We start from the raw sequence: 55940 nt of genomic DNA, 5'->3' as shown, positions 1-55940 counted from the left end.
CGGCACAGCCATGGGCACCCTGCCCTGCGTCACGGCTGAGCCCTACGGCGACGAGGGATGCGGCCTCTCCCCCCTCACCAACGGGTGCCAGGGAGACATCAGCCCCCAGGCGGGTAGCGGCACAGCCAAAGAACGTCGTGAGCGTAAGGTCGACCACAAGGGGCGTGCCCGCCGCCGCGCGCTGGCGCGCCAGCGCGCGGACGTCGTGCATCGCGATGGGTCTGCCCGAGAGCGGTGCCACCACATCCCCGGCATCCAGCCCCAGCATCTCGACGCAGGTGGCCACGTCCGCCGCCGGCACGAGCCACACCTTGGCATGTGCGCCCAGCGCCCGCGCCAACAGCCGGTCGGGAGCGGGGCGCGGGGAGTCTCCCGAACCAGCATGCCTCACGGACGCACCCATGGAAGCCCCCTCTCAATCGCTCTGTGTGATGCCCTAGCCGCGGCGTTCGGCGACCTCCGCCGTCACGTCTGCGATGAAGTCGTCCAGGCTGCGCTGCACGGTCTCCCCCGAGCGATCGCGCACGGAGATGTTGCCCGCCTCAACCTCCCTCTCGCCCAGGATGAGCATGTAGGGGACACGGTCGATGGAACGTGCCTCGCGGATCTTGTAGCCGATCTTCTCGTTGCGCCCGTCCACCTTCACGCGCAGACCGGCAGCGCGCAGGCTCCTGCCCACGTCCTCGGCATAGGCAAGGCTCTTCTCGGAGACGGGCAGCACCTTCACCTGGCAGGGCGAGAGCCACGTGGGGAACTTGCCCTCGTACTGCTCGATGAGCATGCCGCAGAAGCGCTCGAAGCTACCGAAGCCCGCGCGATGGATCATGATGGGACGCCGCTTGCTGCCATCGGATGCGGTGTACTCGAGCTCGAAGCGCTCGGGCAGCTGGAAGTCCAGCTGGATGGTGCCGCACTGCCAGGTGCGCCCCAGACAGTCCTGCAGGTGGAAGTCGATCTTGGGGCCGTAGAACGCGCCGTCGCCCGGGTTGAGGGTGTACGCGACGCCCATGGACTCCAGGGCCTCCTTGAGGCCGGCCTCGGCCCGCTCCCAGTCCTCGTCGGAACCCATGCAGTCGTCGGGACGGGTGGAGAGCTCAACCCTGTAGGGGAAGCCAAACTGGTGATAGTAGGTGGTGATGAGGTGCGCGGTGTCGGTGACCTGATCGGTGATCTGCTCGGGTGTGATGAAGAGGTGGGCGTCGTCCTGCGTGAACTCGCGCACGCGGAAGAGGCCGTGGAGCGCTCCCTTGAGCTCGTGGCGGTGGTCCAGTCCCGCCTCCGCCAGCTTGAGCGGGAGGTCACGGTAGGAGCGCGGCCGGCTCCTGTAGATGAGGCAGGCGCCTGGGCAGTTCATGGGCTTGACGGCGAAGTCCTCGTCGTCGATCCGGGTCGTGTACATGTTGTCCTTGTAGTGGTCCCAGTGGCCGGAGGTCTCCCAGAGGCTGCGCGAGAGGATGATGGGGGTCTGCACCTGCTCGTAACCGTAGGCGTCCTGCATCTCCTGCCAGTACTGCATGAGGGCGTTCTTCACGCGCATGCCGTTGGGCAGCCAGAACGGGAAGCCCGGGCCGGCGTCGCTCGTCATGAAGAGCTCCATCTCGCGACCGATCCTGCGGTGGTCGCGCCTCTCGGCCTCGGCGAGCAGCCTGAAGTGCTCGTCCATCTCGGCCTTGCTGCGGAATGCCACGCCACTCACGCGCGTGAGCATCTTGTTGGCCTTGTCGCCCCTCCAATAGGCGCCCGAGACGCCCGTGAGCCTGAAGGCCTTGAGCGCCTTGGTGTAGAGCAGGTGGGGGCCCACGCACATGTCGACATACTCGCCCTGCCTGTAGAAGGTGATGCGGGCATCGGCGGGAAGGTCGGCGATGTGCTCCACCTTGTACTTCGCGCCACGCTCCCGCATGTGGGCGAGGGCCTTCTCGCGGGGGAGCTCGTAGGTCTCGAACTTGAGGTTCTCCTTGCAGATCCTCCTCATCTCCTCCTCGATGGCAGGGAGGTCGTCCTCGGAGATCCTGGTGCCCTCGGGGAGGTCGATGTCGTAGTAGAAGCCGCCTTCCGTGGCGGGGCCATAGGCGAAGTCAGCCTCTGGGTACAGGCGCTTGATGGCCTGGGCCATGATGTGGGCCGCGGAGTGGCGGATGACATGGAGCTCCTCGTCCTCGGGGATCTCGTCGACGCGGCCATCGTTGAACAGTGCTTTCATATCGACCTCTCTTTGGCCCATACGGGCGGCGACCTGGGCCTCGTGTGGCTCAGGTCGCCGCGACCATACCATGCTCGTACTGCACGGCTAGTCTACAACATTCGCCGCCTTGACCGCTCGCCACCAAAAAGGCGACAAATGGGGCAGGTCGTGCCACGATGCGCGACTATGGGCATGGTGGCACGGTCACATCCATGGCGGTCTCGAGCACCGACGTCGGGCCATGCCCTGGGCCTCGCTGGCCCACTCGGGGGCGTTGCGCCTGACCCAGATGCCGGCTGCTCGGAAGGACCAGATCTCGGCGAAGCCGTTGAGGAACTGGCCGATGAGGCACAGCACGACGAACAGCGCGCCGAGACCGAAGAGGGTGCCGACAGGCGACGCCATGTGAGCGGCACCATAGGTGCTACCACGCAGGGACGTCAGGAACAGGCCGACGGCGGTGCCGTCGCCAAAGAGCAGGACGATCAGGAAGTAGATGGCGTTCACGATGACGACCGGTAGCACGACGGCGGCCACCAGGGAGCCGACGCCCCTCTTGTACGCCGAGAACAGGTCAGAGAGCTGGAAGGCCTGGCCGAACCTACCGAACAACGCCATGCGGACGCAGGCGAGCGTGTAGAGGGCGCTGCCGAAGACGAGGACGGCGATGGGGATGACCCAACCGAGAACGGGAATCGCTGCCAGCGCCAACAGCCAGACGTTCGCGATGCCGAACAGGAGGCCGAGGATGGCGGTGAACAGGCCCGTAAGGAAGGTCCTCGTGCTGAAGTTGCCCTGGGGAAGCTGGGTCGAAACGCTGCCGCGCGCCGCGTCGGCCGACCATTCGAGCCCATAGCCCGTCACATGGAACCCCAGGATGGGCACACACTTCATGACCATGAGCAAAAGGACCCACCTCACCCAATTGGGAGACGAGGTGATGTCGTGCCAGGCGCTGCCGAGGCAGCCCGGCTGCTGCGGAGGCACCATCGGCATGGGCTGCGGCTGGTACTGGGACTGGACGCCCTCCGGCTCAGCTCTGGCCGTGGGAGCAGGCCCGGGTTCAGTCGCAGGAGCCGCGGCCGGTTGGGCCTCAGACGTCGGGACCTCCCTCGCGCCTAGGGGCTGACCGCAGTTGCCACAGAACTTGGTACCATCCGCGACGGGCCTGCCACAGTGCGGACAAAACATGTCGTGTCCCTTCCTGCCAATGTCCAGAAGCCAGGTCAGTCTAACACGCACGGTCTCTCAGGCAGGAGATGGACGAGGACACGTTACGATTCGTCGGGGCGGGGCGCCAGCTTGCACACTGTAGCGGCAGCTACCGCAGCTACCTGCAACGATGGCACAGCATAGGGGACAGCCACCCTACCCGTCACCTTGGCAGGGCGTCACGCCAGGCAATGACGAGCCACATGGCAGGGATGGACCCTCACATAGACCGTACCCGAAAGGCACGCAACGCGATGCATACGTTGTGCGCCTGACACAGGACGCGAGAATGGACGGCTCGGAAACGATGGGCGTGGGGGTGAGGGATGCGTGGGAACGGCTTATGCCGGACGTGCGTACCCACACGCCCCTACCCTACTGGATGCGGGTGCGGCAGTAGGGACACACCTTCCAGTCCGCGTTGAGGGGCCTATGGCAGGTGGGGCACACGTTGCGCACCTGCGTGTTGCAGACGGGGCAGACCACGAAGTCGCGGTCGATGGGCGCGCCGCACTTGGGGCAGATGCCATAGTGCGAGAGCTGATGCTCGCGCAGGGCGATGTCCAGGTCCTGCTCCTCGCGATCGACGAGGTAGGAGCTGGGGCGCAGGATGACATAGGCAAGCAGGCCCACAATGGGGATGACCGAGATGAGCGCCCAGAGCCACCAGGGCTCTGCGCCGCGACGCTGGGCGTCGCGGATGACATAGACGATGGACAGCACATAGAGCATCACGACCGTTGCCACCATGAGGTAGAGCACCATACGGACCTCAGGGGTGATGAGCTGATCAAGCAGGTCTGACATAGAGCGCGTGCTCCTTTGCTATCGGTTCAGGCGCCGCAGCCTGACATCACGGACAGATAACCTCTTGCGATTGTAGCAAATCTATCGGAGCTGCGCCGCAACCTCACCAGCCAGCGTGATGGAGCCACAAGCCACGAGGGGCGTGTGGGAAAGGGCACGCAGCGCCTCGCTCACCGACGGGAACGCATCGACGGGCTTCCTGCCCCGCGCCACAAAGAGCAGGCCAAGCTCCCGGGCGGGCAGGGCGCGCGGCGAGGTCGTCTGCGTGACATACACTCGCAGGAACGCCGGTGCGAGCAGCTCCGCCATCCCCGCGGCATCCTTGTCGGCGAGCACGGCGCAGAGCAGCGCCGGACGCTCCTGCACGCTCGGAGCCATCTCCTCCAGCGACGAGAGGAACGTGGCCACCGACTGGGGGTTGTGGCAGGCATCGATGAGGAGGGGCGGATCGGGGCGCACGAGCTGGAAGCGCCCTGGCGTGGGACAGGCAACGACACCCTCGTACAGGCGGTCCTGGTCGAGTGCCCGACCCAGGAAACCCTCCGCAAGCGCCACGGCACAGGCGATGTTGGCGGCCTGGTAGGTGGGCTTGAGGGCGGCAAGCCCCGCATAGGTGGTACGCGGCGTCGTCACCGTGAGCTCCACAGGAAAGCCCAGGCGACGCGGACGCCTCGTCACGCGGTAGCTCGCATGGGGAAGCTTGGCGTGCGGGCGAGGCGCACCGGGCCGCATCTCCCCCGTCGCATCCGCAGGGTCCTCGGGGCGAAGCAGCGTGGGCACCACCCCCTCGCAGGCGCACTGCCCCAGGAACACGTCCTCCACCGAGGCGGGTGTCGTCGTACCCACGCCCAGCACGCAGCCTCGTCCCCGTTTGATGATGGCGGCCTTCTCACCCGCGATGGCCTCGAGGGTGTCGCCCAGGATGCGCGTATGGTCGAGCCCCACGCCCGTCACAGCCACGGACTCGATGGAGCCCACGGCGCTCGTGGCATCCCAGCGCCCGCCCATGCCACACTCGAGCACGGCCACGTCCACGCCTGCCTCCGCAAAGAGCACGCAAGCTGCCACCGTGAGCGTGTCGAACTCCGTCACGTCATAGGGCCGCTCCCCTGTCGCGCTGCGCCGCGCGTTCACGCGCAGCCCAGCCTCGTGAGCGGCTGCGATGCCGTGGGCGAAGGCACTCTCGCCCACGGGATGGCCGTCTATCTCGATGCGTTCCGTATAGCTCACGAGCTCGGGCGAGGTGTAGAGGGCGCACCGCAACCCCTCTCCTGCAAGGACGGCCGCCGTGTAGCGGGCCGTCGACGTCTTGCCGTTGGTGCCCGCAATCTGCACGGCACGGAAGCACCGGTCGGGGCCACCCAGCTCGACAAGCATGTCCACCACGGTCTCCAGCAGCGGTTGGATGCCAAACGTGAGCGCGGCATGCAGCGTCTCGAGCGCTGCCCCGTAGGTGAGCTCGGGGACCTCAAAGGGAAGCCGATATGTCATGCGCCCATCGTCCCTCCAGCCGCGCGCTCCGCCGCATCGATGACATGGCGTGCCAGGATGGCGGTCGTAAGCGAACCCACGCCACCCGGCACGGGCGTGATGGCCCCCACGATGGGCTCCACGGCATCGAAGTCCACGTCGCCCACAAGGCGCTGTCGTCGCTCGTCCCAGTGGATGCCCACGTCGACAACGGTCTGGCCGGGCCGGGTGCACGCAGCCACAAGCGTGGCGGGGCGCCCCGTGGCAACCACCACGACATCCGCACGATGGCACTCCGTGGCCAGGTCCCTCGTATGGCTATGGCAGAGCGTCACGGTGGCGTTTGCCGCCTGCAGGAGCAGCGCCACCGGCCTGCCAACGACCAGGGAGCGACCGACCACGCACGCACGCACGCCATCAAGCGGCACGTCGTAGAAGCGCAGCAACTCCATGACGGCATCGGCCGTGCAGGGGGCATGGCCCACCCCCGTGCCCGTGAGCACGGCGGCAAGCGATGCGTCCGTCGCCCCGTCCGCGTCCTTGCCAGGCGCGATGAGGCCCGTTGCGGCACGCTCGTCGAGCTGCGGCGGCAGGGGCCTCATGAGCAGGCAGCCATGAACGCCGGCATCCCCGTTGATGTGCGCGATCGTCTCCTTGAGGGCGGCCTGGGAGCAGTCCGCGGGCAGCACCTCGGCGTGCATCCCAATGCCCACCGCGTCGCAGCGCTTGGCAAGGGCACGCTCATAGCCGAGGTCGTCCTCACGCGCGCCCACTCGCACGATGGCCAGCGTGGGATCGATGCCCCCATCTCGCAGCGCCGCGGCACGACGGACAAGCGACTCGATGAGCCTCCTGGTGACGGGCGCCCCCTTGAGCAGACGGGCCATGCTAGGACTCACCCCTCACGTCAGCCGTGATGCCCTCGGCAAGGACGTCGGCGCGGCCCACCCACTTCGCCAGCAAGGCGTCACAGCGCCCATCGAGCTCACGGGCCGCCGCGCGGTCGGAGAGGGACCGTGTGTTCACGTATACGTTGAGGCTGGCCGCCCTGAGCGATGCGGAGCAGAGCACGGCAGCGCAGCCCACATCCGTAAGCAGCAGGCGCGAGCACTTATGGTGGAGCTCCTCGAGGATCCCGATGACCTCCGTCGTACAGTCCATCATCGTGAGCGGTGGCTCGCAGGCACCACGCGTGGCCGCCTCGAGCGCACCGGCGCGACGGGGGTTCCCCCTGGGGATGGACAGGGCCGACGTCACCCTCTGGAAGGCGCGGGCATCGTCATCGACAAGGTCGAGCAGCGCGCAACGAACCTCCTCCGCCTCTCCCAGCAGGCGGCGGACGTCATCCTCCACATCCGCATAGCGTGGCTTGCCCAGTGTGAAGTGGCCCGCCATGGAGGCGAGGGCTGCGCCGAGGGCGCCCACATAGGCAGCGGCGCCACCGCCACCGGGAGTGGGCTTCCGCGCCGCCAGCTCATCGGCAAAGTAGGTCATGCTCTCCCTCGGCAGCACGACCTCGCGAGTATCCTCTGTCAACGCCTCACAACCTCCCAGCATCCCAGTGACCTTGACCTTCTCCATCCCCCGCACATGGCCTGCCCATAGTGCGCCGAAGGGATCGACGCCACGAACATGCAGGCCGGATGTTGCGACATGGGGCTCCGTCACTCTCTAAGAGGCCCTTCTGGGCGAAGCGAGGTGACTCAGCGAGAATGACGGGGCCCAAGGAATTAGAACAACCCGACGATCCCGCCGTCCTCGGTAACGTCGATCCTCTCGGCGGCGGGGGCCTTGGGCAGGCCTGGCATCGTCATGATGCTGCCCGTGAGTGCCACCACGAAGCCGGCGCCCGCAGACGCCCGCACGGTGCGCACCGTGATGCGGAAGCCACGCGGCGCCCCGAGCCTGGCCTGGTCGTCCGAAAACGAGTATTGGGTCTTGGCCACGCAGATGGGCAGACCGCCAAAGCCATTGTCCTCGAGCTGCCTGATCTGCCGCTCCGCCATGGGCGTGTAGTCGACACCATCCGCGTGGTACACCTTGGTCGCAATGGCGGCGATCTTGTCCTTGAGGGGGGCATCGGCGTCATAGGCAAAGCGGAAGTCGTTCGGCTTGTCACACAGGCGAATGACCTCGCGCGCAAGCGCCTCGCCACCCGCACCGCCCTTGGCCCACACCTCGGAGAGTGCCACGCCGACGCCAACCCTCTCGCACTCCTCGCGCACGAGCGCGAGCTCCGCCGTGGTGTCCGTGGGGAAGGCGTTGATGGCCACCACCACGGGCAGGCCAAAGACGTCCCGCATGTTGCCCACGTGCTGGATGAGGTTGGGCATGCCCGCCCTGAGCGCCTCGAGGTCCTCCGTGGTGAGCTCGGCCTTGGGGACGCCTCCATTGTACTTGAGCGCACGCACGGTGGCCACGAGCACCACGGCATCCGGGTGCAGGCCGGCCATGCGGCTCTTGATGTCGCAGAACTTCTCCGCACCGAGATCCGCACCGAAGCCAGCCTCGGTGACCACGTAGTCCGCGAGCCTGAGCGCCGTCGTCGTGGCCTCCACGGAGTTGCAGCCGTGGGCGATGTTGGCGAAGGGGCCGCCGTGCACGAACGCGGGACTGCCCTCGAGCGTCTGCACGAGGTTGGGCTTGAGGGCATCCTTGAGCAGGGCGCACATGGCACCCTCGGCCTTGATGTCGTGCACGGTGACGGGCCTCTGGTCGTACGTGTAGGCAACCACCATGCGGCCAAGGCGGCACTTGAGATCCATGAGATCCGTCGCCAGACAGAACACGGCCATGACCTCGGAGGCAACCGTGATGTCGAAGCCGTCCTCGCGCGGCATGCCGTTGGCCACGCCGCCGAGGCCATCCACGATGTCGCGCAGCTGGCGGTCGTTCATGTCCACGCAGCGCCTCCACACGATGCGCCGCGGGTCGATGCCCAAGGCGTTACCCTGCTTGACGTGGTTGTCGAGCAGGGCCGCGCAGAGGTTGTTGGCCGCTCCGATGGCGTGGAAGTCCCCGGTGAAGTGCAGGTTGATGTCCTCCATGGGCACCACCTGGGCGTAGCCGCCACCGGCCGCGCCGCCCTTGATGCCAAAGACGGGACCGAGACTCGGTTCGCGCAGGGCCAGCATGGTTTGGTGGCCCAGGAGGTTCATGGCGTCCGCCAGACCCACCGACGTGGTGGTCTTGCCCTCGCCCGCAGGCGTGGGGTTGATGGCGGTCACGAGGATGAGCTTGCCGCGCATCGGCCTGTCCGCAAGCGTATGGATGTCGACCTTGGCCTTGTGACTACCGTAGAGCTCGAGCTGCTCCGGCGTGAGCCCCACCTTGCTCGCCACCTCGGTGATGGGCAGCATCGTGGCTTCCTGGGCAATCTCGATGTCGGGCTTGACCATGGCTGGGCTCTCCTCTTCGCTTCATGGCGCGGTTGGCCAACCGCGCCAAAGGTTACCGGGTTTCACGGGACGACTGACCTGGTCCCCATTGTGGCTCACTTGGCACGCGTCCGCTGGCATCATTCTGAAGGAACATCTCAGCGGCCACTCCGGAGCCGACCGGACCTCGCAGCTCCGTGGCAATGCCTGAACATTCCGCTCACGACCTGGTCAAATGCGAGCAAGGATCGCATGCCTCCCGCAAAGTGTGAGCGGGGCCTAGTGCTGGATGTGCGCAAGCAGCCAATCCGCCGTGGTGTTGACGACCTCGCTGTAGGCTGGCTCCTCAAAGCCGTGGCCGCCGCCATGGATCACGTGCAGCTCGCAGTGGGGGAAGACCCTGGCCGCACGCTCGGAGTACTCGAGGGGCACGTTGGGATCCGCGTCGCCGTGGAACAGGATGACGTCGCGCGGGAAGAAGCCGATGTGATCAAAGAAGTCGTAGTCCCAGCAGCTGCAGAGGAAGGCCTTGCTCACCGTGGCCGACATGATCTGGTAGCCGTCGGGCAGCTGATCGCGGCTGGGAACCGCCGCATGCACGGCATCGTAGAGGTTGAAGGCAGGATACAGCAAGGCACAACCGTGCACCAGCTCGGCGTTGGCGCGCGCTGCCATGAGCGTGATCGTGGCCCCCAGGCTCGCGCCCATGAGGAACATGTTGTTCTCGTCCACAAAGGGCTCGCGCGAGAGCTCCCACGTGACGGACTCGAGGTCGTGCTGTTCGGTAAAGAGGGACATGCCCCCCGGCTGCTCGCTCGAGCGGCTGTATCGCCCGGAGCCACAGAAGTCAAACACGTAGGTGACCATGCCGCGCTCTGCGGCCGTTCGCGCATAGGGCTCCATGTCACCGTGGTTGGTCGACAGACCATGTGAGAAGACCGCGGTCGCGCGCGGACGGCCATCCTCGATGCCCTCGGGCAGGAAGAGCTTGCCGTAGATGTCTTTGTCCTCCCGCTTGCCCCACCATTCGCGCTCGGTATAGCCAGCCATTTCTACCTGCCCTAATTTATTGATATCTCATTCTCTTACTCTCTTCCATTGTATGTGAGAAGAGCCCTTACAAGCTGCAAAAGGTCTGGAAATGACCAAAAGCGCACGGGAATCGTGGAAGACCGCGCCAAATCGATCAAGCGTCCAGCCCGCCCGCCGCATCCGATAGCAGATTACCCCATAACGCGGATGGCGTGGCATCCCTCGTGAACGGCATCAAGGATCTTGCACGGGCGGACAGCATCTCCCACGATGGACACGTCATCATGGGCATCCTCAAGCACATCCTCGAGCTGGTCTCCCGTCCGAAAGCCAGCAGCATTGAGCACAGTGTCACAGGCAATCGTATGGATCTCGCCATCCCTTTCGTAGAGGTGACGCCCGAAGGGCCAATCTCCCCGACCGTGGCGCCGACCATCACGTGAATGTCGCGATTCCCGGCCATCGTGCGCAGGTGCTGGCCGCTGTTGGGGCACCCCTCCGACGCAAGGAGGATATCTGGCAGCATCTCAAGAATGGTGACGCTCTCCGCCGTAGCTGCGATGTCGCACGCCGCCTCGGTGCCCGCCAGCCCACCACCGGTGATGACAACGCCCTTGATGGGAGGCAGGGCGGGAGAGGCGCCTGCGGCAGGAATAACCTTGTCCCAGATGCCCCCGCACACGTTGTGCTCATCGGCCGAGCGATTGAGGCACAGCTTGACGCCCAGCTTGTTACCTTGCAGGACCTGATACCTGATGAGCTTGAGGATGTCGGTCTTGAAGACGGGACCACCCGCAGCCCAGAGGTTATCCCCCTGTCGGTCCTCCTTCTCCCAAAGTTCGACATAGTAGCCGCGCCTGCGTGCGGTGATGGCCGCCGCAACATCGGCGGGGCTACCACCGATCACGAGCACGTTAGCAGCTTCCTTGATAGCATGCTGCACGTCAAGCTTGTGACCCGGCTTGGGATAGATGGTCGCAATGGCCTGGAGACACTCCTCATAGCGACCCGTATCCACATGCAATGCAGCCACACCAGCCCCCTCGAGAACCCATGCCATCTCCTTTTCCTCGTCAATGGTATGGAAACGGTTCGCACTTGGTGGAAACCATGTTGGCGCCCGCTATGATGAGCCTGACCCCTCCCCTGGCATGCTCCTCAAAGTAGTCGATGCCCTCATCGCGGTAGGAGCCATCGGACTCCCCCGTCGTGCCCATAGGTGACATGAAGATACGGTTCTTGGGCTTCATGGTTCCCAAGCTGGTACGGTCAAACAAGCTGTTCATGTGTTCTCCCTCCCCATGTGGGCACACGCATGGCCCCGCATGATTCCGTTGGCACCATGATGGGGAGGATCATGCGACAGGCTGCAACGGAATGCCGAAATGCGGGAGAATGTCCGCAAGGGGCAAGGCGATGCAGACCACACTCCCAAGCCTGGGTGCGCGTGCTCACAGATTCTTGAATCTATGTGCGCCTCTCATCCACCACCTGGACAAACGTGAGACAAGCTCACAGTTTCACAAAATTCTGTGTACCTGACAGAGCACTCTGCAGCCACTCGTTCCCTCCTGTCGACGTGGGGCATCCGCTTTCTGGGGCGGCGGACGTGCCTGGGTATACTCCCTCCTGACTCACAGGGCCACGTGGCGGGAGGGCATCATGGGCGACATCGCAAATGTTCCCCTCTATTCGAGCGAAGAGGTGTACAGGCCCATCTTCGAGCAGGACAGCGCCCTGCTCGAAGTGCAGATTGGCTGTAGCTGGGGACGTTGAAAGTTCTGCGACTTCCCCAATGACGGCTATCGCGAGCTCCCCCTTGAGGAGATCGAGCTGAAGGCGCAGCAGCTCGCGCCCCATGCACAGGGAAAGGCCCGCATGTTCCTCCTGGGTGCCAACCCCATGCACTACACCGCCGTCAAGCTGCTGAAGATCATCCAGATCGTGCTCAGGTACATGCCCTGGATCGAAGGGTTCTCGATGTATTCCCGCTACACCGACGTGCTGGGCAAGACCGATCAAGAGCTCCAGCTCCTGCATGAGTGTGGCCTCAAGGAACTGCACATCGGCATGGAGACGGGCTACCAGCACCTGCTTGACTACATGGACAAGGGCGTCAGGATCCCCGCCGCAGAGCTTGCCTGCAAGCAGCTCAGGGAGCATGGCATCGACTACACCTTCACGATGATCTCGGGGTTGGGCGGGCAGAACATGTCGCCCGAGCACGCCTACCATTCGGCGGTCTTTCTCAACAGGACGCAACCCAAGCGCCTGTGGATCTCGCGCCTGCTCGTGTGGCCTCACACGCCCCTCGCCGCGCTCGTGAGTCGGGGAGAGTTCCACGAGCTCACTCCCAAGCAGCGCCTGGAGGAGCTGCAGCGCCTCACCGACATGCTCGAGCTCGAGGACTGCGAGTTCGTGGACTCGACCGTGCTCGACAAGTACACGCTGCAGGCCTACCTGCCCACCCAGCTACCCTGGCTACGCGGCATGATCGCAAAGCTGCGGGAGACGGGCTAGCGCGAGGCGAGCTGCGTGCGGGATCCCTGCGTTCCGCGGCGCACGACCCTCCACGACGTTGCGGCTTGGCTAGGCCCCCACGACGCCGCGTTCCGTCACGACCTTCTGCACGGGAAGGTCGTGTGGCTCCGTGCACGGCAGGGTCTCGACGAGGGCGGCGCTTCGGCACAGGCCGATGGAGGGGCCCACGAAGTCCGCGAGGAACACGTCGTAGAAGCCGCCGCCATAGCCCAGGCGCTGGCCGACGCGATCGAAGGCGAGGCCAGGGACGAGGACGAGCGTCACGGCGTCCGGTGCCACCTCCCGTGCGGAATCCGCCACCGGCTCCAGCACCCCAAAGGGGCTACGCTCCAGCGCGGCAAGCCCATCGGGGCCATCCACGCGATACCAGCGCATGCTATGTGCCCCCATCACACGCGGCAGTGCGACCACCTTGCCCACCCGCCACGACGCCTCGATGACGTCGCGCGTCTCCACCTCGGAGTCCATGGAGAGGTAGCATAGCACGACCCTAGCGTCATGGAACTCTGGAAGGGAGAGCACGTGTCGGGCGATGGCGTCGTCGATTGCCGAGCGTTCGCGTGGCGCCAGCGCACCCCGCTGTCGAAGCAGCCGCCCGCGCAGCTCCTCCTTTGCGCTTGCCATGGTCCCTCCTCTCCCCTGTCAACCGTACCGCATAGGACCCACGGCGGCCAATCATCCGCCCGACATGGTCCCATGGAGCGCAAGGGCCCATCCCACCGAGCGGGGGGTGGGCCTCGGCCACGCGCGCGGCGGCTATGCCAGGTCGGCCACCTGGGCCTTGAGCTGGGCGATGGCCCGCTCGAGCTCGGCCTTCTGGCCACGCTTCCTCTGAATGACCTCGGACGCCGCCTTGGCGATGAAGCCCTCGTTGGAGAGGGTCCGCGTCACGCTGGCAAGCTCCCCCTGCGCCTTTTCGAGCTCCTTCTCCAGGCGCCTGGTCTCGGCAGCGAGGTCGACGAGGCCGCCCAGGGCCACAAAGACCTCCAGCGTGCCATCGGACACGGAGACGGAGCCCTGGGGCTTGTCCTGCGCAGCACCGAGCGCGAGCTGGTCCACGTGACCCACGGAGCAGATGAAGCCGCGCTGCGCCTCGAGGGCGGGGACGTCGTCCACGGAGCTGTGCACGGCAACGTCGAGCTCGGCCTTGGGAGACAGACGATAGCGTGCGCGCGTGGAGCGCACCGCAGAGATCACGCGCTTGGCGAGGTCAAAGTCGTACTCGGCCCTGTCGTTCTCAAACTGGTCAAAGTCGTCGGGCTCGGGCCAGGCCGCCAGCATGAGGAAGCGGGCCTCCCCCTCGCCGTCTGCCAACGCGCGACCAAGAACGCTTTCGGGCAGCGCGTCCCAGACCCTCTCGGTCACGAACGGCATCATGGGGTGCAGCAGGCGCAGGGACGTGTCCAGCACGAAGACGAGGTTGCGCTGCACCTGCAGGCGCTCCCTGGACGTGCCGTCCAGCAGGCGTCCCTTGCAGAGCTCTATGTACCAGTCGCAGACCTCGTTCCAGAAGAAGGACTGCAGGCCGCGGGCGTAGTCACCAAAGGTGTAGTCCTCGAGCTCGCAGGTGGACTCAGCCACGACCCTTGCAAGGCGCGAGAGCATCCAGGCGTCCTCGGGGGTCTCGGCCTTGGGCTCGCCGGGCGTGTAGCCGTCGAGGTTCATCCGCACGAAGCGACTCGCGTTCCAGATCTTGGTCACGAAGCCCTTGGCCTGCTCGGTGCGGGGGCTGTCGATGAGGGCATGGGTCCTCTTGTCCAGGTTGGCGTCGAACTTGACGTCCTGATTGTTGGTGATGAGGGTCAGCAGGTTGTGGCGCATGGCGTCCGCGCCGTACTTCTCCATGAGATCCATGGGATCCACGCCGTTGCCCTTGGACTTGCTCATGCGGCTGCCGTCCTTGGCGAGGATGGTCGCGTAGATGTAGACGTCATGGAAGGGGATCTCGTCGGTGAAGTAGAGCGAACTCATGATCATGCGCGCCACCCACAGCGCGATGATGTCGCGGGCGGTGACGAGGACCTTGGTGGGGTGATGGCCCCGCATCTGCTCGGGGTGGTCGGGCCAGCCCTGCGTAGCGAAGGTCCACAGCTGCGAGCTGAACCAGGTGTCCAGCACGTCCTCGTCCTGGTGCACGTGGTGACCGCCGCAGTTGGGGCAGGCGTCGACATCCTCCATGAGGGCGTCCTGCCAGCCGCAGTCGTCGCAGTAGAACACGGGGATGCGGTGGCCCCACCACAGCTGGCGACTGATACACCAGTCCTTGAGGTTGTCCATCCAGGTGAGGTAGGTGTCCGTCCAGCGCGTGGGGTGGAACGTGACCTCCCCCGAGCGCACGACCTCGGTGGCGCGGCCCTTGAGCCTGTCCACGGCAACGAACCACTGCTCGGAGAGCCAGGGCTCCAGCGCCGTGCCGCAGCGGTAGCAGTGCATGACGGAGTGGTCGAGCTCCTCGACCCTCTCCAGGAGGCCATGCTCGTCGAACCAGACGACGATGGCGTCACGCGCCTCGTCGCGATCCATGCCGCTGAACGCGCCATAGCCTTCGACTACGTGGGCGGTTGCATCGAAGACGTTGATCTGCGGCAGGTCATGCGCCTGGCCCATGGCATAGTCGTTGGGGTCGTGCGCGGGCGTGACCTTCACGAAACCGGTGCCAAAGCCCACGTCCACATGCCAGTCGGAGAAGATTGGAATCTCCCTGTTCACGATGGGAAGCATCACGGTCTTGCCCACGAGCTTGGCTTTCTCCGGATCCTCCGGCGAGACGGCGATGCCCGTGTCGCCGAGCATGGTCTCGGGTCGCGTGGTGGCCACCGTGATGTGATCGATGCCGTCAACGGGCTCGGTCAAGGGGTAGCGCAGGTACCAGAGGTGACCCTTCTCGCCCCGGTACTCGGCCTCGTCGTCGCTGATGGCCGTCTTGCAGCTGGGACACCAGTTGACGATGCGCCTGCCGCGGTAGATGAGGCCATCATGGTACCAGTCGCAGAACACCTTGCGCACGGCCCGGGCGTACTCGGGACTCATCGTGAACTTCTCGTCGTCGAAGTCGATGGAGCAGCCCATGCGCCTGATCTGGTTGACGATGGTGCCTCCGTATTCGCGGCGCCAGTCCCAACAGGCCTCGAGGAACCTCTCGCGCCCCATCTGAAGACGAGAGATACCCTCCTCCTTGAGCTTCTTGTCCACCTTGGTCTGCGTGGCGATGCCGGCGTGGTCGGTACCCAGGATCCAACGGGTGGAGCGGCCGCGCATGCGGCTGTAGCGCACGTAGGTGTCCTGGATGGTGTCATCCATGGCGTGGCCCATGTGGAGGATGCCGGTGACGTTGGGGGGCGGTATGGTGACAGTACAGTCGCCTGTGCCCTTGGAGCGCTGATAGCACCCCGCGTTCATCCATGCTTCGATGAGCTCGGGCTCGACGGCACCCGGGTCGTAGGTCTTTGGCATCTCTTCCACGATGGCCCCTTCATAGCTGTGAGCCGTACGGCCTTGGGTCGTACGGCTCATGTATCGACAGGTGGATTAACAGGATAGCACGTCCACCGCTGCTGGCCGCAGCACCCCTGCCAAGGACGCGAGCCAGACAGGTGCGATCCATGCACGGACGCTACTGCTCCTTGACGGCGATGACCTCGATCTCTGCAAGGGCGCCTTTGGGAATCTGCCTCACTGCCACACAGGAACGCGCGGGAAGGCTGACAAAGTAGCCGGCGTAGACCTCGTTGAACTTTGCGAAGTCATTCATGTCGGAGAGGAAGCAGGTGGCTTTCACCACATCTTGGAAGCCAAAGCCGGCCTCCCGCAGCACTGAGCCGATGTTCTTCATAATCTGCTCGGCCTGCGCCTCTATGGTGGTGCCGGCGAACGCTCCCGTCTCCGGGTCGATCGGCATCATCCCCGAGACGTAGAGGGTCTTGCCGACCTTGATCGCCTGCGAATAGGGTCCGATAGCCGCCGGGGCGCCGTCCGTTGCGATTCTCTTGGCCATGATGTGAGATCCTCCTCGTAGAAGTGGCGTGACGGGCCCGCGCGCGGACCCCCTGGATGAAGCATGTCGATTGCTCCGGTCCCTCATCTCCCTTCTTGCAACCTGGGTCCCGGGCCCTGCCGTGGGCAGGCCCCAGCCCTGCTTACTGTACGGTCGACCTTCTCGTTGCAAGTGCGTGACGCACGTCGTGTACGATCATGAAGGCAATGAGGATGAACCCCAGGTAGCCGTTCAGGCCGTACAGGACGTTGACCAGGTCCTTGTAAGGAAGGAACGATGACACCAGACAGCCGATCGCGCCTCCAATGACCGTGAGCAGCTTGTAGCGTGGCGTGCCCTCCTTGGAGATGGCACTGATGCCCGTCCACAGCAGCGGGACCGCAGTGGTGTAGATGCCGCAGAAGATGATGATGGCCAATGCCTGGGCGAGCAGGGGGTTGATCCTGTCCGCAAGCATCAGCGTGGGAATGTCCGCGGTCGCCGTGATGTCGATGTGCGCGACGAGCGCGATGCAGCAGATGGCAGCAGTCGCAAAGATGAAGAGGGTCGAAAGCAACACGCCCCTGTTGACCTCCTTCACGTTATTCTTAGCGCCTACCTCGGATAGGAAGGTGGAGAACCAGATGATGACGAACCCTCCATACGACGCGCCGGATGCGAAGGGGTTGTTGCCGCCCACCTGCTTCAGGTCGAAGACACCGCTGTCGACCTTCTGCAGGTTCGCGGCATAGTCCGGCATGCCCGTGACTACCGAGATGATAGCAACGACCAGCAAGCAGACGATGATGACGGGGCCTATCTTGCCCAAGGCATTCAGGATGCCATCGAGCCCGAAGACGGCAGTCGCGACGACGGCCACGGTGAGAATCACCGCACCCACCCCGTTGGGAAGGCCCCACTGCTGCATGGCGGTAGAGTTTGCGCCACCGCACATGACGATGAAGCACATGTAGCAGAAGATGGTGGCGAACCACTTGTAGAATGCACCGATGTATCTGCCGCAGTACAGCGTGAAGACGTCGGAACCGGTGGTCAGCCGATGCTTGCTGCCGTTTGTCGTGAAGGACAGGTTGGTGTACACGTAGATTGCGGCTGCCACCGCGATGACCACCATGAAGAGGGAACCATACGATGCCTCGTACTGCATGACCTCCTGCATCGTGGCAAACCCAGCGCCGATGTAGAAGGCTATGCAGGATCCACAGAACGCGATGATCCTTAGGAAGCTCGAGTCTTTCATGTCATTCCCATCACGAATCAGAATCGTTGAACATATGGCCAGGGGCTGACCACCCGTACCAGGATCACGCCCATGACGAGCATCCCCGGGCAACCAGGGCTGTCAGAGCGGCCAGCCGCCATGGCCTCCCAGGAGCGTTTGGCCGCGATCTCAGACCGCGACGTCACTCGAACTGCGTCGGCCCGTCGACAGCCGTCGTCAGGGCCCTCAGGGCCTGCTCCACCAACGCGCGACGGACGGAATGCTCGTCCTGTGGCGTCAGCGTGGGGTTGCCCACGGGATAGGGAATCGCGACGGTCGGAACGATCCGGTTTGCCCCCACGGACTCGGAGATCGTGGTAATAGTGGCCATGTGGACGATAGGGATGCCGTAGCGCTCGATCTCTTTTACCATCGTTGCACCGCAACGAGTGCAGGTGCCTCAAGTGCTGGTAAGGAGCACGCCGTCCACACCGGCCTCCTTGAGCTCCCTGCCTATCTCCCGCCCGAACCTAAGGCCGTTGGCCACCGACGTACCGGTGCCGGTCGTCGTGTAGAAGTACTGGTAGATGTCACCGATGACCCCCTGATCCTTCAGTTCGCTCAGGACGTTCAGTGGGATGACGCGGTTCGCGTCGTCGTTGGCATAGACTGGGTCGAAGCCTCCATGTATCGTGCAGTAGCCGCCCTTGAGCGTCTTCTGACCCGTGATGTCGTACTTGTTCCACTGTTGTGCCGACGCCGACTGGAGGTGGTCGGGGTTACCGTTCGGAACGATGCCACCGGAGGTGACCAGGGCGATGGTCGCATGGGACAGGTCGGCTATGGGCGCAGCTGGATCCACGCTGTCGAACGTAGGCATGGGGAGCTCGGTCTTGTAGGGCTCGTCGTGAAGTCGTGCCAACAGCATCTCCACGGCCCTGACGGACCCGCGCTTGTCCGCGAACACCGTATCACGAATTCCCTGCGCAAAGTAGCCGTCCTCATCGGGACGGATGGCCTCTCCCCTGCAGATCTTCCGCACGACCTGCGCCATCTTCGGCAGGGCCCTGCGCATGTCCGCGGCAGAGCCACCGGTCTTGACGATGATGGCATCCCCCCTGCCCAGGTCGACGCCGGGGTTCTCCTCGTGCATGCCCGTAACGACGGGAACCCCCAGCTCGCCCTTGGCTGCCTTGCACACGCCGATGCACGCCATGCCATAGCGACCGGCCAGAAACGCCGGCCCCGCCACCACGACGTCGGGCTTCTGCTCCCGCAGGACGTTCAGGATGAAGGCCAGGGCATCGTCGTTCTTCTCGTTGAAGTAGTTGTCGCCGCAGATGATGGTGCCAACCACATCCGCCTCGTCCTTGAGCAGCCCCTGGAAGCCTGCCGCGGGCCCGACGGCCTCCTCCCGGTACTCGGGGCCGAGATCGGCCTTCTCCTCGCCACCGAGCTGGCCAAAGAACTGGTTTACGTAATAGACTATCCGCTTATTGCTCATGGCACGTCCCCCTAAAGCAGCTCGACGGTGCAGTTGTGATACCCGATCTCGGAGGTGGAGCCGATAACGGCGTTCAGTTCGGCCTTGATGTTGCCCGCCTCGTCGATGCAGCCCTGCCAGCCACCCGCGAGGGTTTGAACCGCCTCCGCGTTGCCCAGCACCTTGTCAGCCACGCCCAGTTCCACGACCTTGCTGACGTTACCGGTGGATACGACCGCGACAGCCTCCCGTGCGGTGTCGGCCAAGGGCTGGCTCTTGCCGTCCCAACCGGAGCACTCGTCAGTGACGAGCGTCGTCTTGATGCCCCTCCTCTCGAGCCGTTGGCTGATCATGACCAGGTCGGAGTCAGGGTTGCCATAGCCCTCCTCAGAGACGATGACGCCATCCGCACCAAGCAGTTCGCAAAGCTTGGCCGTGTAGTCACAGGTCCTGAACTTTCCATCCAACGTCGTCAATTCGGGCGAGACGATGTTGCCGACGTAGTTGATGGTCTTGCCATGCTGGGCATACAGATCCTCGATCAGTGAGTTGTTCTGATGCTGGTAGGTCGTTATCTTGTCACAGGCAGCCACACAGTTGCCCGAGACCACCGCGCCATCCAGCTCCTCGTTGGGATGCAGCCACGTCGGTATGAGCTGCTTCGCATCACAGCCGTACAGGTACACGTCGTGCAGCAGCCCCTGCGAGATGGTCATCTCGACATAGGCGACCTTGGGAAGGTCGGGATACCTGGCCGCCTCCTCGTCGAGGGAACCTAGCTCGAAGACCTTGGTCTCGTCGGGGGTGACGTTCCTTGCCGCCGCACCGACGTACTCCGCCGCCGTCAGGCCTGCGGTCCGCATGACGGTCTCGCGCTCGTGTGGCTCCAGGCCATCGACCGCGGAGACGTCCACGACGATGTTGAGGGTCTTCGAAAACGGCGTCCACTTGGCGCCCTCGCCCCACATGTCAATGACGCCCTCCTGGAAGCCGACGATGTCACCGATGGTGACGATGGCGGCACCCTTGAGGACGTTCACCTTCCCGTTGCCGCACTGCACGTACTTCGACGTCGCTCCAGGGAAGCCGTTGCCATCACGATCCACCTGGTAGCGTGGCTCGATGACGTCCTTGACGGGTATGATGCGAACCCTCTCGCCTGGCCGGGCGAAGTCAACGGAGACGCTCGCCACCTTCGAGTCCCGCATGACCAACTGCCTCAGCTCGTCGACATTGACCGTCAGTATGCCATCCCTCACTTCCGTCCTGTCACCGGCACCCACGTCTTTGATGTGAATCAAACCCTCTTCTAGTCTCATAGGTCAGCATCCCCTTCTGTGACCTCGTGTCATCCGGTGCGCATGGCTCCCGGACACTGTAAGGCGAGGCGCGTGCCTCGCCATACCCGCAAGGCTATCGCCCAAGCCCCTCGCATACCTCACGTCCCCGAAGCGCCGTCCCGCACTCCTCACAGGCAGATCTGTAGAGCTCAAGGTCCATCCGTGCGTAGTCCTCGTCATTGCGCCCGACGTGCTGACGTTCCTGCGTCGCATGGTCATAGGAGATAATCGAGTCCTCTACGACACGTGCGTGCTCGGCAGAGGGCGTATCTTTGCGCTCGCTCAGGATGACTGTGCGATAGGGAGAGAACATCATGCCCAAGGACGCGAACAGCGGGTGGCTGACAAGCTCGTGTCCGACATAGACCAAATCCCTGACCTTGATGAGGACATCCCTGAAGCTACCGTCCACGAACTGCACGTTTGCCGCTCCCCGCAGATGGGGGTTGTTGGTTATGACCGTCATTTCCACCTCCTCCTCAGCGTCATGAGACTGGCATGGGCAAAAGCAGAGGCACCAACGAAATTAGATAATCAAATTGCGATTATGTCTTTCTATCTCATGTAAGAATCTAGGCCAAGAAGGCAACCGCACAATTGCGACAATTTCAAGATGATGTGAGACAGGCTCATAACAGGTCGCAATGCCACAGCATAAGGGCCCCATCTTGGGGCTTTGGCTTAGCTGGCGTTTCGGTCAAAGGTAAGGTTCTTACTTTGAACGGGTCCGACGTGATTCGACATGCGACAGGAGATGCAAAAATCAAGGCAGCTCGGGCACGATCTTGCTCGCATGTTCCACGAAGCGGCGCACGGCAGGCGTGCGCTCACTCTCCTCTGGGATGGCAACACCCAGATCAATTGACCGCGGTGGGTCAAAGGGCAACAGCTTGATGCGTGTGGCCAGCCCCTCGGTGATCAATCGGTTCGTGATCACGATGCCCAGGCCCTCCTCCACCATGCTGAAGGCCGAGTAATTGTAAAGCGTCGAGATCTGGTAGTCAGCCTTGATGTCGGTGCCCTCGATCAGGTGGAGCACGTCTACGTCCGAGCCATAGGCCGGAAAGATGAGACGCTCGTCGACCAGCTCCTCAAGGCGCACGAAGGATCGTTCGGCAAGACGATGGTTGGGAGGAACGGCGACCACCATGGGGTCTTTCTTCAAAAAGACCCACCGATATGGAATGGTGGGAAAGTAACTGTAAAAGCCGATGTCCGCCTTCTGGTTGGACAGGTAGCTCGCAACCTCTTGCCACACCCCCTCGAACAGATCGATTCTGATCTGCGGGTAGTCCCTATGGAACGAGGCGATGACCTTGGGAAGCCATCTGCTTGCCATGCTGGCATAGGCGGCGATTCTCAACGTTCCCGTGGCAAGGCCCCTTACCTCGGAGATCGCTTGGGAGAGCTGCTCATCCTTGTTGCAGGCATCCCGCATGAGGGGAATGAGCCTCTCTGCGTTCGGCGTGGGTGCCACGCCCTTCCTCGTACGAATCAGAAGGGAGAAGCCCACCTCGCTCTCCAGCGCATCCATCATATGGCTGACGCCGGAGGGCGTGTATCCGTAATGCCTGGCAGCCTGGGAGAGGCTTCCAGAGCTGATTGCCTCCAGGAATATGCGTGCCCTCAACATGTCCATGATGTCTCACCCTCCCAAACGTGAGCGCAAGGAACAGGCCACCGAGCGGGGCGACCCACCCATTCCCGTAGTCCCACGCATCAACGCGGCATGCTCAGGTCGAACCCACACGCTGCTCAACAACGTGTGTCGCGGACGCACGTTCGGGTTCGATTGTAGCGCCATGATGAGGCCGCTCGTGGCCGGCAAGTCGATGGAAGTGGTCGTGACGTGTCCGGCGAGGCCTGCGCCGCATGGCCGTCGCGGCTCTTGGCTGCCGTACAGCCGGACGATCTTCGTTGAAGGCGATGCCAAGGACGCAGGTCAGGCGCTGGCACCAGGCCAGTGCGGATGCCTTCCGCCTTTCGCGGCGAGGTGATTGCAAGTGAATTAGATGCTTCTATGGCCTTGCAAGCAGAGGGAAGAGGCTGGGCATCGCTGCTTAGCCTGTCCGAGAAATCGTCCGGGCCCTCGAGACGACGGAAACGCGCACTTTTAGGCGACCATCCGAGTAGCGGTGGCTCCGCGGGGCTGTCCGCATGCTGACTTGCCGATACTAAAAGGGTGACATCTTCGAAGCGACCGAACTGGTTCTATTGGATGTGGATAAAACACCATATACAGCCATTCATCACTATGGCAAGAGATTGCACGACAACGATGGGGCATATCAAGAGGAGTGCTCCTGCGGAGTCGTCTGTCATCGTTCGGTCATCGTTTTACCCCTAAGCGTTCTGGAGGACCAGACAAGGCGTATGCAGCATTTGGTCGATGACCTGATTGGGGAAATGAATGTGGCCCAATCATCACAGATACCATCCATAACCTAATGAACGAAAAGGCACAAATGGCTATTTGGCGGAGTTGGCAAGACAGCTGTACGCCAGACTCCAAGTGGATAATGCCTCCATTTCCAAGGTCGGGGCAATAGCGGCAATCAATCTAGAGATCTACTCGCCTAAAGAGAGATGAAATCATGTCAGCTATCTCGATACCAGGTCATTAGCGGACAACATCTTTAGCGAGCTGCAGAGCATCAGTCCGAATGAGGAGAAGCTTCCGAGTCGAGCGCGCCGCAAAATCAAAGATGGAGATGTGCTGTTTTCAACCGTGAGACCAAATCAATGTCACTTCGAAATCGTCAACAGCCTTCCACTCGACACGCTGGTTTCAACTGCCTTCACGGTTATCAGGACCAGTCCCGACCTTTCACCTCTTATCTACCTGGCACTGACTGAACGAAATGTGCTGAAGTCCCTCCAGCAGCTTGCCGAAACTAGCGCTTCGACTATTCCCTCGGTTAAGCCATCTGATCTGGCGGAAGTTTCTGTAGCTATTCCTACCAGCGGTTATGACAGCCAGTTACTGCAACAAATAGGTTCGTGCTTCAAAACTATCGGGGCGTGCAGTCGCGAGAACGTAAGTCTTGCCTCCCTCCGTGACGCCCTGCTCCCCAAGCTCATGTCCGGCGAGATCGACGTCTTCAAAGTCGAGCAGCCTGCCTACGGAACAGCTCGTCGTGGATGCCGGTTCTCTGGAAGGCTGCCACCTTGTCACTCGAGCGCCAGATGAGTAGCCAGTCGTCCGCGTTAGCTACGTGGCCACTCATGGCTGCCCGCCCAGCCGTCCTTGAGCGTGTGCATGTTGTGCCTGCGCTTGAGCTCGTCAAGCGCCTCGGAGTCGTTCTGACACACAGGCTCGATGATGACCTCCAGCGGGTCGAGGTTCACGTGCCGCTTGGCGAGCCTCTTCACGTCGCGGGAGAACGCCGGCGTGTAATCCGGCTCAAGCCTGCTCATCGCTAGTCTTTCAGTGCCGCGTCGAGCATCTCGCGGGCGCTGTGGTACCCATGCCCGCCTTTTGCCAAGATCTCCTCGGCATCCTTTGCGCTTTGCAGGCTCTCCTCGTTGGGCTCGCCGTACGAGAGGTTCAGAGGGATTCTGTTCTCCCGGACGATCTGCCGGTAGAAAGCCCTCGTGACCGACGAGAGGTCAAAGCCGAAGTCCTCCACAATCGCTGTTGCCTCTGCCTTTGTCTCATCGTCCACACGCACTGTTACTGACGCCATAACTACCTCCAATGTAAGACGTCTATATATTATTGCCTTACATGAGTTGCGTCAAATACAGTGATGACAGCAGGCAGTCTACGCCGCTAAATAGCCATTCAAGCCCAATTTGTATAGCTGGGCTGGCTGGCGGGGGCATCAGCTCCCTGAGCTTGCCTTCTTCTGATGGTAGTCCCGGCATCCAAGCGTCGCCCGGCATCTCATTGCCCGGTCCGGCAGCCATGCTACCCTCTCGGCCATGCTGCCGCCAACGTTGCGCGACACCCACCAGAGGTCGAGCCACCCCTGGATGTCGGAAGTCCTGAAGCCGCCATGTGCCCCGAGGGACTTCTTGAGCAGCCCGTACCCCTCGTCGATCCTGCGGAGCGAGTCCCGGTCGTCGGGAAGCCTGAGGCATGCCTTCGCGTTGTGTGCCTCGCTCTCCAGATGCAGGCGGCCGACGAGGATGCGGTGGGATGGCTCCAGGTCGTGGACGAGCGAGGATTCCGGTGCCATATGCGTCCTGAATGCTGTGTTTGATAATGTCCGTCTTACGGATTGGGTCTGGTACTGAAGGTCCGTACCAAACGGTGACGCTCGGAGGGCAGGGTGTACAGCAAGGAGGGGAAGATCAGGGCGGCCAAGCTCTACGTCAGGTACGGCCCCAAGGCCGCGGCAGCCATGCGGGAGCTCGGGCGCCCCGGTCGCGTTCAGCTGGCCAGCTGGCACAGAGAGTGGCAAGACGGCGGGGGAGATGCTATAGGGCGTCGCGTCCTGCTTCAGCTGGCATGTGACGATCGCAAGGGTACTCCTGCTCATGTGGAGCTTGTTGTTAAGCTCCTCCGGTGGTGACGGGACCGGTGGCATGCAGGAGCAGGCCAAAGAGCCTACCCTCTCGCCACTGCGCACTATCCTCGCGGGCGGACTCCCCTGCTTTGAGCAGGCCCGCCAGCTTCGACGCGTAGCCTTGCGAGTTATATACGAGCATGCTGAGGACGCCTTGGTGCGCTTCCAGCGATGCCGTGCTATCAAGCAGCTCGTTCAGCCGCGCGACGTCATCGCGCACCGAGCGGACGCTCGCGCCCAGACGCGCCGCAAGCTCCTTGAAGGTTCCCGTTGAGCTCTTGGCGAAGTGGCCGGCTATGGCCACGATGCGATTGTTGACTATCGTGCTCACAGCCGCCACCCCCTCACATGCGCACGCCAACGTGCTCTATGCCACGATTCCGCCGAACGTGACGCCTAGCCGCGCGACTTTCCTCCCGAGACGTTGATGGTGGTGCCGGTGATGTAGCCTGCGCGGTCGGATGCCAGGAAGGCGACCGTCCAACCCACCTCGTCGAGCTTGCCGGGCCTGCCGACGGGAATCGACTTCTTGTAGTCAGTGTTGAGCTTGTCGGGCGTGGTGCCACGCGTGTAGGCAAGCGCCTCCTCGTAGGCGGGCGTCCTGAGGCTGGTGGCCTCCATGATGTCGGGCGCAACGGCCACGACGCGGACGCCGTGCGGACTAATCTCCTTGCCCCAGGATCTCGTGAAGGAATCAACGGCACCCTTGGTCGCCGAGTACGCCGACTGGCCGACCGAGCCCTCCTTGCCAGATGCGGACGACATGTTGACGATGACGCCCTTGCCCTGCTTGATCATCTGGCGCGCGCAGACCTGCGCGACGAGGAAGAGCCCCTTGACGTTGACGTTGAACATGAGATCGAAGTCTTTGACGTTGAGCTCGTATTCGGGCCGCTCGCCCTTGACGTCGACGAGCAGGCGTGGCCTGTTGAGGCCGGCGTTGTTGACCAGGATGTCAATGGAGCCGTATCTGTCGATGACGGCCTTCGCCATGGCGTTGACGCTATCGGGGTCGGCGACGTTGCACTTGACGCAGTACATGCTCTCGAGCTCTTTGCCTGTTTCGACGGTGAGGTCGGCAACCACCACCGTGGCCCCCGCCGCCTTGAGCACCTCGGCCACGTGCTTGCCGATGCCCGACGCCGCGCCCGTCACGATTGCGACCTTCTCCTCAAGCTCAAGCCACTGCTTTTCCACGGTGCGTTTCCTTCCTCTTTGATGTGCCTCGTGCAAGGCCCCTTTGTCCGGGAGCCTCTTTATCTGTGAATATACCTGCGACGTTGCCGCACAATAGCGTTGTCCTTCGTAGCCATGCTGCAAACGGCTGGACGAATGGCACGGCCACGCGGCCAGCTCAGCCATGCGGTGCCCTCGGCCGTGCGACGGCTTCAGCCGCGCGATGGCCCCTGCGTCCCCAAATCCTTGGCAAGCCTCTCAAACTTTCTTTGCCATGTCTCTTGGCTTGCGTGATTCCCTAGGTTGCGATATTGGGCCGAGAGGAGATACGCAAACTCGAGCTGCCTCATCTTGGATGCTCTGGGAAACTCGTCCTTCAGCTCCTGAATGTAGGAGTGACTGTGACGCGCTAGGATGTTATAGCTCATCTCGCAGTTCTTGCCCGTCTCCTGCGGCAGGGTCTGCCTAATCTCGGGAAGAAGCTCCTTGGCAGAGGTGTAGTCACCCTGCTCCAGGTAGAAGTTGAATGCCTTGACGATCAGCTCATGGCGCTGGCGCACGGGAACCCGTGCACCAAGCAGCTCCGTGATGAGGCGCTCCGCACGTTCGCCGTCGCCCCGTTGGACGTACGCGTTGAAGCGGGCAATCCCCGTGCCGTAGCGCCCGAGCACAAACGATGGGAGACCCCTCTGGAGATACCGATCGAGGAGGTCGAAGTCTCCCGTCGCAAAGAGGGCATCCGCCTTTGCCCTAACGACGTGGCGTAGCAATGACGTCGCCAGGTCATAGACGATGATGCCCACAAAGACCGCGACCAGCACAATCGTGGTGGCTGTTCCGCTCATGGCACCCCAATCACCCGTGCTCGTCAAAGCTCCGGCACCGTGGCAAGCGCGTAGTCCTCCGCCTCCTTGCTCCAGACGCCATGCGTCTTCGCAAGGATGGCTCCCAGCTCGGAGGCTGGGTCTATGTCAGACAGCTCACGCAGTGCAAGGTGCTTGTGCGTGTAGACGAGCTTTTTTCCCCCGCCAATCTGGCGCTGCTCCTCCGTGACGCGGGCGCAGTCATTGAGCCCCAGGACATGGGTCACCACCTTTGCCACGTTGACGACCTTCTCCTCCACGAGCCGGATTGACTCCCTGAGGTCGCCCGTCGTGCCGCCGGACGTCCCCACGTAATGCGAGCCGTTGTAGTGGATGTCATAGAAGTTCGTCGTGCCCATGAACTGCTTGTCCAGGGGACCTGCGAAGAAGTTAAGGCATCCGTCCGGGGCAAGCAGCAGAGAGCAATCCGTAATCATCTGCTGGTCGGCCACCATGAGAAGGACGTCGTCATACAGCCCGGACGCCGCCGACCGCAACAGGCCCACGACATCCTCCGCGCCAAACGTGTTCACGTAGCGGACACGCGTGCCCCCCTCGCTTGGGTAAAGCCTAGCCGCATGCTCGAGCTTCTCCTGGTTGCGGCCTGTAACGATGATGGTGCGCGGATTGTTCTTCCCATGCAGCGCAAGGTCAACGGCAAGCAGGCCCATGGGCCCCGTCCCGCCAAGGATGAGCAGGTTGCCACCATCCCTGATGCCCCTGCGATGGTCGTGGGTCCCAAGTGGAACGTGATAGGTGGCGTTGAACGCCCCGACCACGCATGACAGCGGTTCCAGCAGCGACCCCTCGAAGAAGGTCTCACCCTTATACGGCAGCAGGCACCCATGCTCCATCACGTCTGCGGGAATCACAATATAAGTTGCGTCGCCGCCGCAATAGCGATAGGAGTACCCAGGGCACCACGGGGCGTTCGGGAGCTGTAGGTTGGGCTGTATCACAAAGCGCTGACCTGGTTCGAACTGCCCCTTCCGTGCATCGCCGACGGCCATAATCTCGCCGCAGAACTCATGGCCCGTGATGACGGGGCGCGTCGCAAGGTCGGACGGCGCCTTTTTGTGGTCGGCTCCCTGCTCCACGAGCTTCCAGGTGGACATGCAGATGCTGTCCGTCACGACCTTGGCCAGAATCTCGTCATCCTTGATATCGGGAAGCTCAAACTCCTCAAGCCGTACGTCGTGCTTGCCATAGATGCGCACTGCCTTGGTTTTCATCGCTAAATTTCAAGCCTTTCGTCCGTGTCCCTCTCAATGGCCCTAGGCGAGGAAGCCAAGGCCGTAGCCGACGATGCCGACCGCAAACAGGACAAAGATGAGCACGATGGGGCTGAACTTCCTCTTGAGCAGCTTCATGCATAGCAGCGTAAGGCCAAGCGCGAGCAGCCCGGGGCACAGCTCGTCGAGAATGGTCTGGATCGTCGTAGTGGTCGTGACGCCATCGACCATGGTCTGGGACACGATGACAGGAATGTTGATGGTCGTCCACTTGGTGATGAGGACGCCCATGACAAAGAGGCCGAGTATCGTGGCGCCCTCGGTCAGCTTGGGCAGCACGTTGCCGGAGAGGTCCTTGACAATGCCGAGGCCGGCCTTGTAGCCATAAGTGAGGCCGTACCACTTGAACGCCAGACGGATGACGTTGAACAGGGCAAAGAACAGGGTGGGGCCGAGCGCGTTGCCCTGGGTGGCGAGCGAGGCGCCGAGGGCGGCCGTGATGGGGCGTAGCGTGCCCCAGACCAGGGGGTCGCCAACGCCGCACAGGGGCCCCATGAGACCGGCCTTGAGAGACTGGATGGTCTCCGCATCAATCTCCTTCCCGTTTGCCCGTGCCTCCTCCAGGCCGATGGTGACGCCGACGGGGATACCGCAGACGGCGGGCGTCACGTTGAAGAACTGGTTGTGGCGCTCGAGCGCAGCCGTCGCCTCCTGCTTATCGTCGCGATAGAGGTGCTTGATGGTTGGGATCATGTCGACGCAGAACGCGAGGGCGTGCATTCTCTCGTAGTTGAATGAAGCCTGCTGGAAGTTCTCGTAGACGAAGGTCCTGAAAAGGTCGCCCTTCGTAATCTTCTTCTCTGCCATGGGCTGTCCTCCTAATCCTCAAGCTCGTCATCGGGCAGCTCTGCAGGCGCTGCCTGGACGGATGGCGCGGAGACATTAAACTTCGGGTTGAGCTGCACATAGATGATTGCAAGGATGACTCCGATGCCACCCCAGACAAGCAGGCTGATGTCAGTCAGGTAGCTGCCGAGCAAGAATCCCAGGAAGAAGAAGGGCATAAGGTATTTGATGTTCATCATGTTGAGCAGCATGGCATAGCCGACGACCACGATGAACCCGCCCGCCACCGCGAGGCCGCCCGTAATGACATCAGGTATGGCCGCAAGCATCGCGCTGACCATCTCGGGGTTCACGGTCGCCGCGACGATGGTGGAGGGAATGGCGACGCGCAGCGCCTGGACAATAAGGGCCGTGAAGTGCAGGGTGATGATGCCCCGATAGTTTGCCTTCTCGACCTCAACGTCAGAGGCGTGCTGGAAGAAGACCGTGATGGTGCGGCAGATGACCGTCAGGACCTGTCCAGCCGCGGCAACGGGCAGGGCGATGGCTATGCCCATCTGAATGTCCTGGTGGCCGACGACGACGAGGATGGTGGAGATGACGGACGCCAGCGCGGAGTCGGGCGACTGCGCGGCGCCAATGTTCATCCAGCCTATCGCGATAAGCTCGAGCGTACCTCCCAGGATAATGCCCGTGATGGGGTCGCCAAGGATAAGGCCCGTGATGGAGCAGGCGATAAGCGGACGATGGGTCTGCCACTCGTCCAGAACGCTGCCCATACCTGTGATGGCAGACCATATGAAGATGAGGATGATGGTACCGAGGGGTAATGCCATGGTTCTCTCCTGTCTGTAGTCCAACATGCCACGTGTCTGCGCGCGAGCCGACGCGTGGCACTCTCTCGACCGCTACACCAGTCCGGCCGCGCTCAGCTTCTTGCCAAAGTCCTCCTTCTTATCAGAGACAACCACTCGCAGGTCAAGCTCGATACCAAGATTCATGAGCTCCTTGAAGTCAGCTGCGTCCTGGTGATCGACTGAGCAGGCCTTGGTAACTTGGGTCCTACCCTCCTTGAACTGCATGCCGCCGATGTTGACCGACGTGATGGGCACCCCGGCCTTAATCATGCGCAGGGGAGCCGAGGGCCCCGTGAACAGGAACATGACCTTTTCGGGGCCATACTTGGAGTTGTTGAAGACCTTGATTGACTTCTCCACGTTCACGACGTTGACCTTGACTCCCGGAGGCGCCGCCTGCTTCAGCAGGACCTTGCGAATGTCGTCCTTGGCAACCCCGTCGTCCACGATGAGGATTCGCTCGGCCTGTGCCTCCTTGGACCACACCGTGACGACCTGCCCATGGATGAGCCTGTCATCGATCCTTGCCAACCTAATCTGCATGTCCCTCTCCTTTCTGCTGACTTCCCGCAACTGGCTCTAGAAGTCATCGTCCTCGTCGATGGCCTCAGGGACAAACCTACGGACGACCTGCGGAGCCTGGTCAATGAGCGCCTGGGCGAGATCCGTCGCCCCCATCTCGTCCGAGGAGAACGCTGCCTCCAGGACGAGCGCAAGAGACATGCCCGAGAGAACCTCTATCCCGGACATCTCCCTTTTCATGGCCACAGCGCATGCGACATTGAAGGGAGTTCCGCCAAACAGGTCGGCGATGATGAGAGTCTCCTCGTGTGCGGAGAGGGTGGCCAGGATGTGCTGTTTGACCGTGTCGAACCCCTCTTGCGGAAGAAACGTCACGCAAGATATCTGCGGGCACACGCCGCAGATCATCTCACAAGAGGCCTTCATCTCTTGGGCAAGCCTCCCGTGTGCAACCAAAAGTATCTGTGTCACACCAATCCCCGTCTTCCAATCTTATCTTTCAAAATAAGAACTTACTAATCTTAGATAGATTTTCTTTCATTTCGTAAGTTATGAGCATAGTAATACAGAGTTCTGGCAGTCATGTCCAAAAATAGCAGTGGAGAGAAAATTACTCTGCAAAAGGTAAGGGAAGCGCCCTGAGCGGCGGGTTTACCTAGAGCCGTGCACGGATGCTGGATTGCAGGCTTGGGCTACAATCGGTAATGTCGTAACGGCAGCACAGCCCGTCGCGCGTGGATGGGACGCACGCCCCATGCCCCTGCTAGACTACTGTGAATGGCAAGACAACTTAAGTCTCTGGTTCCGAGAGCAATGGATGCCCACATGTCGATGAAGGATCAGCGCAGACAAGAAATCGTTCAGCTCATAGACACAAAGGGAAGCATCTCGTTCAGAGAGATCCGGGACAGGTTCCCCACCCTCTCGGAGGTCACCCTACGAGGTGACCTCAAGCAGCTCGACGCCGACCACCTGATAGTAAGAACCTATGGTGGGGCCCGTTCGATACGTTACGCCATTGGCGTGGACATCCCCATCAACCAGCGGATTGCGCGCAGCGCCGCGGCCAAGCGCGCCATTGCTGCAAAGGTCCGATCGCTGGTGAGCGGAAACGGTACCATCTTTCTCGACTCCGGAAGCACGACGACCGCACTCGCTCGCGTGCTACCCGACGCAAGATACACCGTGTTCACTCCCAGCCTGAGCTGCGCCAACGAGCTGGCCAGCCTTCAGAAGGTCACCACCATCATGCCTGGCGGCACCCTCAACGAGGAAAGCATGTGCCTAGAGGGCTCGCGAGCGATTGACGGCATCAGTGACATGAGGTTCGAGCAGATGTTCCTAGGGGCAACGGCGTATGCGGAGGGAGGCTTCACCTGTGAGCTTGACGAGCAGGCACACCTCAAGAGGGCGGCGATGGCGCGCTCGGAGGAGATTATTCTCCTCATGGATTCCAGCAAGATAGAGCGTAGGGGCACGTTCATGATCTGCGACATCCCAGACCTCGACATCGTCGTATCGGACGGGGGTCTGCCCCAAGACTTTCTCAAGGCGTGCGCGCGCGCCAACGTTGAGGTCATCTAGACGATATGGAGCGAGGTGGCTGGGGCCTCGCTTGTGAAGCAGAAGGCCCTCTTGGAGACAGCTTGAGTTAGGTTTCAGCTGTCCGCAGTCGGCTTACCGCAGTCATGGGAGGTCCCAGCCATAATTGAGTCTTTGACAGTTGAATAAAGAACCTGACTTTCAGTCGCCCTGCTGAACGGGTTTTTATTCAACTGTTAAAGACCTGATATAGTCAAGCTGCTTGCTCTCGCCCGTGCGCTTGTTCGTGAACGTACGCATGACACGGCCGACGGCCTGAAGGACATCCACCTTGCTGCGCTTGGGGCTAAAGAAGATGACGGCATCGAGCGACGGCACGTCCACGCCCTCGGCCAGGCAGCGCGCGTTCGTGAGGATGCGGCAGTCGTTCCTGCCGTCACTCTCCGCAAGCCACCCAAGCTTCTTCACGCGCAGCTTGGAATCCATCGAGCCGTCCACGTGGTCGAGCTCGCAGTCGGGGCCCGACTCGCCCGTGTTGCACACGTAGTTTTTCACCACCTGCTTGAAGGCGTAATCGATGTCCTTCGAGGCCTGAGTGGTGGAGCAGAAGCCCACGGCACGGTGTAGTGGCTCGATACGCTTGCCCTCGTCATCGAGCGAAAGGGCGTCACGATCCACGTCCCACTCGTCGAAGTCGTCCACCAGGAGGAAGTCAGTCGTCACGGCAGCCTCGTCGCCCTCGTAGGCATCAAGCCTCCTCTAGGCCTCCTCGCCGTGCGTGGCCAGGCCTCTCCAGCAACCGATGATCTTTGCGGCATCGCCCACGTCGAGCTCTGTATCGTTGCTGCCATGGGGAACGACGAGCTTCGATCCGGGCACGGCGTCCTCGTTTATCGCAAGCACGACCACGCGGTAGTCGCAGAGCAGCCCCCTGTTCGACAGCCGAGGCAAAGGTGAGTTCGTAGGCAATAGGGCCATACTTGTCCTCATCGTCCATGGAGTAGAGTTCGGCTGTAACCTCGCCAGCCTTCGTCTTGACGTTGTCGCCATAGACCTTGGGGGTCGCCGTCATGAAGAGGCGCTTGTCGGCGCGAATCCGCGTGCCATCGATGACGATCTGATAGCTCGCCACGTCATCATCGTCGGCGTACTTGGTACCGGCGGTCCGGTGCGCCTCGTCACACACGCACAGGCCAAAGCCCGGCAGGCCAGCCTCCTGGGCGCCCTGAACCACCTGCATGGATTGGTACGTGCTGAACACGACGATCATGGCATCGGGACAGTTCTCGCGCGTCCACTAATAGCGCTGGCGCAGGCTCGCCGAGTCCGTGGTCGCCAGGAAGGTCACGCCTACCACGTCATCGAGCACATCGTCCTCACCGACCTTCGACGCCTTGGCATCGGAGCACACCACGAGACTCCTGAGCTCCACACGCGACTGGTTGGTCCACTCGCGCATCGCCTGCGCGACGAGCGCGATTGACGGTGCGCAGAAGAGCACATCATGGCAGTTGTTGTCACGGAAGCGCTCCTCGGCAAGGCGCAGCGACATGGGGGTCTTGCCCGTACCGCATGCCATGATCGACTTGGCACGGTCATGCGACTCAAAGCATGCCTGTATCTGGTTGATGGCAGCCTGCTGGTACGGCCCCGGGCCGAAGGTCCTCGCCCAGCGAGCCCCCGCATCCTGGACGCTGCCCTGCATGAGCAGGGCCCAATCCACATTCGATTGGGCCATGTCAGAGGGCGTGAACACCATCGACGCCATGCCGCGATTCTGCTGCAGGGCCGTAGGTGGGCATTCACGTTTGACGAGAGCTCCTCGCCCACGGTAGCCACGATCAGCCCCGAATAGCGCTCGTCTGCCTCGGCAGCTGCAAAAAAAGTGCCCAGCTCCTTGTAAGTGAGCTTGTGGCGCTCGTCGTAGTTCTTGCACTGTACGGTCCAATACGTCCCTGGCCTATCGAGACGCTCGGCCACGATGCCGATACCGGCGTCACGTCCCGTGCGCAGAGGGTTCTCCATGTCGTCCCATCGCCAGACATGCCCCACTACCTGACGCAGCTCAGGGTCGTTGCGCAGATACCACGCCGTTACGCGTTCCCATAGGTCGCCCTTGTCATGCGTGATACGTTCATGGGAAGCGAGATAGCTAAGCACGTCATCGAACGTGACGATACGAATCTGGTCAGTGGGCATGGATCCCCCAATTCAGTGTAGGAACAGCCATGCCATTATCTTCCCATGAGAGACGGATGGCAAAGCCCTTGGATGCGCTTCACGACGAGTCGTTCGCACTTTTGCCCGGGGGTCATGCGAGTCGTATGCATTCCTGTGTCGTGAGGGAATGACGGGCACTTGCAGCTCACCTCATATACCTGCGGTTCCTCTCGCCATGGTGTCTCGTGATGGAGAATGTCTCCGACAAACAGCCGTCAGAATTGCATACGACTCGGAACGACACGCGAGCGGATTGCATACGACTCCGAAAGACAGGCTGCGAAAGGCGGGTGCGGGTCGTACGGGAGGTGCAACCGCGCGTACCCTCCCTACTCCCCTCTTTGATACACCCTGCTCCCGCTCACGTAGGTCTCCTCTACCGTGAGGTCGCGGTCGAGCACCACGAAGTCCGCGTCCAGGCCGGGACGCAGGGAGCCGCACACGTCGGCAAGGCCGCTCGACCGTGCGGGAACCTCGCTCGCCATGCGCAGGGCCTGCTCCGCCGTCGCGACGTTCCAGTCCACCACGTTGCGCACGGCCTGGTCGAGCGTGAGGGTGGAGCCCGCCAGGTTGCCACCGTCCCTGAGGTGCGCCACGCCATCCCGCACCACGATGGGAAACTCGCCCAGGTAGTAGTCGCCGTCGGGCATGCCGCCGCAGCGCAGGCAGTCCGTCACCAGCACCGTGTGGTCGGTGCCCTTGGCCCGCACGAGCGCCTCCGCGGCCGTCGGGCTCACGTGCAGGCCGTCACAGATGACCTCGGCATAGGTGCCACGGGAGGTCATGGCCGCGCCCACCATGCCCGGCTCGCGGTGATGGAGCGGGCTCATGCCGTTGTAGGTGTGCACGAAGACGTCCGCGCCCGCGTCCACGGCCGCCATGGCCTGCTCGTAGCTGGCGTCGCTGTGTGCCAGTGCCACGTGCACGCCCTGTGCGGCGAGGGCCTCGGTAAACGCCATGGACCCTGCGCGCTCGGGTGCGATGGCGATCTTCCTCACGAGCCCCCGGGCACGCCTTTGCCAGCCGTCGAACACCTCCACCGAGGGATCCTGGAAGTATCTGGGGTTCTGTGCGCCCTTGTGCCGCTCCGTGAAGAAGGGCCCCTCCAGGAAGATGCCCCGCACGTGGGCACCACCCACATCATCGGCCGCGGCCACCGAGGCACAGGCATCGCCCATCTGCCCCACGCTTGCCGTGAGGATCGTGGGAAGCCAGGACGTCACGCCGTGCGCAGTGAGACCGCGCGCGACCCTGCCCACGCCCTCGGAGTCAGCGTCCAGCACGTCATAGCCCAGAAAGCCGTGGATGTGGGTGTCCACCAGACCGGCCGCGACCCACCTGCCCGTGTGGTCAACGACCCTGCAGTCCGGTCGCTGCCGCGTGAAGCGGCCACACCTGCCATTCTCCACCGTGAGATAGCCCGCCCCACTCACCCTGCCCGGCAGGAAGAACCGATCCGCCTTGACCGCATATGCCTCCATGGATGCCTCCTCATGGCTTCGTCCACAGGCTCGTGCCCGCACCGGAGCGCTCGCCTCTAGACCCTGCTGTGCACCACGTGATACTTGAACTTGTCCGCCCGTGCGACGCTCTGTGTGTACTCGATGACATCCCCGGCGACGTTGCGGGTGACGCGCGCGATCTCCAGCATGGGGGCGCCGGCGGGGATGCCCAGCTGCTCCGCGTCGGAAGGACGGGCGCATCCCGCGCGAATCTCCTCCTCCGCCGTCGCAATCTGCTGGTGGTACTCGTGCTCCAGGATGTCGTATAGGGGACGCTCCGAGGCGATCTTCTGGCTGAGGCCGGGGAACGGCCGCATGGGCAGGTAGGTGTGACCCGCCAGCATGGGCACGCCATCGGCCAGGCGCAGACGGTACAGGTCGTAGACGTGCGTACCCAGGTGCAGGCCAAGCGCGGAGCTCACGGCCTTGTTGGCCTCCTTTTCGGCGAAGCCCAGGATGCGCGTGGACGGCACCCTTCCCAGCGCGCGCATCTCATCGGTGAAGCTGTAGCACAGGGAGAGGTCCGCTGCGGAGTGCCTTGCGTCGGCCACGAAGGTCCCCTTGCCATGCCGGCGGTGGATGAGCCCCCGACTCTCCAGTCTCTCGAGGGCGAGCCGTACGGTCGTACGTGAGAGGCCATACCGCTCGGAGAGCTGCCGCTCCGAGGGCAGGAGGTCACCGGGCGACATGTCACTTTGGATCCCGTCCCGCAGGACATCGAATAGCTGGCTGTACAGGGGCTGCTTCCCGGATAGCTTGGTCATGGCCCACCCCTTGGATAGTCTCTGACTTTACTGGTTACTACCACATACCAACTGTAGCCCTTCTTCGGGCCGACTGGGAACGGCACGGGAAACGCTCACGCCCGGTGCACCGCTCGCCGAACGCAGGGGAACGGTCAGGGTGTATGTGCAGCTAAGACTATATCGAATCGGACGAAAAGCGAAGATGTGACATAGGGACGATAGGCTCCCCTCACCTCCTACCCTTCGTTCCACATACCAGGCGCACAGATGTTCCACACCAACTGGTATCAAGATAATATGCATGTTTTCGGTATCGCAATGGAGTACCGTCATCAGGGAGCATAGATGCGAGAGCACCGGGAGGACGCCATGAGGATCATCCGCACCACCGACTACGACGACATGAGCCGCAAGGCCGCCAACGTCATCTCCGCCCAGGTGATCCTCAAGCCCACGAGCGTGCTGGGCCTGGCCACCGGCACCACACCCCTGGGGGCCTATAGGCAGCTGGCCCGGTGGTGCGAGCGCGGCGACGTGGACTTCTCACAGGTATCCACCTACAACCTGGACGAGTATCGCGGCCTCTCCCATGAGGATGTCCAGAGCTATCACCATTTCATGCGCGTCAACTTCTTCGACCACGTCAACATCGACCTGGCCAACACCCACGTGCCCGATGGCTCCAACCCCAACGTCAGGGCCGCCTGTGCGGCGTACGACCACATGGTGGCCGCGGCAGGCTACCCCGACCTCCAGCTTTTGGGCATCGGCCGCAATGGGCACATCGGCTTCAACGAGCCCGACTCCGTCTTTTCCAAGGGCACCCACCTGGTGAACCTCACCGAGAGCACCATCAAGGCCAACAGCCGCCTGTTCGACAGTCCCGACGACGTGCCGCGCCAAGCCTACACCATGGGCGTGCAGGCCATCATGTACGCCCGCGGCGTGCTGGTGATTGCCAGCGGGAGGGACAAGGCCAAGGCCGTGCGCGGCATGTGCCTGGGCCCTGTTGACCCGCAGTGCCCCGCCTCCATACTGCAGCTGCACACCAACTGCGTGGTCATCGCCGACGAGGCGGCGCTCTCGCTGTGCCCCCAGTAGCGCCCTACCGAGCGTGCAATCCACGTACAGATTGCACGCACCATGCTTGCCAACTGGGCAGACGTAGCCCAAGCTCACAAACGGACGAAGGATTGTGGGCTCGCGTCACATGCCTTCGACGTATGCCTCCCCTACAATGAGGATATGCACCGTATGCGAGTGGAGGCACATGGATACCGAGGAGACCGCGCTCGACCGGCTGCGGCTGGTAATGGGCAGCGAGGCGCTTGCGCGTGTGCAGGCCGCGCGCGTGATGGTCATCGGCTTGGGTGGCGTGGGATCAAACTGTGCCGAGGCGCTGGCACGTGGTGGCGTGGGGTCGCTCGTCCTCCTCGACCGCGACGTAGTGGCACCAAGCAACGTCAACCGCCAGGCAGTGGCCTACCAGAGCACCATCGGCCAGGAGAAGGCCGAGGTCATGGCCCGCATCGTGGCAGACGTCAATCCCACATGCGACGTCATCGCCCAGCGGGTCTTCCTCTCGAGGGAGGGGCTCCCCACCACGCTTGCCGCACTCCCCCGTCCAGACTACGTGGTGGACGCCATCGACACCGTCAGCCAGAAGCTCGTGCTTGCCCAGTGGTGCCAGGATCGGGACATCCCCCTCATCAGCTCCATGGGTGGGGGCAACAAGCTCGACCCCACGCGACTGCGCTTCGCACGCATCGAGCGCACCTCGGGAGACCCCCTGGCGCGTACCGTCCGCAAGGAGTGCCGCAGGCGCGGCGTCAGGGGACTCGAGGTGCTCTACTCCGACGAACGACCCCGTGAGCCTGAGGGGAAGGTACAGGCCATCGACGAGGCAGGCCTCGTGCGCGAGGGTGCCTCCATCCTCGGTACCATGAGCTACATGCCACCCATCATGGGCCAGATGATCGCGGGACGCGTCATCTGCCGCCTTGCCGATCTCACCTGGGAGAACGCCTAGCCATGAGACTCGTTGACGCCCACGTGCACCTGGACTTCATGTCCAATGCCGCAGAGGTGGCCGCAGATGCCGCCCGAGACGGGCTCGGCCTCTATGCCGCCACGGTGACGCCCGCGGGCTATGACGCGGCCCATCCGGAGCTGGACGACGTCCCCAACGTGTGCCTTGCCCTCGGTCTCCATCCCTGGTGGGTCGCGGACGGGCGCTGCAAAGAGCGGGATGTCCGCCACTTCGAGGAGCTCGCTGGCCACACGCGCTGGTTGGGCGAGGTGGGCCTCGACTTCTCCGACACCCACACGGCACCCGACTCCCACGGACGCCAGGCAGCGGCCTTCGCGCGCGTCTGTGCAGCCGCTGCCCGGACGTCCTCCTCGGTGCTCTCCATCCATTCCGTGCGCGCGGCGGACACATGCCTCGACATCCTTGCCGACACGGGCTGCCTCGAGCGCTGCCACTGCGTGTTCCACTGGTTCAGCGATAGCTCGGACGAGCTGCATCGCGCCGTGACCTCAGGATGCTGGTTCTCCGTCAACGAGATGATGCTCGCCACCCGGCGTGGCCGCGAGTACGCCCGCCAGGTGCCGTTGGGGCGTCTGCTCACCGAGACGGACCTCCCTCCCCATGGGAGAGCACCCTTCTCCGCGCGGAAGATAGAGGCCTCGCTCGAGCGCAGCATCGCCACCATGGCACAGCTGCGCCACCTCGACCTCGATGACCTCCGGGACAAGGTGGCACGGAATGCGGAACGGCTCGTGCGGCAAGGCTCGTGGAGCTAGCTGGCACGCCCCTCGACGACGCCCCTCTCGCTGCGCTCCAACAGCGGTGAGGCACCGCCGCCCACGCTCTCGGGCGTGACCGTGACCCTATAGATGTCCAGGTCGCTCGGTAGGTCGAACATCGTTTGCTCCAGGGTGGACTCGCAGATGGCCCTGAGGCCGCGCGCGCCGGTACCGCGCGCGATGGCCTGGCGCGCCATCTCGCGCAGCGCCTCGTCGGTGAACTCAAGCTCCACGCCCTCGATCTGGAACATGCGCCTGTACTGCTTGACGATGGCGTTCTTGGGCGTGGTGAGAATCTCCACGAGATCGTCCTCAGTGAGCTCCCTGGTGGAGGTGATCACGGGAATGCGGCCGACGAACTCGGGAATCATGCCAAAGCTGTGCAGGTCCTGCGGCATGACCTGGCTCATGAGCTCGTCTTGGTTGTCCTCCACCTTGCGGGCAAGCGCGCCACTGAAGCCGATGCCCTTCCTGCCGATGCGATCGGCGACGATCTTGTCCAGGCCCACGAAGGCACCACCGCAGATGAACAGGATGTTCTTGGTGTTGATGTGAATGAGCTCCTGCTGGGGATGCTTGCGGCCGCCCTGGGGTGGGATGCTGGCGTCGGTACCCTCGAGGATCTTGAGCAGCGCCTGCTGCACGCCCTCGCCCGAGACGTCGCGCGTGATGGAGAGGTTCTCCGCCTTGCGAGCGATCTTGTCGATCTCGTCGATGTAGACGATGCCCACCTGGGCGCGCGCGATGTCGCCATCTGCGGCCGTGATGAGCTTGAGCAGGATGTTCTCCACGTCCTCACCCACGTAGCCGGCCTCGGTGAGGGTGGTGGCATCCGCAATGCAGAACGGCACCTCCAGAAAGCGCGCGAGCGTCTGCGCGAGCAGCGTCTTGCCCGTGCCCGTGGGCCCCAGAAGCAGGATGTTGCTCTTGGCAAGCTCCACGCGCTCGGTCGCGCCCTTGGCCTCCTCCTCGGGCGTCTCATCGTCACCCGTGAGGACGCGCCGGTAGTGGTTGTACACGGCCACGCTCATGGCGCGCTTGGCATCCTCCTGGCCCATCACGTACTGGGACAGCTCGTCATAGATCTCGTGCGGGGTGGGCAGGCTCCCGATGGGAGGGCGCCTCTCGACCTCGAAGCCCTCGACAGACAGATCACCATCCTCTGCCAGCATCTGCGAGCATTCGGACACGCACTCGTCGCAGATGAAGACCCCGTTGGGACTCTGAATGAGCCTGCGCACCTGACTGCGCGGCTTCCCGCAGAAGGAGCAGTGTATCTCTGGCGGCATGCCCCTGTTGTCATCCTGTGCCATCAGCATCCTCTCGATAGCAGCGGCTGTGTCTCGATCCTACCACTGGTATCCCACCGCAGGCCGCCCGAGGCTGCCACGCGGCCCCGGGCGGCAGACCCGCATGCGAGGGAAGCCTATTCGCCCTGCTCCATGCGCGAGGTGATCACGCGATCGACCAGGCCGTAGTCGGCGGCAGCCTGGGCACGCAGATAGTTGTCGCGTTCGGTGTCGGCGTGAACCTTCTCCACCGTCTGGCCCGTGTACTGCGCGAGCAGCTCGTCCATGTGGGTGCGGAGCCACTTGGTCTCCTTGGCGGCAATCTCTATCTCGGTCTGTTGACCCTGGGCGCCACTGGAGGGCTGGTGGATGAGGACCATGGCGTTGGGCAGCGCCAGGCGCTTGCCCCTGGTGCCCGCAGCCAACAGCACGGAGGCCATGGAGGCGGCCATGCCCACGCAGATGGTGGAGACGTCGGGCTTGATGAAGTTCATGGTGTCCAGGATGCCGAGGCCGGCGTATACCTCCCCACCAGGAGAGTCGATGTAGAGCGAGATGTCCTTGTCGGGGTCCTGGCTCTCGAGGTGCAGGAGCTGGGCGATCACGAGGTTCGCCGTGTCGCGGGTAATCTCCTCGCCCAGAAAGACGATGCGGTCGTTGAGCAGACGCGAGTAGATGTCGTAGCTGCGCTCGCCGCGTGGGGTCTGCTCGATGACATACGGGATGAGGGGCGTTGCTGTGGGACTGACCATGTGTTCTCCTTCTTTGGTAAGAGACGCTCCGGGGTACTGTACCCCCGGGGAGTCCGATTGATTCGTGCGACGACGGGGACGGGTTACTCCGCGTCCTGCCTCTCCTCGGCCTCGGCACGGCGCTCGGCGATTTCATCGACCACGGTGACGGTGGCGTTCTCGACGAGCCACCTGACGGCCTTCGTGCGGCGGATGGACTCGCGGATGGCGGGCATCTGGCCACCCTCGGTGAACTCCTTCATGGACTTGCTCACGTCCTTCACGCCAGCATTCTCGAACTCGCCCTTGATGTCGTCCTCGGTGGCCTCGATGTCGAGATGGCGTGCAAGGGCATCCAGGGCGAGGGACTGACGGGCACGCTCGTCAGCCTGCTTGCGAAGGTCGTCGATGAACTCGTCGCTCTTGATCTGGCGCGCGGCGAGGTACATGTCGAGCGACATGCCCTGGCGCTGCAGCCGGGAGAGCACCTCGTTGGCAAGCTCGTTGAAGACCTGGTTGCCGTAGGCCTCGGGGACCTCCTCGAGCTGCAGGTGCTCACCGATGGCCTCGACGACACGGTCCTCCTTGAGGTGGGGCAGGGTGTTGACCTTGTCCTCGCCAATCTCCTCCTTGACGGCATCCTTGAAGGCGTCCACGGTGTCGAAGCCGAAGTTCTTCTTGGCGAAGTCATCCGTGAGCTCGGGCTCGACGGCCTTCTTCAGGCCCTTGAGGGTGACGGCGACGGCGATCCTGTGCTCGTGGTCGCCATGGCTGCGCGTCCACTCGATGTCCTTGGTCTCGCCTGGCCTCATGCCCACGATGCCCTCGACGTACTCCTTGGGGAGATAGTTGGTGTCGAGGGTAAGCTGACGATCGGTGCCCGCAAGGCTGTCCGCGCCCTCCTTGTCCACGGCGTCGACCACGACGGTGTCACCCTCGGCGCAGGCGCGGTCGGTGTCATCGTCCTCATAGGTCACGTGGTAGCTCAGGAGCTGCTCCACCTGCTGCTCCACCTCGGCATCGGTGGGCTCGTCAGGCGGCATGTTGATGGCGGGAGCGTCATAGGAGTCAAGCTCGCAGGTAGGCGGCACAGAGATCGTGGCAGTGACGCTGAAGTCCTCATGCTCCACGACGGCCACGGAATCCTCACCGTAGTCGGGACGACCGATGGGGACGATGTCAAGCTCGTTGAACATCTCGGGTTGGACGTCGTTCATGAGGTCCTCGGTAGCCTGCGCCAGCACGGCCGCACGGCCGACAATGCCATCGATGACGGGGCGCGGGGCGCGGCCACGGCGGAAGCCCTGGAAGGCATACTTGCGGGCGATGTCCCGGTACGCCTTGGCGACGGCCTTGTCCACCTCGGCGGCGGGGACGGTGAGCTTGGCGACCACCTGGTCGTTCTCAGGCCTCTCGGCAGTGACGGTGATGTTCAACGTTCCTCCAGTTAGTTTCTCGTGCGGGACGATGGGGCCGTCCCGCGAAGTTCCTCGTAGGTGCCGGTGGTGCGGGCGAAAGGACTCGAACCTTCACGGAGTCTCCCCCACTGGAACCTAAATCCAGCGCGTCTACCAGTTCCGCCACGCCCGCATCGTGACGCATAGCTTTCACATGATAGCAAAATCGAAATGACGCGCTTATAGCATGCGTGCATTTCACATCACGAGCCGAGGCGCCGGGCCTAGGGTGTCGGGCGCCCCTCCATGAAATCGATGACAACCTTGGAGGCCGAAGGGTGCCTGAGACACTCTTCGAGAGCTGTGACATCTTGAGCGTCGACAATCCTCAGGGGAAACGCCCTTGAGAGCTCACCAAAGCACCGTTCCATCTGCTGAACCGCCTCAGAGAAATCGCTGCGAAGAAACGACCTGACGCCATAGATCCTATATTCATGCTCAAAGAGTGGACGTAGCCGCAAGGGTATTTCATAGGTCTCTGGATATACCCCAAGAAACAGGAGCGTTGCTCCTGGGCGAGCGCATCTCAGACTTGCCTGAAGAGTCTTTGCCTGAGAAAAACCGACGCACTCAAAGAGCAAGTCATATTGCCCCACAGCCACCGAGGCAAGATCCTCGTACGACCCCATCGCCCGAGCCTGCAGGAGGTCAAGATAGGGCCACTCGCCACTACGTGTAAGAACGTCCGGCACCAAGCCCTGCCTATTCAGCTCGAATACCAACAAACGAGCGATGTTTCCATCACCCATCACAAGCGGTTGCAGGTCTTCCTCAGAGTCACAGGCAAGCTCATAGGACATGTGCCTGGCCACCAGCGAGAGGCAAGTAAGCATGTACTCGGATGTTGATTGCCTTCGCGGGCAAAGGATGTCAGAACTGAATCCAAGCGCCGTTATGAAGTGTGAATATCTCTCCGCAAGCTCCTGCGTCTTTGACCAAGTGATATTCCTGCCCGTGTAGGCATCTATGTCACCCAAGACCAACTGAACCCGATACCCCGCCTCCTGAAGCATCTTGGCTTTGGCTATCTGCGAGACGGTTCCCATGTGAGGGCATCCGGACATGCCGACTCCCGTCGAGAAGAGAGTCTGGCCATCTGGGTCCAAAACAGCTTCCACATTGTAAGAGCAGCACCAAAGAGCTTGCTCATCAGCTCGATTCGCCAAGGCTGGCATCATCGGTACGGATGAAAACCCAACGGGATCATAGCCATACTCTCGAATGATGCTCGCATAGTATTTTGAGTCAAAGCTCAGCACATCTCCCATGGCGTACTATCCCTCCCCTCGACGCCCACAGCCAGCACAAGGGCAAGTAGGCTCGATGCACAGATACCCCCAAAGGCCGCATACCAAAAGGCCTCAGGCGCGACGATGAGCCTGTTGAAGACCAGGGTCCCCAGTGGCATGAGAAGCGTGGCTATCACGAAAACGCAGCTGAACGTCCTTCCCAAGTACGCTTCATCGACACTGGCCTGCAGGACGCTGAAGAACTGGATGTTGTAGAAGGTGAGCAGGACAGCAAACACAAGTATGCAGGCAAGCACGGCAGCAAATGCCTGCCACAGGTGAAGGAACGCGGGCAACAGGGCAAGGCTGAGGCCGCATCCGAATAGCGCAGCGAAGAGCGTGACCCTGGGGCCACCAAGCCGGTCGCCAAGAAGGCGGGTGAGGATGGCGCCAAGCACTCCACCCACCGATGACGATGTCAAGGGCTCGGCGTAAGCTGCGTCGCCTGCACCAAAGCTCATCTGCACGAATGGGGTCATGAGGTTGTATCCCGCGAGGAAGAAGTTGACCAGCGAGCTCATGAGCAGGAGATAGCGAACTTCCGAGGACCCACCAATGAACCTCAGACCCTCAACGAAGTCGCTGACGAACTGGCGAGGTGACGTGCGGCCCGCAGCTGGTACCTCAGCATGGGGTGCTGTCCTGAGCATGGAGTTCAGCAGTGCAGATGTGCCAAACGACATCGCATTGACGAGCAGGGCACCTTGCTCATGGCACAGGGTCAGTAACGCGGCGCTCAGCATGAGTGCCACCACACTCAGTACTTGTGTGCGGCAAGCTCAAGATGAGAGTCAGCGTTCGATATCTGTGACTTCCGAACGAGAAAGGGAAGTACCGAGTGATACGCGGGCAGGTAAAACCCACTGGCAGCACTGAGGAGCACATTTGCTGAGATGAGCGCGTAGACAAAGACAGGTGTGACAAAAAATGCAGCGGCCACCAGGCAAACGAAGGCCGAGAGCATATCTGCGACCACCAAGATGCGCTTGCGATCGAAGCGATCGGCAACAACTCCACCCACGGGATCAATGACGAGCGAGCAGACAGACTGACCAATCTGATAGATCCCCAGAAGGAACTGGCCAACGGCACCCTGGCTGGCGAACCAGAGGCTGTTCGCATAGTCGAAGAATATGTCGCCAAAGCCACCGAGACCCTCCCGCAGATGAGAAAGGCCTGGTTGGCCATCTCGCGTCTAGGGCGAGCATCACCCCCTGAACGCTTCGTCATACAACCACAACCAAATCACTGCTGCTCAACAAGGGCGGAGGATTGACCCGTAAAATCAAGGGTAATATAAGGTGTCGATGGACGATTTAACTCTGAGAGAAATAGTTTTAAAAGCATCATTGCTTTTTCAACAGACGATCAATTCCTGCGACAAAAAAGGCACATAGCTTCTCAATATAAAAACGTGCCTCCCTGCGGTTCATGTCGTGGCGGAGAGGTTCAAACATAGACGCATAAAAGGAATTGGTCAGCATATGCAGCACTTTCATCATCAATTCTTCTTCGTTCCCTGCACCCCCTGCTGATTCTGTCCATTTGGAGATGTAGGAAATGTTCTTGTCAGTCAAATCCTCAATCAGCGCCGTGTGGCATTTGCCATCTAAGGACGTTTGAATCAACAGGAACTCATCTTTATGGTCATAAATATAGTCAATCATGTCAACATAGATTGCAGTATCATCAAAAGAGATGGCGTCTGTTCCATCCACCCCTATGTCCTTCGACCAAAACTGATCCGCATAATTCTGATATAGCTCGATAAGCCCGTCTGAAATGGGCGAAACAATTGCGTCGAAAAGTCCCTCTTTATTGGGAAAGCGCGTATAGATAGCGCGGGCACTGGTTTCTGCTTTTTTGGCAATCTCCCGTATGGAGGCAGCCTGAAACCCCTTATCTAAAAATTCGCTTCTGGCACACGCTAATAAGCGTTCTGATACACCGGCAATTCGTTTCATGTGAATCCTCTCTTTCCGAAAGATTGAAACTCTGTTTTCATCTCATGGGACAGAATGTAGCATGTCAAGAAAGAAACAGCTTGACATGGATCAGTATAAGCTGTATTTTTACATCTGAAACGATGTTTCAAATGTCTCAGGAAAGGAGAATTTTGGCTCTGTAGTTAGCTTTATCTAACTATTATACAAAGTCGAGGGGTTGACGGTATGAAAGAAAAAGGAGTGCTGGGGCGTCTGTTCCGACATATGGGCATGTTTAGGATCACAATGGCCATCTCCATTGTATTATCTGCTGTCTCGTCGGTCATCAACCTATATGCCTTTGTGTGCGTGTATAACGTGGCAAAGGAGATCGTTCAGTCTCTTGGTAATATCCATTCGCTGGATCAGACCTATATGGTCGATATGGGCTGGCGCGCTGTATCCTTGATCATTATGTCATTTGGAATATACGGGATGGCATTGCTGTTTTCCCACATCACCGCTTTCAATACGGTCGCAAAACTGCGGATTCAGATTGTCCGACACATTGGGAATCTGCCTTTGGGGTATCACACGACAAATCCCAGCGGGAAACAACGAAAAATCATTGAAAAGAACTCGGACAATCTGGAAACGCTGATCGCACACCAGATTCCAGACTTTGCAGGAGCTGTTGCGTTGCCGATTGCTTTTCTTGTATTCATGTTTATGTATGACTGGCGTCTGTCTTTAATCTGCCTGATCCCGATCCTGGTCGGCTTTGTTATTCTTTATCATATGCTGAAGGATGAGAGCGAAGGCTTTGCTAAGCAATATCAAAAGTCTGCCGAGGACATCAGCAATTCCGTCACGGAATATGTCAGGGGCATTGCTGTTGTAAAGGTGTTTGGGCAAACCGCCAATTCTTTCCAACGCTATAAGGCTGCGGTAAAAGAGTACGGTGATTATTTGCTGAAATACGCGCTCTCCATGCAAAATGCAGACAGTGCCTACCATGCCGCAATTAACGGCATCTTCTTTTTCCTGATTCCCGGCGGTATAATCCTGTTCAACACAGGCAGCAATCCTGAAAAAATGGTGTTGAGTTTTCTGTTCTTTTCGGTTCTTATTCCTACCGTGGTGACGTTCTTAGCGCGTATTATGAACAGCTCATCCAATCTGATGCTCTCCAAGGCGTCGTTGGACGCAATCGATCAGATGTTGAAGGAAAAGCCACTGCCGGAAACGAAAAGACCGCAATCTCCGATGGGCTATGACATATCCCTTGACCATGTTTCATTTTCTTATGGGGAGACTGCCGGAAAAGCTCTGGACGATGTTTCTTTAGATGTGCCGGAGGGGACGATCACCGCACTGGTCGGGGAATCTGGCGGTGGGAAAAGCACTATTGCGAATCTGATTGCGAGATTTTGGGACGTCGATGAGGGAGCTATCCGGATCGGCGGAGTGGATGTACGGGAAATGGACTACAAGCATTGGATGGAGCAGGTCAGTATTGTATTTCAGGACACGAATTTATTTAAGATGTCGATCAAAGAAAATGTCGCTGTTTTCAATCCGGACGCTTCACGCGAGGATGTTTTCCAAGCACTCCATCTGGCACAGTGCGACGATATTTTGGAAAAGCTGCCACAGGGCGCAGACACGGCGATCGGGACAAATGGAATCTATCTTTCCGGTGGTGAAATGCAACGGATCGCCCTTGCCCGCGCAATCCTGAAAAACGCCCCTGTGGTACTGCTGGATGAAGCAACCGCATTTGCTGATGCGGAAAATGAATACCTGATACAGAAGGCTCTGGACGAACTGCTGCGAGGGAAGACCGTCATTATGATTGCCCACCGACTTTCCACCATTATACACGCTGATCAAATCTGTGTTTTGGAGCGGGGGAATATTGTCGAGAAGGGAACCCACCGTGAACTAATGGATATGCACGGTGTATATGCCAGAATGCATGAAGAATACCAGAGCAGTATTTCATGGAGGATTGGAGAGTAACAAATATGCTTAAAAGAGTATATCGCATTAGCGACGAGGGAAGTTGGAACATCCTGAAGTCCGGTTTGTATATGTGTCTGTTCAATCTTGCTACGCTGTTGCCTGTCCTCCTGCTTGCAATGGTTGCAAATGAAATGATGAGTCGATACTTTGGCATAACGCACGGAAGTATACCTCTGTGGGGATATTGGGGAACTGCCCTTTTGCTGCTATTCGCAATCTATTTTGCATACCGCATGACATACCGAAAGAAGTACCTGACTTCCACACAAGAAGATATGCGGCTTCGCATGGAGATCGCAGACAAAATCCGGAGGCTTCCACTCTCTTATATCGGGAGGCGCGACTTGAGCGATTTAGCCTCTACGGTCATGGATGATGTCGCGACTGTGGAGTTGGCACTTTCCACGAGCGTAGCAGAGTTTATAGGAGGATTTCTGTCGGGCTTGACGACCATTGTCATCCTTGCATTTTACAACTGGAAACTGGCTGGCAGTCTGGCGATTTGCCTCCCATTAGTCGTGATCGCAATGTCCCTGTGCCGGATCATCTCTGAGGGGACGAATAAAAGAAATAGGCAGAAGAAGCTGGACATCAGCGACGGTGTACAGGAGTATCTGGAAAACATAAAGGTGCTGCGCTCCTCAGAAACGATGAAAGGCTACCAGAACCGTCTGTCAGCCACGATCAAGCGCATTTTGAGGGGACTTGTACTGTACGAATTTCTGTCCGGCTTTATGATTGCCCTGTCTCATAACATTATGCGGATCGGTTTAGGGCTTGTCATCGTAACCGGTTCCACACTCCTGATTTCGGGAGAAATTAGTTTGTTTACATTCCTCTTGTTTCTCCTCGTTGCAGTCAGGATTTATGAGCCTCTGACCAAGGCGTGTGAATCGCTGGGCGTAATGATTTCTTCTTTGGTCAGCGCAGGACGGATTCGGAACCTGATGGATTATCCGGAACAGCAGGGAGACGCGGCTCTACAACCAGAGTCTTTTGATATTTCCTTTGATCATATATCGTTTGCTTACAACAAAGAGGATGTGCTGCACGATGTCTCTTTTACAGCGAAGCAGGGGCAAATCACTGCGTTGGTGGGTCCATCAGGCTGCGGCAAAAGCACGCTTTGCCGGCTTGCCGCCCGTTTCTGGGACGTAAACAAAGGGGGCGTGTATCTGGGGGGCATCAACATTAATAAAATCGCTCCAGACACGCTGTTGAGGAATTACTCCTTTGTTTTTCAGGACGTGGTGCTGTTCAATGATACGATCTATAACAACATCAAGATCGGGAAAGAGAATGCAGCCCATGAGGAAGTCTTGACCGCAGCAAAGCTTGCCTGCTGCGACGAGTTTATAGATCGGCTCCCGCAGGGTTACGACACCGTAATCGGAGAAAACGGAATGACCCTCTCCGGCGGCGAAAGGCAGCGGCTTTCAATTGCCCGCGCATTCCTGAAGGATGCGCCTGTGATCCTGCTGGATGAAAGCACAGCTTCCATTGACCCTGAGAACGAAACAAGAATTCAGAAGGCCATCGGCAGGCTTATTGAGAACAAGACGGTACTGATCATTGCCCATAGACTGCGATCCATAGTGGCGTGCGATAGGATTGTAGTTCTAAACGAAGGGAAACTGATGGAATCCGGCACACACGAAGAACTGATGCAGAGGGGCGGCTTGTACCATCGCCTCTATTCACTGCAAAACGAGAGTCTGGCATGGAAGGTCAAATGAATGAATCATTATTTATAGAAAGGAACACCTAACATGACAAAAGAAACGAACAAGAACCGGTTGAACGGAAAAGACCTGATGAATGTGGGTATCTTTACCGCAATCAATGTCATATGCGGTGTGTTGATTGCTGTGGCGATCGGTTTGACGCCCATTGGCTTTATGCTGATCCCAAGCGTTACGGCAATCATACTTGGCATTCCAATGATGCTCTACTTTACCAAAATCAAAAAATTTGGAATGGTCTTGATTTTTGAGATTATAAATGGAGTTGTCCTTTTACTGACGGGTATGGGACCCGACGCGCTCGTTTGTGGAATTGTTATCAGCCTGATCGTAGAACTTATTATGAAGTCTGGAAACTACCAGAGCGCCAAGCGCGCTGTTCTGGGGTACGCCATTCTGATGGTCACGTCCTGTGCCAATTACATCCATTGGCTGAACGCCAGCGCAGAGTGGCTTGATAAAAACGCGGCAACATATGGACAGGATTTTATGTACACGATTTCCGGCTGGTTCGGCTATTGGTGGATGCTGCCTTTGGTCATCCTTTCCGCCTTTGTTGGAGGCCTGATTGGTGGCCTGCTGGGTAGGGCTGTGCTGAAGAAGCACTTTGCCAGAAGTGGGCTGGTCTGATGGAAACGGTGCTGCGAAACACAAGGCCGACAGCAAAACAGATGTTCCTTGACCCGCGGACAAAGATTCTACTTTGCCTGACGGTTTCCTGCGTTATGATTTCAAGCGACAGCTTCGGAATTATGAACGTTGTACTGCCATGCCTTGCCGTGATTCCATTACTATTCCTCGTTTTGCTCAAGAAACCGCAGATTGCTGCATACTATGCAGTGATGTATGCGGTCACGGCGACGGTTCCCCGCCTGCTGATGCCGCATGCAACACCCCTGTTCAACCTCCTGTTTACCGGCATGATCGCCATGTTCACAAAGCTGATTCCGGGGATGTCCATGTTTTGCCTTCTGGTGTTGACAACCACGGTAAGCGAGTTTGTTGCAGCTATGGACAGGCTGCATATTTCCAAGAAGTTTTCGATCCCTGTATCCGTGATGTTTCGCTTTCTTCCCACGATACGGGAGGAATACAGAGCGATTCGGGATGCCATGCGGCTTCGGGAAGTCGGATCATGGCGCAATCCCATGGAGATGCTGGAGTATCGGATGGTGCCGCTGCTGACCGGTCTTGTCACAATCGGGGATGAACTGTCCACATCCGCCCTTACGAGAGGGCTAGATGCCCCTGTACGACGCACCAATATCTGCCCGATTGGATTTCATTGGCAGGACGGCGCTGCGCTGCTGCTCTGTATCGCGGTCATCATTTGCTTTGTCCTCTCAACTTTCTATGGTTGGTAGCAGAAACTGCTTCAAGGAGGAGGAAACTGCTTCAAGAAGGAGATTTCCCTTTGATAAGCATCGAGAGCGTGTCTTTTACTTATGAAAATGCCGACAATGGTGCGGCAATCCTCGATAATTCCATACAAATTTCCAAAGGGGAAATCGTCCTGTTGTGCGGGGAATCAGGCAGTGGGAAAACCACGTTCAGTCGATTGGTAAATGGGCTGATCCCAAACTACTATGAAGGTACGCTTACCGGTAAAGTTCAGGTCGAAGACAAGAACCCGGAGGATGTCGAGCTGCACGAGCTGGCACCATATGTTGGCTCCGTGTTCCAGAATCCCAAGGCGCAATTCTATACGTTGATAACAGATACGGAGATTGTATTTGCCTGCGAGAATATGGGTATGGATCGCGGCGAAATCCTACGTCGTTTTGATAGCACCGTGACTGCAATGCACCTGAAGCCGTTGATTGGCAGAAATCTTTTTACGCTGTCCGGTGGTGAAAAACAGAAAATAGCCTGCGCCTCTGTCCATGCCCTACAGCCCGACACATTGGTTTTAGACGAGCCAACTTCAAATCTGGACATAGGAACAATCTATGAATTGGAGAACATTCTGCGCTTGTGGAAGGCGCAGCGAAAAACCGTCATTATAGCGGAGCATCGGTTGGATTGGCTTCGCCTCCTTGCAGACCGTGTACTGTATTTCAAAGATGGGAAAATTGAACAGGAATTTACCGGAGCTGCCTTCTTCGAAAAACCGTTGGGCGATCTGCATGAAATGGGGCTTAGGGGAACGAGCCACTTTGTTCCGCAATGCGTGAAGAAGGGCAGAGCAAAGGAGGGACTGGAGCTTAGGGATTTTTGCTTTACTGACGAAAAGAAGGATCTTCTCCATGTTGAAAACCTGACGATCCCCAAAGGAGCCGTTGTTGCCGTGCTGGGGAATAATGGTGCGGGCAAAACAACATTGGCCCGGTGTTTATGCGGCCTGGAGAAGAAGATGCGCGGTGCTTTCGCTTTTCTGGGCAAAGAATATAAGCAAAAGCAGCGACTGAAACTCTGCTATATGGTTATGCAGGACGTAAACCATCAGCTCTTTGCCGAAAGCGTGCTTGATGAAGTGACGCTGGGCATCAAGGATATAGCGGAGGAAGAAAAGACAGAGTATGCCCGGAACATCCTGTCCATGTTGGACTTGCTGGCACACAAAGATAAGCACCCCATGTCTCTTTCCGGTGGACAGAAGCAGCGCGTAGCCATAGCAGGGGCAATTGCTTCCCATAAAGAAATCATCGTGTACGACGAGCCTACCAGCGGCTTGGACTATCGACATATGAAGGAGGTCTCTGTGTGTATCCAGAAACTCTCTGAAATGGGCAAAACGCAACTGATCATCACCCACGACCCTGAGCTTGTAGCTCATTGCTGCGATTATATCGTGTTTATGGACAACGGAGCTGTGTCCCGTTTTGGAGAATGGACAGATGAGAATGTTGAGTTTGTGTCTTGCTACTTTGAAAACACGAGATAGTCTCTTGCGATTTGCAGGGACGGGTGTTACGGAATGAAACTTCATACTTCCACTGAAGACTATTTGAAAGCAATTTATATACTTCAAAAGACAAAGGTATGGCGCACTCCATAGATGTGTCAGAACATATGGGCGTGTCGAAGCCCAGCGTCAGTCACGCGGTCAAGCTCTTGCGAGAGGGTGGCTTTATCGTGATGAACGATGACTGCACGCTGCACCTGACCGATTTAGGTCGAGAGATTGCAGAAAAGCTCTATGTGAGACATCAATATTTTACGGAACGACTTACTGATGCTGGTGTTGATACCGACACCGTCGAAGCCAAAGCCTGCAAAATGGAGCACACGATCAGTGATGATTCCTTTCGAAAGCTCAAGGGACAGGAACAAAAAACGTGCCCGTTTGCAGATACCTGTAATCTCAAACCGGGCAAGGAGCGAGGCCCCTGATTTGAAATGGCCAGACAAAAGAAATGGATGACCTATCCCGTTTGCGGAGGCAAAACCCGAATAAAAATCCGCACGGATACGGTATTGATAAACTTCCTACTTTTCTGTCCTAAGTGCCGGAAAGTATCGACAGTCCGCTTTTACAGAAAAATCTAGCTCTGATTTATATCTGCAAATCGGTATATACGAGCTTAACTACACCAGCCCCCACGTTCGAGCTCAGATATGAACCGTTGGGAGCAACCGTCTTTCTCCGCCAGAACACGCTGGGAAAGGCGGTTGCTCCTTGTGAGCCAGCCTTGTCGTCCTACCGATGAGCTCGGGACCGATATGGCTTTTCGAATCATGCGAACCCATTCTTGAGTACCGTACGTGATTCACCTCTTACTCTATATCACGTACGGCACTCATCCGCAGCAACCACGAGAATCTATGGAGCTTTCGAAGCGCTACTGGCCCAGGTCCTGCAGGGCGTACACATCGAGCGAGGACTTTCTCATGGCGGCGATGGCCTGCACCAGCGCCGTCGCGCCCGAGAGCGCCGTCACGCAGCTGATGCCACGGTTGACGGCCTCGCCGCGCAGGACGGAGCCATCCCCGCGCGAGGTGTGGCCGCGCGGCGTGTTGATGATGAAGGCGATGCTGCCCTGCGCCATCTCGTCCACCACGTTGGGATGACCCTCGCTCACGCGCTTGATGACCTCGCAATCGATGCCGGCGGCACGCAGTGTCTTGGCCGTCCCGCTCGTGGCGATAAGGTCGTAGCCCATATTCGTCAGCGAAAGAGCCACCGGTGCGATGGCGCGCTTGTCGCGGTCGCACACGCTCACGAACACCTTGCCCGTCGAGGGCTGCTCGTAGTCGATGGCCTCGCGCGTCTTGGCATAGGCGAGGGGGAAGTTGACGTCGATGCCCATGACCTCGCCCGTGGACTTCATCTCGGGCCCCAGCGTGGTGTCGGCCCCCGGGAAGCGCGCCCAGGGCATCACGGCCTCCTTGACGGCAAAGCGACCCGTCACGTGCCCCTCGCCCACGAGCGCCCCCTCCACAAGGAGCTGGGCGATGGTCTCCCCCGCCATGATGCGCGCCGCGGCCTTGGCGAGTGCCTGGCCCGTGGCCTTCGAGGAGAAGGGCACCGTGCGGCTGGCACGGGGGTTCATCTCGATGACGAGCACCTGCTCGTCCTTGACGGCGTACTGGATGTTGAGGAGCCCCCGCACGCCCACGGCCAGGGCCAGGGCGCGAGTCATCTCGCGGATGCGCCCCACGAGGGTGTCGGAGAGCGAGAAGGGCGGGTAGCAGCAGGCGGAGTCACCGGAGTGGATGCCGCACTCTTCGATGTGCTCGAGGATGGAGCCCACGTAACACTGCTCGCCGTCCGCCAGGGCATCGACGTCGAGCTCGACGGCGTCCTCCAGGAAGGCGTCGAGGTAGACGGGGTGGTCGGGTGAGACCTGCGTCGCCTCGGCCATGTAGGTGGCGAGGTCGTCGTCGTTGTAGACGATGGCCATGCCGCGGCCGCCCAGCACGTAGCTGGGCCGCACGAGCAGCGGGTAGCCGATGGTGCGGGCGACCCTGCGGGCCTCCTCGAGCGTCTCAGCCGTGGAGCTGGGCGGATAGGCGATCTCCAGGCGGTCAAGCAGGTCGCTGAAACGGTCGCGGTCCTCCGCGAGGTCGATGGCGTCGGGCTGGGTGCCCATGATGGGCACGCCCGCGGCCTTGAGGCGGCTTGCCAGGTTGATGGGGGTCTGGCCGCCCAGCGTCACGATGACGCCCTGGGGCCGCTCCGCCTCGATGACGTCCATGACGTCCTCGAAGGTGAGCGGCTCGAAGTAGAGACGGTCCGAGGTGTCGTAGTCGGTGGAGACGGTCTCGGGGTTGCAGTTGACCATGACCGTCTCGAAGCCCCTTTCGGAGAGCGCCATGGCCGCGTGCACGCAGCAGTAGTCGAACTCGATGCCCTGACCGATGCGGTTGGGGCCGGCGGAGAGGATCACCACGCGGGGGCGCTCGGCACCATGGTGCTCGCTGATGCCGCCCGCCTCATAGGTGAGGTAGTGGTAGTTCGTGCGCGAGGCGAACTCGCCCGCGCAGGTGTCCACCGTCTTGACGACGGGGTGCACGCCCAGCACCGTGCGCAGCGCACGGATGGTATCCTCGCGCTCGCCCGTGAGCTGGGCGATCTGCACGTCGGAGAAGCCCATCTCCTTGGCAGCGAGCAGGCGCTCGGCCGTGAGGCCGGCCACGCCGCCCTCGGCGAGGGAGCACTCCGCCACCACTATGTCTTTGATGCGGCACAGGAACCACGGATCGATGTGCGTGAGCTCGTGCACGCGCTCCACCGTCCAGCGGCGGCGTAGCGCCTCGGCCACGTAGAAGACGCGTTCGGGCGTGGGGCGGCTCACGCGGTCCTGGAAGGCGTCCTCGTCCATGGAGGCAAAGTCCTCGCTGCCATCGGCCACAAGGCCCATGTTCCCCTGCTCGAGCGAGCGGCAGGCCTTCTGCAGGGCCTCCTCGAAGGTGGAGCCGATGGCCATGACCTCGCCCACGGCCTTCATGCGCGTGGTGAGCGTCTCGCTCGCGCCCTTGAACTTCTCGAAGGCGAAGCGTGGGATCTTGACCACGCAGTAGTCGATGGAGGGCTCGAAGCAGGCTGGCGTGGCCCCCGTGATGTCATTGGGG

Annotated in this window: 53 protein-coding genes, 1 tRNA gene and 6 pseudogenes (2 of these 60 cut by a window edge); 13 read left to right on the top strand and 47 right to left on the bottom strand. The window is 60.7% G+C overall.

Going from position 1 to position 55940, the window contains the following annotated elements; translation table 11 throughout:
* From HMPREF1316_RS06500 to HMPREF1316_RS14445, 12 genes and pseudogenes are all read right to left on the bottom strand, one after another.
* Positions 1 to 403, bottom strand: partial view of a PLP-dependent transferase gene (locus HMPREF1316_RS06500; RefSeq protein ID WP_021726165.1) — the 5' portion only. 347 nt of this gene lie to the left of the window's left edge; the window shows 403 of its 750 coding nt (coding positions 1-403); it begins with the start codon at positions 401 to 403; its stop codon lies beyond the left edge, outside the window.
* Between the two features lie 33 nt (positions 404 to 436).
* Positions 437 to 2203 carry a threonine--tRNA ligase gene (thrS, locus tag HMPREF1316_RS06495; protein ID WP_021726255.1) on the bottom strand — a complete coding sequence of 589 codons (1767 nt, stop codon included), beginning with the start codon at positions 2201 to 2203 and terminating at the stop codon, positions 437 to 439.
* 186 nt (positions 2204 to 2389) lie between these two features.
* A complete protein-coding gene (locus HMPREF1316_RS06490) occupies positions 2390 to 3085 on the bottom strand; it encodes a DUF4013 domain-containing protein (RefSeq protein ID WP_232204461.1) in 696 nt (231 codons plus the stop codon).
* 225 nt (positions 3086 to 3310) lie between these two features.
* A pseudogene (locus HMPREF1316_RS15060) lies at positions 3311 to 3376 on the bottom strand (zinc-ribbon domain-containing protein); the annotation flags it as partial.
* Between the two features lie 396 nt (positions 3377 to 3772).
* A complete protein-coding gene (locus tag HMPREF1316_RS06485) occupies positions 3773 to 4204 on the bottom strand; it encodes a zinc ribbon domain-containing protein (RefSeq protein WP_021726019.1) in 432 nt (143 codons plus the stop codon).
* A gap of 81 nt (positions 4205 to 4285) precedes the next feature.
* Positions 4286 to 5695, bottom strand: coding sequence for a bifunctional folylpolyglutamate synthase/dihydrofolate synthase (locus HMPREF1316_RS06480; RefSeq protein WP_021726197.1), 1410 nt, complete (start codon positions 5693 to 5695; stop codon positions 4286 to 4288).
* Complete coding sequence (locus HMPREF1316_RS06475; RefSeq protein WP_021726251.1) at positions 5692 to 6561, bottom strand: bifunctional 5,10-methylenetetrahydrofolate dehydrogenase/5,10-methenyltetrahydrofolate cyclohydrolase; 870 nt, start codon at positions 6559 to 6561, stop codon at positions 5692 to 5694. Before HMPREF1316_RS06475 ends, HMPREF1316_RS06480 begins: the two co-directional genes overlap by 4 nt.
* A 1-nt stretch (position 6562) precedes the next feature.
* A complete protein-coding gene (locus HMPREF1316_RS06470) occupies positions 6563 to 7210 on the bottom strand; it encodes a cyclodeaminase/cyclohydrolase family protein (protein WP_232204460.1) in 648 nt (215 codons plus the stop codon).
* A 194-nt stretch (positions 7211 to 7404) separates the two neighbouring features.
* Positions 7405 to 9072 carry a formate--tetrahydrofolate ligase gene (locus HMPREF1316_RS06465; RefSeq protein ID WP_021726030.1) on the bottom strand — a complete coding sequence of 556 codons (1668 nt, stop codon included), beginning with the start codon at positions 9070 to 9072 and terminating at the stop codon, positions 7405 to 7407.
* 258 nt (positions 9073 to 9330) lie between these two features.
* On the bottom strand, positions 9331 to 10101 hold the full coding sequence (locus tag HMPREF1316_RS06460) for an alpha/beta hydrolase family protein (protein ID WP_021726061.1): 771 nt from the start codon (positions 10099 to 10101) through the stop codon (positions 9331 to 9333).
* Positions 10102 to 10237: 136 nt separating this feature from the next.
* Positions 10238 to 11143: an FAD-dependent oxidoreductase gene (locus HMPREF1316_RS06455; RefSeq protein ID WP_021726110.1), complete on the bottom strand. Its 906-nt coding sequence runs from the start codon at positions 11141 to 11143 to the stop codon at positions 10238 to 10240.
* Between the two features lie 13 nt (positions 11144 to 11156).
* Positions 11157 to 11369, bottom strand: coding sequence for an NADH oxidase (locus tag HMPREF1316_RS14445; protein WP_021726193.1), 213 nt, complete (start codon positions 11367 to 11369; stop codon positions 11157 to 11159).
* A gap of 502 nt (positions 11370 to 11871) precedes the next feature.
* Here HMPREF1316_RS14445 and HMPREF1316_RS06445 point away from each other — a divergent pair.
* Positions 11872 to 12603: pseudogene (locus HMPREF1316_RS06445) on the top strand (radical SAM protein); the annotation flags it as partial.
* 69 nt (positions 12604 to 12672) lie between these two features.
* Here HMPREF1316_RS06445 and HMPREF1316_RS06440 read toward each other — a convergent pair.
* The 19 genes from HMPREF1316_RS06440 to HMPREF1316_RS06340 all read right to left on the bottom strand — a co-directional run bounded on the left by HMPREF1316_RS06440 (position 12673) and on the right by HMPREF1316_RS06340 (position 31120).
* Positions 12673 to 13248, bottom strand: a complete 576-nt coding sequence (locus HMPREF1316_RS06440; protein WP_021726029.1) for a 5-formyltetrahydrofolate cyclo-ligase — start codon at positions 13246 to 13248, stop codon at positions 12673 to 12675.
* Positions 13249 to 13380: 132 nt separating this feature from the next.
* Positions 13381 to 16086: a valine--tRNA ligase gene (locus tag HMPREF1316_RS06435; RefSeq protein ID WP_021726050.1), complete on the bottom strand. Its 2706-nt coding sequence runs from the start codon at positions 16084 to 16086 to the stop codon at positions 13381 to 13383.
* Positions 16087 to 16237: 151 nt separating this feature from the next.
* The gene (locus tag HMPREF1316_RS06430) at positions 16238 to 16618 is read right to left on the bottom strand and encodes a RidA family protein (protein ID WP_021726170.1); all 381 of its coding nucleotides are present in this window, start codon (positions 16616 to 16618) and stop codon (positions 16238 to 16240) included.
* A 142-nt stretch (positions 16619 to 16760) separates the two neighbouring features.
* Complete coding sequence (locus tag HMPREF1316_RS06425; RefSeq protein ID WP_021726192.1) at positions 16761 to 17858, bottom strand: YkvI family membrane protein; 1098 nt, start codon at positions 17856 to 17858, stop codon at positions 16761 to 16763.
* A gap of 163 nt (positions 17859 to 18021) precedes the next feature.
* The gene (locus HMPREF1316_RS06415) at positions 18022 to 19323 is read right to left on the bottom strand and encodes a glycine/betaine/sarcosine/D-proline family reductase selenoprotein B (RefSeq protein ID WP_084620880.1); all 1302 of its coding nucleotides are present in this window, start codon (positions 19321 to 19323) and stop codon (positions 18022 to 18024) included.
* Positions 19324 to 19334: 11 nt separating this feature from the next.
* Positions 19335 to 20621, bottom strand: coding sequence for a glycine/sarcosine/betaine reductase component B subunit (locus HMPREF1316_RS06410; RefSeq protein WP_021726076.1), 1287 nt, complete (start codon positions 20619 to 20621; stop codon positions 19335 to 19337).
* 94 nt (positions 20622 to 20715) lie between these two features.
* Positions 20716 to 21108, bottom strand: coding sequence for a GrdX family protein (locus tag HMPREF1316_RS13220; RefSeq protein ID WP_021726237.1), 393 nt, complete (start codon positions 21106 to 21108; stop codon positions 20716 to 20718).
* Positions 21109 to 21405: 297 nt separating this feature from the next.
* On the bottom strand, positions 21406 to 22281 hold the full coding sequence (locus HMPREF1316_RS06400) for a LysR family transcriptional regulator (RefSeq protein ID WP_021726093.1): 876 nt from the start codon (positions 22279 to 22281) through the stop codon (positions 21406 to 21408).
* A 1568-nt stretch (positions 22282 to 23849) separates the two neighbouring features.
* On the bottom strand, positions 23850 to 24059 hold the full coding sequence (locus tag HMPREF1316_RS14435) for a type II toxin-antitoxin system RelE/ParE family toxin (RefSeq protein WP_021726099.1): 210 nt from the start codon (positions 24057 to 24059) through the stop codon (positions 23850 to 23852).
* A 2-nt stretch (positions 24060 to 24061) separates the two neighbouring features.
* Positions 24062 to 24328, bottom strand: a complete 267-nt coding sequence (locus tag HMPREF1316_RS06390; RefSeq protein ID WP_040651651.1) for a type II toxin-antitoxin system RelB/DinJ family antitoxin — start codon at positions 24326 to 24328, stop codon at positions 24062 to 24064.
* Positions 24329 to 24466: 138 nt separating this feature from the next.
* Positions 24467 to 24823 carry a hypothetical protein gene (locus tag HMPREF1316_RS06385; protein ID WP_021726179.1) on the bottom strand — a complete coding sequence of 119 codons (357 nt, stop codon included), beginning with the start codon at positions 24821 to 24823 and terminating at the stop codon, positions 24467 to 24469.
* A 316-nt stretch (positions 24824 to 25139) separates the two neighbouring features.
* Complete coding sequence (locus tag HMPREF1316_RS06375) at positions 25140 to 25484, bottom strand: HTH domain-containing protein (protein WP_021726211.1); 345 nt, start codon at positions 25482 to 25484, stop codon at positions 25140 to 25142.
* A gap of 65 nt (positions 25485 to 25549) precedes the next feature.
* On the bottom strand, positions 25550 to 26350 hold the full coding sequence (locus tag HMPREF1316_RS06370; RefSeq protein ID WP_021726021.1) for a sorbitol-6-phosphate dehydrogenase subunit: 801 nt from the start codon (positions 26348 to 26350) through the stop codon (positions 25550 to 25552).
* 191 nt (positions 26351 to 26541) lie between these two features.
* Positions 26542 to 27174, bottom strand: a complete 633-nt coding sequence (locus tag HMPREF1316_RS06365; protein ID WP_021726034.1) for a hypothetical protein — start codon at positions 27172 to 27174, stop codon at positions 26542 to 26544.
* Positions 27175 to 27197: 23 nt separating this feature from the next.
* On the bottom strand, positions 27198 to 28424 hold the full coding sequence (locus tag HMPREF1316_RS06360; RefSeq protein ID WP_021726183.1) for a zinc-binding dehydrogenase: 1227 nt from the start codon (positions 28422 to 28424) through the stop codon (positions 27198 to 27200).
* 42 nt (positions 28425 to 28466) lie between these two features.
* Complete coding sequence (locus HMPREF1316_RS06355; RefSeq protein WP_021726152.1) at positions 28467 to 29291, bottom strand: PTS system mannose/fructose/sorbose family transporter subunit IID; 825 nt, start codon at positions 29289 to 29291, stop codon at positions 28467 to 28469.
* An 11-nt stretch (positions 29292 to 29302) separates the two neighbouring features.
* Complete coding sequence (locus tag HMPREF1316_RS06350) at positions 29303 to 30106, bottom strand: PTS mannose/fructose/sorbose transporter subunit IIC (protein WP_021726204.1); 804 nt, start codon at positions 30104 to 30106, stop codon at positions 29303 to 29305.
* A 72-nt stretch (positions 30107 to 30178) separates the two neighbouring features.
* Positions 30179 to 30670 carry a PTS system mannose/fructose/N-acetylgalactosamine-transporter subunit IIB gene (locus HMPREF1316_RS06345; RefSeq protein WP_021726012.1) on the bottom strand — a complete coding sequence of 164 codons (492 nt, stop codon included), beginning with the start codon at positions 30668 to 30670 and terminating at the stop codon, positions 30179 to 30181.
* Between the two features lie 36 nt (positions 30671 to 30706).
* A complete protein-coding gene (locus HMPREF1316_RS06340) occupies positions 30707 to 31120 on the bottom strand; it encodes a PTS sugar transporter subunit IIA (protein ID WP_021726109.1) in 414 nt (137 codons plus the stop codon).
* Between the two features lie 354 nt (positions 31121 to 31474).
* On the opposite strand from HMPREF1316_RS06340, the gene HMPREF1316_RS06335 reads away from it, so the two are divergent.
* Positions 31475 to 32233 (top strand): DeoR/GlpR family DNA-binding transcription regulator, encoded by a 759-nt coding sequence (locus tag HMPREF1316_RS06335; protein ID WP_021726267.1) that lies wholly within the window; start codon positions 31475 to 31477, stop codon positions 32231 to 32233.
* Between the two features lie 183 nt (positions 32234 to 32416).
* Here the strand turns inward: HMPREF1316_RS06335 and HMPREF1316_RS13210 are convergent, their stop codons facing one another.
* The 7 genes and pseudogenes from HMPREF1316_RS13210 to HMPREF1316_RS06320 form a co-directional block, all read right to left on the bottom strand.
* Entirely contained in the window at positions 32417 to 32914 is a 498-nt protein-coding gene (locus HMPREF1316_RS13210) for a helicase-related protein (protein WP_021726062.1), read from the bottom strand.
* 36 nt (positions 32915 to 32950) lie between these two features.
* Positions 32951 to 33142 (bottom strand): hypothetical protein, encoded by a 192-nt coding sequence (locus HMPREF1316_RS14750; protein ID WP_051332944.1) that lies wholly within the window; start codon positions 33140 to 33142, stop codon positions 32951 to 32953.
* Between the two features lie 115 nt (positions 33143 to 33257).
* Positions 33258 to 33461 (bottom strand): annotated as a pseudogene (locus tag HMPREF1316_RS15055) (hypothetical protein); the annotation flags it as partial.
* A gap of 27 nt (positions 33462 to 33488) precedes the next feature.
* Positions 33489 to 33959, bottom strand: coding sequence for a DEAD/DEAH box helicase family protein (locus tag HMPREF1316_RS13200; protein WP_051332943.1), 471 nt, complete (start codon positions 33957 to 33959; stop codon positions 33489 to 33491).
* A gap of 35 nt (positions 33960 to 33994) precedes the next feature.
* Positions 33995 to 34390: pseudogene (locus tag HMPREF1316_RS15050) on the bottom strand (restriction endonuclease); the annotation flags it as partial.
* Between the two features lie 350 nt (positions 34391 to 34740).
* The gene (nagA, locus tag HMPREF1316_RS06325) at positions 34741 to 35892 is read right to left on the bottom strand and encodes an N-acetylglucosamine-6-phosphate deacetylase (RefSeq protein WP_021726208.1); all 1152 of its coding nucleotides are present in this window, start codon (positions 35890 to 35892) and stop codon (positions 34741 to 34743) included.
* Between the two features lie 56 nt (positions 35893 to 35948).
* A complete protein-coding gene (locus HMPREF1316_RS06320) occupies positions 35949 to 36677 on the bottom strand; it encodes a GntR family transcriptional regulator (protein ID WP_021726090.1) in 729 nt (242 codons plus the stop codon).
* Between the two features lie 351 nt (positions 36678 to 37028).
* Between HMPREF1316_RS06320 and nagB the strand changes: the two genes are divergently transcribed.
* From nagB to HMPREF1316_RS06305, 3 genes are all read left to right on the top strand, one after another.
* Positions 37029 to 37760, top strand: coding sequence for a glucosamine-6-phosphate deaminase (gene nagB, locus HMPREF1316_RS06315; RefSeq protein WP_040651714.1), 732 nt, complete (start codon positions 37029 to 37031; stop codon positions 37758 to 37760).
* A 169-nt stretch (positions 37761 to 37929) separates the two neighbouring features.
* Positions 37930 to 38688, top strand: a complete 759-nt coding sequence (locus tag HMPREF1316_RS06310) for a tRNA threonylcarbamoyladenosine dehydratase (RefSeq protein ID WP_040651647.1) — start codon at positions 37930 to 37932, stop codon at positions 38686 to 38688.
* Between the two features lie 2 nt (positions 38689 to 38690).
* On the top strand, positions 38691 to 39464 hold the full coding sequence (locus tag HMPREF1316_RS06305; protein WP_021726174.1) for a TatD family hydrolase: 774 nt from the start codon (positions 38691 to 38693) through the stop codon (positions 39462 to 39464).
* On the opposite strand, the gene clpX is transcribed toward HMPREF1316_RS06305, so the two are convergent.
* The 8 genes from clpX to HMPREF1316_RS06270 form a co-directional block, all read right to left on the bottom strand.
* A complete protein-coding gene (gene clpX, locus HMPREF1316_RS06300) occupies positions 39461 to 40780 on the bottom strand; it encodes an ATP-dependent Clp protease ATP-binding subunit ClpX (RefSeq protein ID WP_021726115.1) in 1320 nt (439 codons plus the stop codon). The two genes, HMPREF1316_RS06305 and clpX, sit on opposite strands and share 4 nt — an antisense overlap.
* Positions 40781 to 40893: 113 nt before the next feature.
* Complete coding sequence (locus HMPREF1316_RS06295) at positions 40894 to 41508, bottom strand: ATP-dependent Clp protease proteolytic subunit (protein WP_021726234.1); 615 nt, start codon at positions 41506 to 41508, stop codon at positions 40894 to 40896.
* A gap of 83 nt (positions 41509 to 41591) precedes the next feature.
* Positions 41592 to 42923 carry a trigger factor gene (tig, locus tag HMPREF1316_RS06290; RefSeq protein WP_021726031.1) on the bottom strand — a complete coding sequence of 444 codons (1332 nt, stop codon included), beginning with the start codon at positions 42921 to 42923 and terminating at the stop codon, positions 41592 to 41594.
* Between the two features lie 67 nt (positions 42924 to 42990).
* Positions 42991 to 43077: transfer RNA gene (locus HMPREF1316_RS06285), tRNA-Leu, on the bottom strand.
* A 91-nt stretch (positions 43078 to 43168) separates the two neighbouring features.
* Positions 43169 to 44212, bottom strand: a complete 1044-nt coding sequence (locus tag HMPREF1316_RS13195) for a zinc-binding dehydrogenase (protein ID WP_021726069.1) — start codon at positions 44210 to 44212, stop codon at positions 43169 to 43171.
* Entirely contained in the window at positions 44197 to 44883 is a 687-nt protein-coding gene (locus HMPREF1316_RS06275) for an MFS transporter (protein WP_198009605.1), read from the bottom strand. The genes HMPREF1316_RS13195 and HMPREF1316_RS06275 overlap by 16 nt, the downstream gene beginning before the upstream one ends.
* 107 nt (positions 44884 to 44990) lie before the next feature.
* The gene (locus HMPREF1316_RS14745) at positions 44991 to 45368 is read right to left on the bottom strand and encodes an MFS transporter (protein ID WP_332248188.1); all 378 of its coding nucleotides are present in this window, start codon (positions 45366 to 45368) and stop codon (positions 44991 to 44993) included.
* A gap of 211 nt (positions 45369 to 45579) precedes the next feature.
* A complete protein-coding gene (locus HMPREF1316_RS06270) occupies positions 45580 to 46197 on the bottom strand; it encodes a TetR/AcrR family transcriptional regulator (RefSeq protein WP_021726114.1) in 618 nt (205 codons plus the stop codon).
* A gap of 207 nt (positions 46198 to 46404) precedes the next feature.
* On the opposite strand from HMPREF1316_RS06270, the gene HMPREF1316_RS06265 reads away from it, so the two are divergent.
* From HMPREF1316_RS06265 to HMPREF1316_RS13720, 8 genes and pseudogenes are all read left to right on the top strand, one after another.
* Positions 46405 to 48180 (top strand): ABC transporter ATP-binding protein, encoded by a 1776-nt coding sequence (locus HMPREF1316_RS06265; protein WP_021726140.1) that lies wholly within the window; start codon positions 46405 to 46407, stop codon positions 48178 to 48180.
* Positions 48162 to 49022 (top strand): annotated as a pseudogene (locus HMPREF1316_RS15135) (ABC transporter transmembrane domain-containing protein); the annotation flags it as partial. The gene HMPREF1316_RS06265 and the pseudogene HMPREF1316_RS15135, both read left to right, overlap by 19 nt.
* A gap of 204 nt (positions 49023 to 49226) precedes the next feature.
* Positions 49227 to 49919: pseudogene (locus tag HMPREF1316_RS15130) on the top strand (ABC transporter ATP-binding protein); the annotation flags it as partial.
* A 33-nt stretch (positions 49920 to 49952) separates the two neighbouring features.
* Complete coding sequence (locus HMPREF1316_RS06255; RefSeq protein ID WP_021726128.1) at positions 49953 to 50555, top strand: MptD family putative ECF transporter S component; 603 nt, start codon at positions 49953 to 49955, stop codon at positions 50553 to 50555.
* On the top strand, positions 50555 to 51289 hold the full coding sequence (locus tag HMPREF1316_RS06250; protein ID WP_021726199.1) for an energy-coupling factor transporter transmembrane component T: 735 nt from the start codon (positions 50555 to 50557) through the stop codon (positions 51287 to 51289). Before HMPREF1316_RS06255 ends, HMPREF1316_RS06250 begins: the two co-directional genes overlap by 1 nt.
* Before the next feature lie 50 nt (positions 51290 to 51339).
* Positions 51340 to 52809: an ABC transporter ATP-binding protein gene (locus HMPREF1316_RS06245; RefSeq protein WP_021726213.1), complete on the top strand. Its 1470-nt coding sequence runs from the start codon at positions 51340 to 51342 to the stop codon at positions 52807 to 52809.
* A gap of 128 nt (positions 52810 to 52937) precedes the next feature.
* Complete coding sequence (locus HMPREF1316_RS06240) at positions 52938 to 53258, top strand: metal-dependent transcriptional regulator (RefSeq protein WP_232204459.1); 321 nt, start codon at positions 52938 to 52940, stop codon at positions 53256 to 53258.
* A 6-nt stretch (positions 53259 to 53264) separates the two neighbouring features.
* Positions 53265 to 53414 (top strand): cysteine-rich KTR domain-containing protein, encoded by a 150-nt coding sequence (locus HMPREF1316_RS13720; RefSeq protein WP_084620878.1) that lies wholly within the window; start codon positions 53265 to 53267, stop codon positions 53412 to 53414.
* Positions 53415 to 53707: 293 nt separating this feature from the next.
* Here the strand turns inward: HMPREF1316_RS13720 and carB are convergent, their stop codons facing one another.
* A protein-coding gene (carB, locus tag HMPREF1316_RS06235) for a carbamoyl-phosphate synthase large subunit (protein WP_021726060.1) crosses the window boundary here: on the bottom strand, positions 53708 to 55940 show its 3' portion. The gene runs 1004 nt beyond the window's last position; the window shows 2233 of its 3237 coding nt (coding positions 1005-3237); its start codon lies beyond the right edge, outside the window; it ends in the stop codon at positions 53708 to 53710.

This window comes from Olsenella profusa F0195, assembly GCF_000468755.1.
GTDB lineage: Bacteria > Actinomycetota > Coriobacteriia > Coriobacteriales > Atopobiaceae > Olsenella_F > Olsenella_F profusa.
This window is presented reverse-complemented; position numbering and strand designations above follow the sequence as displayed.

What these genes read in the sequence shown, in the direction of transcription:
- thrS (WP_021726255.1), bottom strand. Translation starts at nt 2,203, where the DNA reads ATGAAAGCACTGTTCAACGATGGCCGCGTCGACGAGATCCCCGAGGAC.
- HMPREF1316_RS06490 (WP_232204461.1), bottom strand. Translation starts at nt 3,085, where the DNA reads ATGGTCATGAAGTGTGTGCCCATCCTGGGGTTCCATGTGACGGGCTAT.
- HMPREF1316_RS06485 (WP_021726019.1), bottom strand. Translation starts at nt 4,204, where the DNA reads ATGTCAGACCTGCTTGATCAGCTCATCACCCCTGAGGTCCGTATGGTG.
- HMPREF1316_RS06480 (WP_021726197.1), bottom strand. Translation starts at nt 5,695, where the DNA reads ATGACATATCGGCTTCCCTTTGAGGTCCCCGAGCTCACCTACGGGGCA.
- HMPREF1316_RS06475 (WP_021726251.1), bottom strand. Translation starts at nt 6,561, where the DNA reads ATGGCCCGTCTGCTCAAGGGGGCGCCCGTCACCAGGAGGCTCATCGAG.
- HMPREF1316_RS06465 (WP_021726030.1), bottom strand. Translation starts at nt 9,072, where the DNA reads ATGGTCAAGCCCGACATCGAGATTGCCCAGGAAGCCACGATGCTGCCC.
- HMPREF1316_RS06460 (WP_021726061.1), bottom strand. Translation starts at nt 10,101, where the DNA reads ATGGCTGGCTATACCGAGCGCGAATGGTGGGGCAAGCGGGAGGACAAA.
- HMPREF1316_RS06455 (WP_021726110.1), bottom strand. Translation starts at nt 11,143, where the DNA reads ATGGCATGGGTTCTCGAGGGGGCTGGTGTGGCTGCATTGCATGTGGAT.
- HMPREF1316_RS14445 (WP_021726193.1), bottom strand. Translation starts at nt 11,369, where the DNA reads ATGAACAGCTTGTTTGACCGTACCAGCTTGGGAACCATGAAGCCCAAG.
- HMPREF1316_RS06440 (WP_021726029.1), bottom strand. Translation starts at nt 13,248, where the DNA reads ATGGCAAGCGCAAAGGAGGAGCTGCGCGGGCGGCTGCTTCGACAGCGG.
- HMPREF1316_RS06430 (WP_021726170.1), bottom strand. Translation starts at nt 16,618, where the DNA reads ATGGCCAAGAGAATCGCAACGGACGGCGCCCCGGCGGCTATCGGACCC.
- HMPREF1316_RS06425 (WP_021726192.1), bottom strand. Translation starts at nt 17,858, where the DNA reads ATGAAAGACTCGAGCTTCCTAAGGATCATCGCGTTCTGTGGATCCTGC.
- HMPREF1316_RS06410 (WP_021726076.1), bottom strand. Translation starts at nt 20,621, where the DNA reads ATGAGACTAGAAGAGGGTTTGATTCACATCAAAGACGTGGGTGCCGGT.
- HMPREF1316_RS13220 (WP_021726237.1), bottom strand. Translation starts at nt 21,108, where the DNA reads ATGACGGTCATAACCAACAACCCCCATCTGCGGGGAGCGGCAAACGTG.
- HMPREF1316_RS06400 (WP_021726093.1), bottom strand. Translation starts at nt 22,281, where the DNA reads ATGGACATGTTGAGGGCACGCATATTCCTGGAGGCAATCAGCTCTGGA.
- HMPREF1316_RS14435 (WP_021726099.1), bottom strand. Translation starts at nt 24,059, where the DNA reads ATGAGCAGGCTTGAGCCGGATTACACGCCGGCGTTCTCCCGCGACGTG.
- HMPREF1316_RS06390 (WP_040651651.1), bottom strand. Translation starts at nt 24,328, where the DNA reads ATGGCGTCAGTAACAGTGCGTGTGGACGATGAGACAAAGGCAGAGGCA.
- HMPREF1316_RS06385 (WP_021726179.1), bottom strand. Translation starts at nt 24,823, where the DNA reads ATGGCACCGGAATCCTCGCTCGTCCACGACCTGGAGCCATCCCACCGC.
- HMPREF1316_RS06365 (WP_021726034.1), bottom strand. Translation starts at nt 27,174, where the DNA reads ATGAGCGGAACAGCCACCACGATTGTGCTGGTCGCGGTCTTTGTGGGC.
- HMPREF1316_RS06360 (WP_021726183.1), bottom strand. Translation starts at nt 28,424, where the DNA reads ATGAAAACCAAGGCAGTGCGCATCTATGGCAAGCACGACGTACGGCTT.
- HMPREF1316_RS06355 (WP_021726152.1), bottom strand. Translation starts at nt 29,291, where the DNA reads ATGGCAGAGAAGAAGATTACGAAGGGCGACCTTTTCAGGACCTTCGTC.
- HMPREF1316_RS06350 (WP_021726204.1), bottom strand. Translation starts at nt 30,106, where the DNA reads ATGGCATTACCCCTCGGTACCATCATCCTCATCTTCATATGGTCTGCC.
- HMPREF1316_RS06345 (WP_021726012.1), bottom strand. Translation starts at nt 30,670, where the DNA reads ATGCAGATTAGGTTGGCAAGGATCGATGACAGGCTCATCCATGGGCAG.
- HMPREF1316_RS06335 (WP_021726267.1), top strand. Translation starts at nt 31,475, where the DNA reads ATGTCGATGAAGGATCAGCGCAGACAAGAAATCGTTCAGCTCATAGAC.
- HMPREF1316_RS13200 (WP_051332943.1), bottom strand. Translation starts at nt 33,959, where the DNA reads ATGGCGTCGATGGTGTTCACGCCCTCTGACATGGCCCAATCGAATGTG.
- nagA (WP_021726208.1), bottom strand. Translation starts at nt 35,892, where the DNA reads ATGGAGGCATATGCGGTCAAGGCGGATCGGTTCTTCCTGCCGGGCAGG.
- HMPREF1316_RS06320 (WP_021726090.1), bottom strand. Translation starts at nt 36,677, where the DNA reads ATGACCAAGCTATCCGGGAAGCAGCCCCTGTACAGCCAGCTATTCGAT.
- nagB (WP_040651714.1), top strand. Translation starts at nt 37,029, where the DNA reads ATGAGGATCATCCGCACCACCGACTACGACGACATGAGCCGCAAGGCC.
- HMPREF1316_RS06310 (WP_040651647.1), top strand. Translation starts at nt 37,930, where the DNA reads ATGGATACCGAGGAGACCGCGCTCGACCGGCTGCGGCTGGTAATGGGC.
- HMPREF1316_RS06305 (WP_021726174.1), top strand. Translation starts at nt 38,691, where the DNA reads ATGAGACTCGTTGACGCCCACGTGCACCTGGACTTCATGTCCAATGCC.
- clpX (WP_021726115.1), bottom strand. Translation starts at nt 40,780, where the DNA reads ATGGCACAGGATGACAACAGGGGCATGCCGCCAGAGATACACTGCTCC.
- HMPREF1316_RS06295 (WP_021726234.1), bottom strand. Translation starts at nt 41,508, where the DNA reads ATGGTCAGTCCCACAGCAACGCCCCTCATCCCGTATGTCATCGAGCAG.
- HMPREF1316_RS13195 (WP_021726069.1), bottom strand. Translation starts at nt 44,212, where the DNA reads ATGGGAGATGTGCTGAGCTTTGACTCAAAATACTATGCGAGCATCATT.
- HMPREF1316_RS06275 (WP_198009605.1), bottom strand. Translation starts at nt 44,883, where the DNA reads ATGCTCAGGACAGCACCCCATGCTGAGGTACCAGCTGCGGGCCGCACG.
- HMPREF1316_RS06270 (WP_021726114.1), bottom strand. Translation starts at nt 46,197, where the DNA reads ATGAAACGAATTGCCGGTGTATCAGAACGCTTATTAGCGTGTGCCAGA.
- HMPREF1316_RS06265 (WP_021726140.1), top strand. Translation starts at nt 46,405, where the DNA reads ATGAAAGAAAAAGGAGTGCTGGGGCGTCTGTTCCGACATATGGGCATG.
- HMPREF1316_RS06255 (WP_021726128.1), top strand. Translation starts at nt 49,953, where the DNA reads ATGACAAAAGAAACGAACAAGAACCGGTTGAACGGAAAAGACCTGATG.
- HMPREF1316_RS06250 (WP_021726199.1), top strand. Translation starts at nt 50,555, where the DNA reads ATGGAAACGGTGCTGCGAAACACAAGGCCGACAGCAAAACAGATGTTC.
- HMPREF1316_RS06240 (WP_232204459.1), top strand. Translation starts at nt 52,938, where the DNA reads ATGGGCGTGTCGAAGCCCAGCGTCAGTCACGCGGTCAAGCTCTTGCGA.
- HMPREF1316_RS13720 (WP_084620878.1), top strand. Translation starts at nt 53,265, where the DNA reads ATGGCCAGACAAAAGAAATGGATGACCTATCCCGTTTGCGGAGGCAAA.